At 58.2% G+C, this 54,742-nt stretch carries 61 protein-coding genes and 1 tRNA gene; 49 read left to right on the top strand and 13 right to left on the bottom strand.

What is annotated here, in order from left to right:
• The first annotated feature begins 112 nt into the window (after positions 1-112).
• The 4 genes from AC2FGE_RS11240 to AC2FGE_RS11225 all read left to right on the top strand — a co-directional run bounded on the left by AC2FGE_RS11240 (position 113) and on the right by AC2FGE_RS11225 (position 4,116).
• Positions 113-784 (top strand): HAD-IA family hydrolase, encoded by a 672-nt coding sequence (locus AC2FGE_RS11240; RefSeq protein ID WP_496819311.1) that lies wholly within the window; start codon positions 113-115, stop codon positions 782-784.
• Between the two features lie 39 nt (positions 785-823).
• A complete protein-coding gene (locus AC2FGE_RS11235; protein WP_496819310.1) occupies positions 824-2,023 on the top strand; it encodes a DegT/DnrJ/EryC1/StrS family aminotransferase in 1,200 nt (399 codons plus the stop codon).
• 119 nt (positions 2,024-2,142) lie between these two features.
• Positions 2,143-2,865: an EF-hand domain-containing protein gene (locus AC2FGE_RS11230; protein WP_496819309.1), complete on the top strand. Its 723-nt coding sequence runs from the start codon at positions 2,143-2,145 to the stop codon at positions 2,863-2,865.
• Positions 2,866-2,952: 87 nt separating this feature from the next.
• On the top strand, positions 2,953-4,116 hold the full coding sequence (locus AC2FGE_RS11225; RefSeq protein ID WP_496819308.1) for an isovaleryl-CoA dehydrogenase: 1,164 nt from the start codon (positions 2,953-2,955) through the stop codon (positions 4,114-4,116).
• Between the two features lie 47 nt (positions 4,117-4,163).
• Here the strand turns inward: AC2FGE_RS11225 and AC2FGE_RS11220 are convergent, their stop codons facing one another.
• Positions 4,164-4,769 (bottom strand): OmpW/AlkL family protein, encoded by a 606-nt coding sequence (locus AC2FGE_RS11220; RefSeq protein ID WP_496819556.1) that lies wholly within the window; start codon positions 4,767-4,769, stop codon positions 4,164-4,166.
• Positions 4,770-4,905: 136 nt separating this feature from the next.
• Between AC2FGE_RS11220 and AC2FGE_RS11215 the strand changes: the two genes are divergently transcribed.
• The 34 genes from AC2FGE_RS11215 (at position 4,906) to AC2FGE_RS11050 (ending at position 34,719) form a co-directional block, all read left to right on the top strand.
• Positions 4,906-6,432, top strand: coding sequence for an AMP-binding protein (locus AC2FGE_RS11215; protein WP_496819307.1), 1,527 nt, complete (start codon positions 4,906-4,908; stop codon positions 6,430-6,432).
• The gene (locus tag AC2FGE_RS11210) at positions 6,429-6,893 is read left to right on the top strand and encodes a hypothetical protein (protein WP_496819306.1); all 465 of its coding nucleotides are present in this window, start codon (positions 6,429-6,431) and stop codon (positions 6,891-6,893) included. The genes AC2FGE_RS11215 and AC2FGE_RS11210 overlap by 4 nt, the downstream gene beginning before the upstream one ends.
• Positions 6,890-8,497, top strand: a complete 1,608-nt coding sequence (locus tag AC2FGE_RS11205; protein WP_496819305.1) for a carboxyl transferase domain-containing protein — start codon at positions 6,890-6,892, stop codon at positions 8,495-8,497. Before AC2FGE_RS11210 ends, AC2FGE_RS11205 begins: the two co-directional genes overlap by 4 nt.
• 1 nt (position 8,498) lies before the next feature.
• The gene (locus tag AC2FGE_RS11200) at positions 8,499-8,921 is read left to right on the top strand and encodes an ASCH domain-containing protein (protein WP_496819304.1); all 423 of its coding nucleotides are present in this window, start codon (positions 8,499-8,501) and stop codon (positions 8,919-8,921) included.
• 3 nt (positions 8,922-8,924) lie between these two features.
• Entirely contained in the window at positions 8,925-10,856 is a 1,932-nt protein-coding gene (locus AC2FGE_RS11195) for an acetyl/propionyl/methylcrotonyl-CoA carboxylase subunit alpha (RefSeq protein WP_496819303.1), read from the top strand.
• 59 nt (positions 10,857-10,915) lie between these two features.
• Positions 10,916-11,767: a hydroxymethylglutaryl-CoA lyase gene (locus AC2FGE_RS11190; RefSeq protein ID WP_496819302.1), complete on the top strand. Its 852-nt coding sequence runs from the start codon at positions 10,916-10,918 to the stop codon at positions 11,765-11,767.
• 1 nt (position 11,768) lies between these two features.
• Positions 11,769-12,557, top strand: a complete 789-nt coding sequence (locus AC2FGE_RS11185) for a crotonase/enoyl-CoA hydratase family protein (protein WP_496819301.1) — start codon at positions 11,769-11,771, stop codon at positions 12,555-12,557.
• 185 nt (positions 12,558-12,742) lie between these two features.
• Entirely contained in the window at positions 12,743-13,108 is a 366-nt protein-coding gene (locus AC2FGE_RS11180) for an NADH-quinone oxidoreductase subunit A (RefSeq protein ID WP_170532281.1), read from the top strand.
• Complete coding sequence (locus AC2FGE_RS11175) at positions 13,099-13,632, top strand: NuoB/complex I 20 kDa subunit family protein (protein ID WP_037307875.1); 534 nt, start codon at positions 13,099-13,101, stop codon at positions 13,630-13,632. The genes AC2FGE_RS11180 and AC2FGE_RS11175 overlap by 10 nt, the downstream gene beginning before the upstream one ends.
• A 12-nt stretch (positions 13,633-13,644) precedes the next feature.
• A complete protein-coding gene (locus AC2FGE_RS11170) occupies positions 13,645-14,250 on the top strand; it encodes an NADH-quinone oxidoreductase subunit C (RefSeq protein ID WP_496819300.1) in 606 nt (201 codons plus the stop codon).
• Positions 14,247-14,423, top strand: a complete 177-nt coding sequence (locus AC2FGE_RS11165; RefSeq protein ID WP_496819299.1) for a hypothetical protein — start codon at positions 14,247-14,249, stop codon at positions 14,421-14,423. Before AC2FGE_RS11170 ends, AC2FGE_RS11165 begins: the two co-directional genes overlap by 4 nt.
• Position 14,424: 1 nt before the next feature.
• On the top strand, positions 14,425-14,550 hold the full coding sequence (locus AC2FGE_RS11160) for a hypothetical protein (protein WP_496819298.1): 126 nt from the start codon (positions 14,425-14,427) through the stop codon (positions 14,548-14,550).
• Positions 14,550-15,773 carry an NADH-quinone oxidoreductase subunit D gene (locus AC2FGE_RS11155; RefSeq protein ID WP_496819297.1) on the top strand — a complete coding sequence of 408 codons (1,224 nt, stop codon included), beginning with the start codon at positions 14,550-14,552 and terminating at the stop codon, positions 15,771-15,773. The genes AC2FGE_RS11160 and AC2FGE_RS11155 overlap by 1 nt, the downstream gene beginning before the upstream one ends.
• 260 nt (positions 15,774-16,033) lie before the next feature.
• Positions 16,034-17,134 (top strand): NADH-quinone oxidoreductase subunit NuoE, encoded by a 1,101-nt coding sequence (nuoE, locus tag AC2FGE_RS11150; protein ID WP_496819296.1) that lies wholly within the window; start codon positions 16,034-16,036, stop codon positions 17,132-17,134.
• 1 nt (position 17,135) lies between these two features.
• Positions 17,136-17,363 (top strand): DUF5337 domain-containing protein, encoded by a 228-nt coding sequence (locus AC2FGE_RS11145; protein ID WP_170532293.1) that lies wholly within the window; start codon positions 17,136-17,138, stop codon positions 17,361-17,363.
• Between the two features lie 6 nt (positions 17,364-17,369).
• Entirely contained in the window at positions 17,370-18,668 is a 1,299-nt protein-coding gene (nuoF, locus tag AC2FGE_RS11140; RefSeq protein WP_496819295.1) for an NADH-quinone oxidoreductase subunit NuoF, read from the top strand.
• Positions 18,669-18,673: 5 nt separating this feature from the next.
• Positions 18,674-19,090: an MAPEG family protein gene (locus tag AC2FGE_RS11135; RefSeq protein WP_496819294.1), complete on the top strand. Its 417-nt coding sequence runs from the start codon at positions 18,674-18,676 to the stop codon at positions 19,088-19,090.
• Positions 19,090-19,479 (top strand): hypothetical protein, encoded by a 390-nt coding sequence (locus AC2FGE_RS11130; RefSeq protein WP_496819293.1) that lies wholly within the window; start codon positions 19,090-19,092, stop codon positions 19,477-19,479. Before AC2FGE_RS11135 ends, AC2FGE_RS11130 begins: the two co-directional genes overlap by 1 nt.
• 98 nt (positions 19,480-19,577) lie before the next feature.
• Positions 19,578-19,982, top strand: coding sequence for a DUF5333 domain-containing protein (locus AC2FGE_RS11125; RefSeq protein WP_480827639.1), 405 nt, complete (start codon positions 19,578-19,580; stop codon positions 19,980-19,982).
• 17 nt (positions 19,983-19,999) lie between these two features.
• Positions 20,000-20,431, top strand: a complete 432-nt coding sequence (locus AC2FGE_RS11120) for a DUF5333 family protein (RefSeq protein WP_496819292.1) — start codon at positions 20,000-20,002, stop codon at positions 20,429-20,431.
• 7 nt (positions 20,432-20,438) lie between these two features.
• Entirely contained in the window at positions 20,439-22,460 is a 2,022-nt protein-coding gene (gene nuoG, locus AC2FGE_RS11115) for an NADH-quinone oxidoreductase subunit NuoG (RefSeq protein ID WP_496819291.1), read from the top strand.
• A 45-nt stretch (positions 22,461-22,505) separates the two neighbouring features.
• A complete protein-coding gene (gene nuoH, locus AC2FGE_RS11110) occupies positions 22,506-23,543 on the top strand; it encodes an NADH-quinone oxidoreductase subunit NuoH (RefSeq protein WP_496819290.1) in 1,038 nt (345 codons plus the stop codon).
• 1 nt (position 23,544) lies between these two features.
• On the top strand, positions 23,545-24,039 hold the full coding sequence (nuoI, locus tag AC2FGE_RS11105) for an NADH-quinone oxidoreductase subunit NuoI (RefSeq protein ID WP_353008116.1): 495 nt from the start codon (positions 23,545-23,547) through the stop codon (positions 24,037-24,039).
• Positions 24,036-24,440: a carboxymuconolactone decarboxylase family protein gene (locus AC2FGE_RS11100; protein WP_496819289.1), complete on the top strand. Its 405-nt coding sequence runs from the start codon at positions 24,036-24,038 to the stop codon at positions 24,438-24,440. Before nuoI ends, AC2FGE_RS11100 begins: the two co-directional genes overlap by 4 nt.
• Positions 24,433-24,843 (top strand): carboxymuconolactone decarboxylase family protein, encoded by a 411-nt coding sequence (locus AC2FGE_RS11095; protein WP_496819288.1) that lies wholly within the window; start codon positions 24,433-24,435, stop codon positions 24,841-24,843. The genes AC2FGE_RS11100 and AC2FGE_RS11095 overlap by 8 nt, the downstream gene beginning before the upstream one ends.
• Positions 24,840-25,442 carry an NADH-quinone oxidoreductase subunit J gene (locus AC2FGE_RS11090; RefSeq protein WP_085821135.1) on the top strand — a complete coding sequence of 201 codons (603 nt, stop codon included), beginning with the start codon at positions 24,840-24,842 and terminating at the stop codon, positions 25,440-25,442. The genes AC2FGE_RS11095 and AC2FGE_RS11090 overlap by 4 nt, the downstream gene beginning before the upstream one ends.
• A 35-nt stretch (positions 25,443-25,477) precedes the next feature.
• On the top strand, positions 25,478-26,026 hold the full coding sequence (locus AC2FGE_RS11085; RefSeq protein WP_496819287.1) for a hypothetical protein: 549 nt from the start codon (positions 25,478-25,480) through the stop codon (positions 26,024-26,026).
• A complete protein-coding gene (nuoK, locus tag AC2FGE_RS11080; RefSeq protein WP_005984024.1) occupies positions 26,023-26,328 on the top strand; it encodes an NADH-quinone oxidoreductase subunit NuoK in 306 nt (101 codons plus the stop codon). Before AC2FGE_RS11085 ends, nuoK begins: the two co-directional genes overlap by 4 nt.
• 7 nt (positions 26,329-26,335) lie before the next feature.
• Positions 26,336-28,459: an NADH-quinone oxidoreductase subunit L gene (nuoL, locus tag AC2FGE_RS11075; RefSeq protein WP_496819286.1), complete on the top strand. Its 2,124-nt coding sequence runs from the start codon at positions 26,336-26,338 to the stop codon at positions 28,457-28,459.
• The gene (locus tag AC2FGE_RS11070) at positions 28,459-30,003 is read left to right on the top strand and encodes an NADH-quinone oxidoreductase subunit M (RefSeq protein WP_496819285.1); all 1,545 of its coding nucleotides are present in this window, start codon (positions 28,459-28,461) and stop codon (positions 30,001-30,003) included. Before nuoL ends, AC2FGE_RS11070 begins: the two co-directional genes overlap by 1 nt.
• A 15-nt stretch (positions 30,004-30,018) precedes the next feature.
• On the top strand, positions 30,019-31,461 hold the full coding sequence (nuoN, locus tag AC2FGE_RS11065) for an NADH-quinone oxidoreductase subunit NuoN (protein WP_496819284.1): 1,443 nt from the start codon (positions 30,019-30,021) through the stop codon (positions 31,459-31,461).
• A 53-nt stretch (positions 31,462-31,514) separates the two neighbouring features.
• Positions 31,515-32,264 (top strand): biotin--[acetyl-CoA-carboxylase] ligase, encoded by a 750-nt coding sequence (locus tag AC2FGE_RS11060; protein ID WP_496819283.1) that lies wholly within the window; start codon positions 31,515-31,517, stop codon positions 32,262-32,264.
• Between the two features lie 11 nt (positions 32,265-32,275).
• A complete protein-coding gene (locus tag AC2FGE_RS11055; protein WP_496819282.1) occupies positions 32,276-33,055 on the top strand; it encodes a type III pantothenate kinase in 780 nt (259 codons plus the stop codon).
• Entirely contained in the window at positions 33,052-34,719 is a 1,668-nt protein-coding gene (locus AC2FGE_RS11050; protein WP_496819281.1) for a ribonuclease J, read from the top strand. Before AC2FGE_RS11055 ends, AC2FGE_RS11050 begins: the two co-directional genes overlap by 4 nt.
• A gap of 8 nt (positions 34,720-34,727) precedes the next feature.
• On the opposite strand, the gene AC2FGE_RS11045 is transcribed toward AC2FGE_RS11050, so the two are convergent.
• Positions 34,728-35,429 (bottom strand): NUDIX hydrolase, encoded by a 702-nt coding sequence (locus AC2FGE_RS11045; RefSeq protein WP_496819280.1) that lies wholly within the window; start codon positions 35,427-35,429, stop codon positions 34,728-34,730.
• Positions 35,430-35,457: 28 nt separating this feature from the next.
• Entirely contained in the window at positions 35,458-35,856 is a 399-nt protein-coding gene (locus tag AC2FGE_RS11040; RefSeq protein ID WP_496819279.1) for a DUF983 domain-containing protein, read from the bottom strand.
• Positions 35,857-36,058: 202 nt separating this feature from the next.
• Here AC2FGE_RS11040 and AC2FGE_RS11035 point away from each other — a divergent pair, with 202 nt between their 5' ends.
• From AC2FGE_RS11035 to AC2FGE_RS11020, 4 genes are read left to right on the top strand one after another with little or no spacing between them, the layout of a single operon-like run.
• Positions 36,059-36,526 (top strand): EF-hand domain-containing protein, encoded by a 468-nt coding sequence (locus AC2FGE_RS11035; protein ID WP_496819278.1) that lies wholly within the window; start codon positions 36,059-36,061, stop codon positions 36,524-36,526.
• Positions 36,527-36,532: 6 nt separating this feature from the next.
• Positions 36,533-37,147: an RNA polymerase sigma factor gene (locus AC2FGE_RS11030; protein WP_496819277.1), complete on the top strand. Its 615-nt coding sequence runs from the start codon at positions 36,533-36,535 to the stop codon at positions 37,145-37,147.
• Positions 37,140-37,493, top strand: coding sequence for a hypothetical protein (locus tag AC2FGE_RS11025; protein WP_496819276.1), 354 nt, complete (start codon positions 37,140-37,142; stop codon positions 37,491-37,493). Before AC2FGE_RS11030 ends, AC2FGE_RS11025 begins: the two co-directional genes overlap by 8 nt.
• The gene (locus tag AC2FGE_RS11020; protein WP_496819275.1) at positions 37,490-37,963 is read left to right on the top strand and encodes a periplasmic heavy metal sensor; all 474 of its coding nucleotides are present in this window, start codon (positions 37,490-37,492) and stop codon (positions 37,961-37,963) included. The genes AC2FGE_RS11025 and AC2FGE_RS11020 overlap by 4 nt, the downstream gene beginning before the upstream one ends.
• On the opposite strand, the gene AC2FGE_RS11015 is transcribed toward AC2FGE_RS11020, so the two are convergent.
• On the bottom strand, positions 37,960-39,360 hold the full coding sequence (locus AC2FGE_RS11015; RefSeq protein WP_496819274.1) for a diguanylate cyclase: 1,401 nt from the start codon (positions 39,358-39,360) through the stop codon (positions 37,960-37,962). The genes AC2FGE_RS11020 and AC2FGE_RS11015 overlap by 4 nt on opposite strands.
• Before the next feature lie 89 nt (positions 39,361-39,449).
• Between AC2FGE_RS11015 and AC2FGE_RS11010 the strand changes: the two genes are divergently transcribed.
• From AC2FGE_RS11010 to AC2FGE_RS10990, 5 genes are all read left to right on the top strand, one after another.
• On the top strand, positions 39,450-39,731 hold the full coding sequence (locus tag AC2FGE_RS11010) for a DUF3572 domain-containing protein (protein WP_496819273.1): 282 nt from the start codon (positions 39,450-39,452) through the stop codon (positions 39,729-39,731).
• Positions 39,732-39,754: 23 nt separating this feature from the next.
• A complete protein-coding gene (locus tag AC2FGE_RS11005; RefSeq protein ID WP_496819272.1) occupies positions 39,755-40,447 on the top strand; it encodes an HAD family hydrolase in 693 nt (230 codons plus the stop codon).
• A gap of 119 nt (positions 40,448-40,566) precedes the next feature.
• Positions 40,567-42,126 carry a trimethylamine methyltransferase family protein gene (locus AC2FGE_RS11000; RefSeq protein ID WP_496819271.1) on the top strand — a complete coding sequence of 520 codons (1,560 nt, stop codon included), beginning with the start codon at positions 40,567-40,569 and terminating at the stop codon, positions 42,124-42,126.
• A gap of 113 nt (positions 42,127-42,239) precedes the next feature.
• Complete coding sequence (locus AC2FGE_RS10995) at positions 42,240-42,827, top strand: heme NO-binding domain-containing protein (protein WP_496819270.1); 588 nt, start codon at positions 42,240-42,242, stop codon at positions 42,825-42,827.
• Positions 42,824-43,816, top strand: coding sequence for a GGDEF domain-containing protein (locus AC2FGE_RS10990; protein ID WP_496819269.1), 993 nt, complete (start codon positions 42,824-42,826; stop codon positions 43,814-43,816). The genes AC2FGE_RS10995 and AC2FGE_RS10990 overlap by 4 nt, the downstream gene beginning before the upstream one ends.
• 6 nt (positions 43,817-43,822) lie before the next feature.
• Here AC2FGE_RS10990 and AC2FGE_RS10985 read toward each other — a convergent pair whose 3' ends face one another.
• The 8 genes from AC2FGE_RS10985 to AC2FGE_RS10950 are packed head-to-tail and all read right to left on the bottom strand — an operon-like array spanning position 43,823 to position 51,233.
• Complete coding sequence (locus AC2FGE_RS10985; RefSeq protein WP_496819268.1) at positions 43,823-44,521, bottom strand: CbiX/SirB N-terminal domain-containing protein; 699 nt, start codon at positions 44,519-44,521, stop codon at positions 43,823-43,825.
• 60 nt (positions 44,522-44,581) lie between these two features.
• Positions 44,582-45,514, bottom strand: a complete 933-nt coding sequence (locus AC2FGE_RS10980; RefSeq protein WP_496819267.1) for an AEC family transporter — start codon at positions 45,512-45,514, stop codon at positions 44,582-44,584.
• A 45-nt stretch (positions 45,515-45,559) separates the two neighbouring features.
• Positions 45,560-46,357, bottom strand: coding sequence for an MBL fold metallo-hydrolase (locus AC2FGE_RS10975; RefSeq protein ID WP_496819266.1), 798 nt, complete (start codon positions 46,355-46,357; stop codon positions 45,560-45,562).
• Complete coding sequence (locus AC2FGE_RS10970; protein WP_496819265.1) at positions 46,354-47,160, bottom strand: TatD family hydrolase; 807 nt, start codon at positions 47,158-47,160, stop codon at positions 46,354-46,356. The genes AC2FGE_RS10975 and AC2FGE_RS10970 overlap by 4 nt, the downstream gene beginning before the upstream one ends.
• Positions 47,157-48,278, bottom strand: a complete 1,122-nt coding sequence (locus AC2FGE_RS10965) for a DNA polymerase III subunit delta' (protein ID WP_496819264.1) — start codon at positions 48,276-48,278, stop codon at positions 47,157-47,159. Before AC2FGE_RS10965 ends, AC2FGE_RS10970 begins: the two co-directional genes overlap by 4 nt.
• A gap of 3 nt (positions 48,279-48,281) precedes the next feature.
• Positions 48,282-48,893: a dTMP kinase gene (tmk, locus tag AC2FGE_RS10960; protein WP_496819555.1), complete on the bottom strand. Its 612-nt coding sequence runs from the start codon at positions 48,891-48,893 to the stop codon at positions 48,282-48,284.
• A gap of 11 nt (positions 48,894-48,904) precedes the next feature.
• Positions 48,905-50,032, bottom strand: a complete 1,128-nt coding sequence (locus tag AC2FGE_RS10955) for a D-alanyl-D-alanine carboxypeptidase family protein (protein WP_496819554.1) — start codon at positions 50,030-50,032, stop codon at positions 48,905-48,907.
• Positions 50,033-50,087: 55 nt separating this feature from the next.
• Positions 50,088-51,233, bottom strand: a complete 1,146-nt coding sequence (locus AC2FGE_RS10950; RefSeq protein ID WP_496819263.1) for an SPOR domain-containing protein — start codon at positions 51,231-51,233, stop codon at positions 50,088-50,090.
• A gap of 197 nt (positions 51,234-51,430) precedes the next feature.
• Here AC2FGE_RS10950 and AC2FGE_RS10945 point away from each other — a divergent pair.
• Positions 51,431-51,520: transfer RNA gene (locus tag AC2FGE_RS10945), tRNA-Ser, on the top strand.
• A 375-nt stretch (positions 51,521-51,895) separates the two neighbouring features.
• Here the strand turns inward: AC2FGE_RS10945 and AC2FGE_RS10940 are convergent.
• Positions 51,896-53,398 (bottom strand): recombinase family protein, encoded by a 1,503-nt coding sequence (locus AC2FGE_RS10940; protein WP_496819262.1) that lies wholly within the window; start codon positions 53,396-53,398, stop codon positions 51,896-51,898.
• Between the two features lie 506 nt (positions 53,399-53,904).
• Here AC2FGE_RS10940 and AC2FGE_RS10935 point away from each other — a divergent pair.
• A complete protein-coding gene (locus AC2FGE_RS10935; RefSeq protein WP_496819261.1) occupies positions 53,905-54,612 on the top strand; it encodes an IS6 family transposase in 708 nt (235 codons plus the stop codon).
• Positions 54,613-54,742: the final 130 nt, after the last annotated feature.

Here is a 54,742-nt window from a genome sequence, read left to right as displayed (position 1 = left end):
TTCTTGCCGACCGTTTTATCCGCTGAGGTCAAAGGCGCAAGCCGTACGGCCATCAAACAAGATTGCCGATTGCAACATGGTATGGCGGAAAACTGCCGAGCAAGGAGGCGCGATGCGCACGGTCATCTTCGATTTGGATGGGACTTTGGCGGATACATCCGGGGATTTGCTGGCCGCCGCAAACCATTGTTTTCGCGCGATGGGCCATGGGGATGTGCTGGTTCACGGACAGGATGCAGGCATTGCGGTGCGTGGTGGTCGGATGATGCTGACGTACGGCTTGAAACGGGTTGGCGCCTATGATGAGGCAACCGTAAACGCCTATTACCCGGTATTGCTTGAGGCCTATTCCAGCGATATCGACACCCACACCCGGTTCTATCCGGGTGCGTTGGAGGCAGTCGAAGCCCTAAAAAGCTCTGGATATGGTGTTGGGATTTGTACCAACAAGCCCGAGGGTTTGGCCCATCAGCTTTTGTCTCAGATGGGTGTTAGGGATCAGTTCGCCGCGCTGGTGGGGGCTGATACCCTGCCGGTGCGCAAGCCGGACCCTGAACCCCTGCGCGAGGCGGCGCGGCGGGCAGGGGGGCATCCCGATTTTTGTGTTTTGATCGGGGACTCTGACACTGACCGCAATACGGCCAAAGCTGCAGGCGTGCCGTCTGTGCTGGTTACGTTCGGGCCATCGGGGGATGATATGGCCGCGTTGGAGCCTGAGGCATTGCTGCATCATTTTGACGATCTGCCGAGTGTCGTGACCGATCTGATCGGTGCGGCGGCGTGATCTCTTGACCCGAAGCGGATAGAGCCCCAGAACTGAGCCATGACTGAGACATTCACCGGCAGTTTCACCCAGCAAGAACCGATCCCTGACGAGGCGATCGAGGCCGCGCTGACCGTCCTGCGCCACGGGCGCCTGCATCGCTATAACGTCACACCGGGTGAGTTGGGCGAAACAGCCTTGTTGGAACAGGAATTTGCCGCCCAGATGGGGGTCAAGTACTGTCTGGCTGTGTCCTCGGGAGGGTATGCGCTTGCAACTGCCTTGCGCGCAGTGGGTGTTCAACCGGGTGACCCGGTTTTGACGAATGCTTTCACGCTTGCACCTGTGCCGGGGTCGATAGCGTCCGTCGGGGCCAAGCCTGTATTCGTGGGCGTGTCCGAGAACCTGACGATTGATCTGGACGATCTTGCGGCCAAGCTGGATCAGGCGCGGGTGTTGATGCTCAGCCATATGCGCGGGCATCTGTGCGACATGGATCGCCTGATGCAGATGTGCGATGCCGCTGGTGTGGTTGTGATCGAAGACTGCGCACACACGATGGGCGCAGCTTGGCGGGGGCAATTGTCTGGTCGTCAGGGCGCAATCGGATGCTATTCCTGTCAGACCTACAAACATGTCAATTCCGGCGAAGGCGGCCTGCTGATCACCGATGATGAGGAGCTTGCAGCCAAGGCCACGATGTTGTCGGGGTCCTACATGCTGTACGAACGTCATCTGGCCGCACCATCACCCGAGGTGTTCGAGCGCGTCAAATACACCACCCCTAATGTTTCGGGCCGGATGGATAATCTGCGCGCCGCGATCCTACGCCCGCAATTGCGCGATCTGGACCGGCAGGTTGGGCGTTGGAATGAAAGATACCGGGCCATCGAAGCCGGCTTGCGCGGAACACCGGGGCTGACAATTGTGGATCGGCCAGAGGGAGAAACCTATGTCGGTTCGTCGATTCAGTTCCTGCTTCTGGACTGGGTGCCCGATCGGATCACCGAGGTTATTGGCCGGTGCGCAAAACGGGGGGTCGAGTTGAAATGGTTTGGTGGGGCCGAACCGACAGGCTTCACCTCTCGCTATGACAGCTGGCGCTATGTTGAAAGCGAACGTTTGCCGGAATCGGACCGTATCCTTACGGGTATTTTGGATATGCGTGTCCCTCTTACGTTCTCTTTGCAGGACTGTGATCTGATCGCTCGAATAATTCGGGAAGAAGTTGCGCGGATTCACAATCTGGCGACGGCCTGAAAACAGCAAACTCCGTTGTCCGGACACGATTTCGCTTGCGTACGGACGTCATCATACTGGCAAATTGAGGTGTCTTTGCTTCTTTGAGCGAGCACACCATCAGATATCATTGCGTAACCATGACCAAAGAGAAAAAATCGGAATCTCTGGAAGTCAGGCTAAGCCTGTCGGAAAAAAACGCGTTCGCCGCACGGGTTGCTGCGCGCGGCGAAACCATGAGCGCGGCTTTGCGCCGATTGATCGCTGAAGATGGAGTGCCTCATTCAAACTCGAAGGAGGTTTCGACCATGAAGAATAGTGTAATCGCGGCATCCCCGGTGGTTCTGACCATCGCTATCTTAGTCGCTGTATCCCTGTCTGGGGCATCTGCAAAAACCGATTTCGCTGGCAATTTTCGTGCCAAGGATACCAACGGCGATGGATTCGTCGATCGGATTGAAATGCTGAGTTACATGACGCAACAGGCCGAGCAGGTGAACTTGCCTAGCGATTGTGATGGAACCGAACTGGCGAAAGTTTGGTCAATGTCGCCTGAAGAACTGGCAGATGATGCAATTGGCTTCTCAGATGCTGACAACGATGGCCGCATTACATTGTCTGAAGTCGTAGCGGCAAACGAACGCTACCGGGCTGACGATTTCACATCCGCCGATACCAACGAGGATGGATTTGTGACTTTGGCTGAGTTGGAGTTCGGCTTTCGTGAAGACGAAGCCAAAGTCAGCGCGGAATGCAGAGCAGCCATTGGTATGCACAGCGCCGCCCGCGCTTCTGAGATTTTGGAGCAAATAGATACAGATGGTGATGGGCGGATCAGTTTGGGTGAGTTCGTAAACCACTAGACTGCATTCCAACTGGACAGGCACTCTTCGCCTCGCTATAAATGAACATGTGTTCAATTACTGAAGTATAGCGCAGAGGCAGACCAAATGTTCCAGGCGGCAATGACATTCGATCTCGGCGAAGATGTAAACGCGCTGCGCGAAATGGTGCATCGCTGGGCGCAGGAACGGGTCAAGCCGATGGCCGCCGAGATCGACGCATCCAATGCTTTTCCCAATGAGCTATGGTCCGAGATGGGGGAGCTTGGCCTTCTGGGCGTAACGGTACCCGAGGAATATGGCGGGGCCGGAATGTCCTATCTGGCTCATACAATTGCGGTAGAGGAAGTGGCGCGTGCCTCGGCCTCGGTTTCGCTGTCATATGGTGCGCACTCGAACCTGTGTGTGAATCAGATCAAGCTGAACGGCAATGAGGAACAAAAGCAAAAATACCTGCCACGCCTGATCTCTGGGGCGCATGTGGGCGCATTGGCGATGTCCGAATCTTCGGCAGGTTCGGATGTGGTTTCGATGAAACTGCGCGCGGAAAAGCGCAACGATCACTATCGGCTGAATGGCAACAAATACTGGATCACAAACGGGCCGGACGCAGATACGCTGGTCGTCTACGCCAAGACCGACCCAGAGGCCGGCTCTAAAGGGATCACCGCATTTCTGATCGAAAAAGAGATGGCCGGTTTTTCGACCTCGCCCCATTTCGACAAGCTTGGAATGCGTGGGTCCAATACAGCAGAACTGATCTTTGAAGATGTCGAAGTGCCGTTCGAAAATGTTCTGGGCGAGGAAGGCAAGGGCGTTGCCGTTCTGATGTCAGGTCTTGACTACGAACGGGTCGTGCTGGCCGGGATCGGAACCGGGATCATGGCAGCCTGTCTTGATGAGATCATGCCTTATCTGGCCGAGCGCAAGCAATTTGGCAAACCCATTGGCAGCTTTCAGCTGATGCAGGGCAAGATCGCGGACATGTATACCGCGATGAACTCTGCCCGGGCTTATGTCTACGAGGTCGCGAAGGCCTGCGATCGTGGGGATGTGACGCGGCAGGATGCAGCGGCGTGCTGTCTCTATGCCTCGGAGGCGGCAATGACGCAGGCGCATCAGGCTGTTCAGGCCATGGGCGGGGCCGGGTTCCTGTCGGACGCGCCGGTCAGTCGGATTTTCCGGGATGCCAAGCTGATGGAGATCGGCGCGGGCACCAGCGAAATTCGCAGGATGCTGATTGGCCGCGAATTGATGAGCGAGATGCAGTGAAGAAAACGCCCCACTGACTTTGTGTCGGCGGGGCGCTTTGGATTGGATCAGAACCGATGGACGTAGGACACACCGACCAGCCAGGGATCGATTTCGGCGGTGCCGATATCGGCGCCATCCAAGGTCACGTCCGAGTCGATGTCGAACCAGCGCACATTCAGTCGGACCGCACCGTTTTGGGTAACCTGGTAGTCCAGCCCGGCCTGCAGCGCGACGCCGAACGAGTTATCGACCTTGAGATCCCCCAACGGAGAGCTTTCGTCAAAAAAGATCGTGTAGTTCAGACCGGCACCGACATAGGGCTTCCAGGCGCTATTGGTCGGGAAGTGATAGTTCAGCGACAGGGTCGGGGGCAGGTGCTTGACGCTGCCCGCGTCGGTGCTGCCTCCCAGAGTTATGTCATGGCTGAACGGCGTTGCGGCCAAAAGCTCGATCCCCAGATTGTCGCGGATAAAGTACTCCGCGGTAAAGATCGGGCGGGTGTCCGCGTCGATATCTGCGCTAAGCCCCGCAAGCGTTCCGTTGTCGGATTTCGGGTCCAGATATCCCACACCTACGCCAAGGGTCCAGTCACCCTGCGATTGGGCAAATGCGGGTGCGGCCAAAGCGGCCAGCGCGGTCGAGAATGTCAATGCGGCGAGCGTTTTCATCATGGTCTTGCCTTTGGTTTTGTTGATGCCCCTTGTGTGGCGGCAAAGGCCCATCCGCGCTCTGATCTGCATCAAGTTTCGCTTGGTTCTGGTTGCCTGTGTACGGCGGAAAAATTAAATGAAAAAAGAGGTCTAGCAGATGCTTGACCCTACGCGCATACCTGGTTTGCGCCCAGAGGGCGGCTGGGACTTGCCTGACCGGTTGAACATGGCGCGCCAGTGTCTGGATCATCCCGATGATCGTGTGGCCGTGATCGATCTGACCGGTCCTTCCGAACAGCGTGTGACCTATGAACAGCTGCATCATATGACCGACGGGATCGCCCGTGCCTTACAGCAGCAGGTGCAGCCAGGTGACCGGGTCGGTGTCTTGCTCAGCCAATCGCCATGGTGTGCCGCCACACATCTGGCGATCTGGAAGATCGGTGCGATCTCAGTTCCGCTGTTCAAGCTGTTCAAACAGGAGGCGCTACGGTCGCGAATTGGCGATGCCGGGGTCAAGCTTGTGCTGACCGATGTCGAGGGTGCCGGGCTACTTGAAGGAATCGCAAAGCCTCTGATCGCGTCTGATGTAGGGGTGTCGGGCGATCCGGTTTCCTTTGCTGAGACTGGTCCGGATGATCCGGCGGTGCTGATCTATACGTCGGGCACAACCGGCAGCCCCAAGGGTGCGCTGCACGGGCATCGGGTGCTGACGGGCCATCTGCCAGGCGTTTCAATCAGCCACAATCATCTGCGCGACGGGGACTGCCTCTGGACGCCTGCGGATTGGGCCTGGATCGGAGGGTTGTTCGATGTGCTGATGCCGGGGCTAGCGCTGGGCATACCGGTGGTTGCAGCACGTCTGGATAAGTTCTCGGCTGAGGCTTGCGCGGATGTGATCGCGCGCGGTGGCGTAAAGAACGTGTTTTTTCCTCCCACGGCGCTGCGGATGCTGAAAGCGGCGGATCAGAGCATCCCCGGCTTGCGCTCAGTCGCGTCCGGGGGGGAGCCGTTGGGGGCCGAGATGCTCGCCTGGGGTAAGCAGGCCTTTGGCCTGACGATCAATGAATTCTACGGTCAGACCGAATGTAATATGGTTGTCTCCTCGTGCGCGCAGGACTTTCCGGTGAACCCCGGCTGTATCGGCAAGCCCGTGCCGGGGCATGAGGTGGCGGTGATTAACCAGGATGGCAATCCGACGAGCGAGGAAGGCGACGTCGCTATCCGCCGTGGATCGGCCTCGATGCTGCTGGAATACTGGAACAATCCGCAAGCGACGGCTGAGAAGTTCCGAGGCGACTGGCTCATCACCGGAGATCGCGGCGTGTGGCAGGGCGACTATCTGCGCTTCGTGGGCCGCGATGACGACGTGATTACCTCAGCCGGATATCGCATCGGCCCGGCGGAGATCGAGGATTGCCTGCTGACCCACCCAGCCGTGGCAACCGTGGGCGTGGTCGGCAAGCCCGACCCGCTGCGGACCGAGATCGTGAAGGCCTATGTGGTGTTGAAACCTGGGGCCGAGGCCACAAGCGCGGAGTTGCAGGAGTGGGTCAAGGACCGGCTGTCGCAGTATTCCTACCCGCGAGAGGTGGCGTTTTTGGAGGAGTTGCCGATGACGGTGACGGGCAAGGTGATCCGGAAGGAATTGAAGGCGCGGGCAGTGGGGGAGATTCATAAATGAAGAATACTCTATTGTTAACGGCAGCTTTGATCGGTTCTCAGCTAGGAGCACCTCTCCCTGCGTTAGCCGACGAGAACGACCCGTTCGAATGGACACAGCGTTGCTTCTTAAGTTCACGAGATCAATTGGATCGGGCTGGGAAGAGGCAAGAGTGTATGGCGATCATTCTTGGGTATTGCCGTTATGCTGTCGACAGTCCTTCGTGTTTTGGAACTCTGGCGACGACTTACGAAAACCTATCAAAGGATATCATGGATAGCCTTCCGGATAGTCTAGATGCTCCATCTCCGCAGAAACAGTTCTTTGAGAACCGAATGGATATGCTGAACTCGACGAACGCAGATACTCAGTGCGAGAATTCAGACTCTGGAACAGAATGTGCCGCGTTTGTTTCGATGGGGCGCTATCTTGGCGCAATATCTTTGGCGGATTGGTTGGAAAAGAGGAAAGAAAGTCAGTGAAGTTAGTAAGCAAAGCAGTTCCGACCTCTGAGGTATTTAAAGCAAACCTCGCAGCCCATCTCGACGCGCTGGCACAGATATCCGAAGCTGCTGAAGCGGCCCGTATCGGAGGGGGTGAGAAATCCCGCGCGCGGCATGAATCTCGGGGCAAGATGCTCCCCCGACGCAGGGTTGCGAACCTACTCGATCCGGGCTCTCCATTCCTTGAAATCGGCGCGACGGCGGCGCATGGGATGTATGGCGATGCCGCGCCCTGTGCCGGTGTGATCGCCGGAATTGGTCGGGTACAGGGGCGAGAGGTCATGGTGGTCTGCAACGACGCCACCGTGAAGGGCGGCACATATTATCCGATGACCGTCAAGAAGCACCTGCGCGCGCAGGAGATTGCCGAGGAAAACCATCTGCCCTGTATCTATCTGGTCGATAGCGGTGGCGCGAACCTGCCCAATCAGGACGAGGTCTTCCCCGACCGCGATCATTTCGGGCGCATCTTTTACAATCAGGCACGCATGAGCGCCAAGGGGATCGCTCAGATCGCTGTGGTGATGGGCTCGTGCACGGCTGGTGGTGCCTATGTGCCTGCGATGTCAGATGTGACGATCATCGTGAAGGAACAAGGGACAATCTTTCTGGCCGGTCCACCTCTGGTTAAGGCTGCAACAGGCGAGGTTGTCAGCGCCGAAGACCTCGGCGGTGGCGATGTACATACGCGCCTGTCTGGCGTTGCGGACTATCTGGCCGAGGATGATGCGCATGCTTTGGCCTTGGCTCGGCGAGCCGTGGGGTCTTTGGGCGGTGCCGGGCTGAAACCCGGCCTACAGTTTGAAGCATCCGAGGAGCCTGCTTATGACCCTGAGGAAATCCTCGGCGTTGTTCCGGCTGATCTGCGCACGCCTTATGACATTCGCGAGGTGATCGCGCGGCTGGTCGATGGGTCGCGGTTTGATGAGTTCAAACCTCGGTTCGGCGAAACGCTGGTCACCGGTTTCGCCCATGTCAAAGGCTGCCCGGTCGGGATCATCGCGAACAACGGCGTGCTATTCTCGGAGGCCGCGCAGAAAGGCGCGCATTTTGTCGAGCTATGCTCACAGCGCAAAACACCATTGGTTTTCCTGCAAAACATCACCGGCTTCATGGTGGGCCGTAAATACGAAAACGAAGGCATCGCACGGCACGGGGCCAAGATGGTGACGGCGGTGGCGACGACCTCGGTGCCCAAGATCACGATGCTTGTTGGCGGTTCTTTTGGCGCTGGGAATTACGGCATGGCGGGTCGCGCCTACCAGCCTCGGTTTTTGTGGACCTGGCCGAATTCACGGATTTCCGTGATGGGCGGCGAACAGGCTGCGGGCGTTCTGGCAACTGTCAAACGGGACGGGATCGAACGGCAGGGCGGTATATGGTCCGCCGAAGAAGAGGCCGAATTCAAACGTCCGACACTACAGATGTTCGAGGAACAGTCGCATCCGCTCTACGCCTCGGCCCGGCTCTGGGATGACGGCATCATTGATCCGCGCAAAAGCCGCGATGTGCTGGCCTTGTCGCTCAGCGCTGCGCTGAATGCCCCGATAGAAGAGACGCGCTTCGGCGTGTTCAGGATGTAAGATGACCGATCTGGAACAGCTAAAAAACCGCTACCCCGGCGCCCAGACCTTCAAGTTCGGGGACAACGCCATGTTGAGTACTGAGCTGCTGGCCCTTGTGCGTGCAGGAAAGAAAACGGCGACCTGCGATGCATTGCGAAACTACCCCGAAGGCTCTCCTGACATGCCCGTGGTCGGGCGGCGCGATATTGCTTTGAACTGGGATGATCGCCCGGCCCTGGTGATCGAAACGATCAAGGTTACGATCTGTCGTTATTGCGATGTGACTGAGGAGTTTGCACTAGCCGAGGGCGAGAATGAAACGCTTGCGGGGTGGCGCGATGATCACCGACGCTATTTCGAGCGTAATGGCGGCTTCAATCCTGAGATGGAGTTGGTCTGCGAGCGATTTCGTCTTGTCGAAGATCTGGCGGCTGAGGGGTAAGCCATGTTCAACAAAATCCTGATTGCCAACCGGGGCGAGATCGCCTGTCGGGTCATGGAAACGGCTCAGAAAATGGGTGTGTCCTGTGTTGCTGTGTATTCCGATGCGGATGCCTCGGCCAAGCATGTGCAGATGGCGGATGAGGCCGTTCATATTGGCGGTGCAGCCCCGGCGGAGAGTTACCTGAAAGGCGATGAGATCATTCGGGCCGCGCTTAACACTGGCGCTCAGGCGATCCATCCGGGGTATGGGTTTTTGTCCGAAAATCCCGATTTCGTGGATGCGGTTGAGGCGGCCGGTTTGACCTTTATTGGTCCATCAGCGGATGCGATCCGCAAGATGGGCCTCAAGGACGCTGCCAAGGCGTTGATGGAACAGGCGGGCGTGCCCGTAGTTCCCGGCTATCATGGCGACAATCAGGATCCCGAGCATTTGGCCGGGGCGGCCGACACAATAGGCTATCCGGTGCTGATCAAGGCCGTGGCGGGTGGCGGCGGCAAAGGGATGCGGCTAGTTGAACGACCCGAGGATTTCGCATCTGCCTTGGACAGCGCGCGAGGTGAGGCCAGAACAGCCTTCGGCAATGATGTTGTATTGGTTGAGAAATTTGTCGCCAAGCCCCGCCATATCGAGGTGCAGGTGTTTGGCGACGGCACACATGCAGTTCATCTGTTCGAACGGGATTGCTCGCTTCAGCGGCGACATCAGAAAGTGATCGAAGAGGCTCCGGCCCCCGGCATGACCGCTGAAATGCGCGAGGCCATGGGGCAGGCAGGTGTCCGTGCGGCTGAGGCGATTGGCTACAAAGGTGCCGGGACGATTGAGTTCATCGTCGACGCGTCCGACGGGCTGCGCCCGGATCGGTTCTGGTTCATGGAAATGAACACGCGCCTACAGGTTGAGCATCCGGTGACCGAGGCGATCACGGGTGTCGATCTGGTCGAATGGCAGCTTCGCGTTGCAGCGGGTGAAAGCCTGCCGAAGCAGCAGAATGACCTGTCGATCAACGGGCATGCGTTCGAGGCGCGGCTCTATGCCGAAGATGTGCCCAAGGGGTTCTTGCCAGCAACAGGTACCCTGACCCATCTGTGCTTTCCGCAAGGGTGTCGGGCAGATAGTGGCGTGAGGGCGGGGGATACGATCAGCCCGTGGTATGATCCGATGATCGCAAAGGTGATCGTGCATGGTCCGACCCGCGCAGTTGCGCTTGAGCAGTTACATCGTGCGTTGCAGGGAACCGAGGTCGCCGGAACCGTGACAAACCTGTCATTCCTGGGGGCACTGACCCGACATACTGGCTTTGCGTCGGGCGATGTTGATACAGGGCTGATCGGGCGCGACCTTGACGAATTGGTACAGGCGGTACCGCCACGGCCTGAAACCCTTGTGGCGGCAGCCATGCAAGCTTCGAACCTGGCGGACACGCAGGCAGACGCTGGTTTCTCGCTTTGGGCGCCTCTGCATCGTGCGGTTCAGCTGATATCCGGCGAGGATCGTATCGAGCTTGATGTTCAAGTTATCAGCGCCGAGCAGCAGGACTGGAAGGTGGGTGAGACGGTCGTCACGACACAACGCCAGGACGGGCGCTGGCGGATCAACGGAAAACCGATGCCTAACGTCGCGGTCACTGGTCTCTGGATCACAGTTTTCGAGGATTATGGTCAGAGTTTTGACCTGGTTGATCCGTTGGATCGCGAGGCAAGCGCGGCTGGGGATACCAACCTGATCGAGGCGCCAATGCCGGGGCTTGTCAAAGCGGTCTTTGCGGTGGTCGGTCAAACCGTCAAGGAGGGCGACCGTTTGGCGGTGCTGGAGGCGATGAAGATGGAACATTCCCTACTCGCTGCTCGGGATGGTGTTGTCGCTGAGGTTCTGGCCAAGGACGGCGCGCAGGTTGAAGCCGGAGCCGCGTTGGTTCGGTTGGAGGACAGCTAGGCTGTTCGAAGGTCTGGGCATGTGTCACGATCAGTTTGGACATCAAAGGGAGATGAGGCATGGGCGAACGCGTAGAAATTTTTGAAGTCGGGCCGCGGGACGGGTTGCAGAACGAAACGCGCGACATTCCGGTGTCCGAGAAGATTGCGCTTGTTGATTGCCTGTCGAATGCCGGGTTCAGCCGAATCGAAGTGGCAAGCTTTGTCTCACCCAAATGGGTTCCCCAGATGGCAGGCAGTGCCGAGGTTTTGGCTGGAATAACGCGCGCAAAGGGTGTGCGATATGCGGCCCTGACCCCCAATATGCGGGGGTATGAAGATGCTTTGGCAGCGCAGGCAGATGAGATCGCGGTTTTTGCTTCGGCTTCCGAGGGATTCTCGAAAGCCAATATCAATGCCTCCATTGCCGAGTCGATTGAACGGTTTACCCCGATCCTGGACGCCGCGCGGCACATCGACCTGCCAGTGCGCGGCTATGTCTCTTGCGTGACCGACTGCCCGTATGATGGGCCGACACCGCCCGAAAAAGTGGCCGAGGTCGCGGATCTTTTGTTCTCTCACGGCTGCTATGAGGTGTCTTTAGGCGATACAATCGGGCAGGGGACGCCAGACAAGATTGCACGGATGCTGATGGCGGTGCGCGAACGTGTCCCCGTAACCCGGCTGGCTGGGCATTTTCATGACACGAATGGCCGGGCATTGGACAATATCGATGCCTCGCTTTCACTGGGTATCCGTGTGTTCGATGCCGCCGTTGGTGGCCTTGGAGGTTGCCCCTACGCCCCTGGTGCGGCGGGCAATGTCGCGACAGAAGCCGTTGCGGCGCATCTGGAACGGTTGGGATATGCCACCGGCCTGGATGCCACAGTGTTGGATAAAGCCGCGCAGATGGCGCGTGCCATGAGGGGCTAAGATGTACGAAACGATCTCTGTCGCCACAGATGCACGCGGCGTTGCGACCCTGTGCCTAAACCGTCCGGAAAAACACAACGCGATGTCGGCCATGATGATCGCCGAACTTACGCGCGCAGCGCAGGATCTAGAACATGACCCCTCTGTTCGGGTTGTCGTGCTGACCGCGACGGGCAAATCCTTTTGCGCTGGAGGGGATTTGGGTTGGATGCAGGATCAGATGGCAGCCGATCCGGCCACGCGTTTCGTCGAAGCACGAAAGCTTGCGGAAATGCTGCAAGCGCTCAACACGATGCCGAAACCCTTGATCGGTGCGTTGCAGGGCAATGCGTTCGGCGGAGGTGTGGGTCTGGTCGCTGTCTGTGATGTGGCAATTGGTGTTGAAACCCTGAAAATGGGCCTGACCGAGACAAAGCTGGGCCTGATCCCGGCGACGATTGGGCCTTATGTGATCGCACGTATGGGGGCAGCCAAGGCCCGCCGGGTTTTCATGTCAGCGCGTCTGTTTGATGCGGCCGAGGCCGTGACGCTAGGGCTTTTGGCCAAAACCGTCACGGCAGACGGGTTGGATCAGGCCATTGAGGACGAAGTTCTTCCCTATCTGAATTGCGCACCGGGGGCGGTTGCCTCGGCCAAGGCGCTGGTTCAGGACCTTGGGCCTCAGATTGACGATCAGGTGATTGACCACACGATTAATGCGCTGGTTTCTCGCTGGGAAACAGAAGAAGCGCATGAGGGCATCAAAGCTTTCTTTGAGAAACGTAAGCCCAAGTGGAACAACAAAGTTTAACTCTGATTCCGAGCGCGGTTGGGTGCTGAACACGCGAGCGCCTTTGGGTGTTTGTCAAGTTCAAGGTTGATGACCTGCGCGCTTGTGATCGGTTGACCCTCTGACCCTGCAGAGATAGAGAATGTCCAGTCAACTCGCCAATTGACCGCGCGCTCGATATGGATCGCGCAGGAAAGGAGCTACTCTTGGAAGAGCTGTTGCGGGAATATCTCCCGATCCTGGTGTTTCTGGCCGTGGCCGTAGGCCTTGGAATAGTACTGATTCTGGCGGCTGTCGTTTTGGCCGTCCGCAATCCCGACCCGGAAAAAGTCAGCGCATATGAATGTGGCTTCAACGCATTTGATGATGCGCGGATGAAATTCGATGTCCGATTCTATCTGGTCGCGATTCTCTTCATCATCTTCGATCTGGAAATCGCCTTCCTGTTCCCCTGGGCCGTTGGCTTCAAGGACATCAGCGATGTGGGTTTCTGGTCCATGATGGTATTCCTGGGCGTTCTGACCATCGGCTTTGCCTATGAATGGAAGAAAGGGGCCCTGGAATGGGAGTGATGACGGGTGCAAACACCGCTGGTGTCGACAAGGAAGTCGCCACTCAGGCCCTGAATGCCGAGCTTCAGGACAAAGGCTTTCTGCTGACCTCGACCGAGGACATCATCAACTGGGCGCGCACTGGCAGCTTGCATTGGATGACCTTTGGTCTGGCCTGCTGCGCGGTCGAAATGATGCATACCTCAATGCCGCGCTATGATGCGGAACGGTTCGGCATCGCACCGCGCGCCTCTCCGCGTCAGTCCGATGTGATGATCGTGGCCGGGACGCTGACCAACAAGATGGCTCCGGCGCTGCGCAAGGTTTACGATCAAATGCCCGAGCCGCGCTATGTGATCTCAATGGGGTCCTGCGCCAACGGCGGCGGGTATTATCACTATTCCTATTCCGTCGTGCGCGGCTGTGACCGGATCGTCCCGGTGGACATCTACGTGCCCGGCTGCCCTCCGACCGCCGAGGCGCTGCTCTATGGTCTGATGCAGCTGCAACGTAAAATCCGCCGCACCGGCACGATTGTACGCTGAGGGAGAGAGCGGATGAGCGAAGCACTCAAAGAACTCGGCACACAGCTTGAACTAAAACGCTCGGATTGTGTCCTGTCCTGGGATGTGACCCATGGCGAATTGAACGTCGATGTTGCGCTGTCGAACCTTTTCGAATTCATTGAATTCCTAAAAAGCGACCGGTCCTGTCAATTCTCGACTCTCGTGGACATCACCGGCGTTGATTACCCCGAACGGGCCAAACGGTTCGACGTGGTCTATCACTTCCTGTCGATGTACCAGAACCAGCGCATTCGCCTGCGGGTGTCGATCCGCGAAGAAGACATGGTGCCCTCGATTGTCGATGTACACCCCTCGGCCAATTGGTTCGAGCGTGAGGTGTTTGACATGTTTGGCATCCTGTTCTCAGGCCATCCGGACTTGCGGCGCATCCTGACGGATTATGGCTTTCGCGGCTATCCGTTGCGCAAGGATTTCCCGACCACGGGCTATACCGAAGTGCGCTATGACGAAGCGCAAAAGCGTGTGGTCTATGAGCCCGTGTCTCTGGTGCAGGAATACCGTCAATTCGATTTCATGTCCCCGTGGGAAGGTGCAAACTACATCCTGCCGGGTGATGAGAAACAGGAGACCGAATGATGGGGGGTATCTGGTGGCTGATCTTATCGGCACTGACCATCATCCCGATGGTGAAGATCTTGCCGTTTTTTGGGATCAACAAGGTCTGGTGCCTTTTGTGTCTGATCCCGTTTGGTACGATTGCCCTTCTGTGGTGGGTCGGGATCAAGCTACAGGAAATGGAGCGCCGCTGAGATGATGCTGGGGGAACTGATCGCACTAGGGGCGCTGGGCGTTCTTCTGGCCGGGGCCGCTGCCAAAGCCGTTGAGGCGAAAAAGGTCCGGGTTCGGGCTGAGGCAAAGAAACGACGGGGGCGTTGATGGACGGCTCAAGATATGATGACGGCAGCTCGGATGCGCTGAGCGGAGAACAGAAGATCCGCAATTTCAACATCAACTTCGGCCCGCAACACCCTGCGGCGCACGGGGTTTTGCGTTTGGTGCTCGAACTTGACGGTGAAATCGTCGAGCGTTGTGACCCGCATATCGGCCTGCTGCACCGTGGTACGGAAAAGCTGATGGAAAGCCGGACCTATCTGCAGAACCTGCCGTATTTCGATCGTCTGGATTACGTGGCGCCGATGAATCAGGAACATGCCTGGTGTCTGGCGATTGAAAAGCTGACTGGTGTGGAAGTGCCGCGCCGTGGCTCTCTGATCCGGGTTTTGTACTCCGAGATCGGGCGCATCCTGAACCACCTGCTGAACGTGACCACGCAGGCGATGGACGTCGGCGCGCTGACCCCGCCTCTGTGGGGGTTTGAAGAACGCGAAAAGCTGATGGTGTTCTATGAGCGGGCCTGCGGGGCCCGCCTGCACGCCGCCTATTTCCGCCCCGGCGGTGTCCATCAGGACCTACCACCCGAACTGCTGGACGATATCGAGGCGTGGAGCCACGAATTCCCCGCCGTTCTGGACGATATCGACGGTCTACTGACCGAAAACCGCATCTTCAAACAGCGCAACGCCGATATTGGCGTTGTGACCGAGGATGACATTCAGAAATACGGTTTCTCGGGCGTTATGGTCCGTGGCTCGGGCCTAGCATGGGACCTTCGCCGCGCGCAACCTTATGAATGCTATGACGAGTTCGAGTTCCAGATCCCGGTCGGCAAGAATGGCGACTGCTACGACCGCTATCTCTGCCGCATGGAAGAGATGCGCCAGTCCCTGCTGATCATCCGTCAGGCCATCGCCAAGATTCGCGAGTGCCCGGGCGACGTTCTGGCACGCGGCAAGATCACCCCACCGAAACGGTCCGATATGAAGACCTCGATGGAGAGCCTGATCCATCACTTCAAGCTCTACACCGAAGGGTTCCACGTCCCCGCAGGCGAGGTCTACGCCGCTGTCGAGGCCCCCAAGGGTGAGTTCGGTGTTTATCTGGTCGCCGACGGCACCAACAAACCTTACAGGGCCAAACTTCGCGCACCGGGGTTCTTGCATTTGCAGGCGATGGACCACGTTGCCGGAGGACACCAACTGGCGGATGTCGCCGCGATTATCGGCACGATGGACGTCGTGTTTGGGGAGATTGATCGTTAATGTTCAATTTATTGCTCTTCGCGGCTGCTATGTGCATAGTTATTTGCCCCATCGCTGGGTTCGTAACTCTTTCGCGAGGAAATCTCGGGTGGGCATTTGTGAATCTAGTCGGTTTCGTGAGCGGAGTCGCTTTCATTGTATTTGCCTTCGTTGAACTGAGGCAATTGGGTGGATTGGGGCAATAAGCAGATGAAACATGTATTTTTGATAAATCGGTCTTGTGCCGCTCTACAAAAACCCTTTCGAATGAGGGCTATGTAATGCTCCGCCGTCTTCACCCCGAACAACCCGAAAGCTTTGCCTTCACCTCTGCCAACCAGCAATGGGCCGAAGCGCAGGTCACCAAGTACCCCGAGGGCCGTCAGGCCAGCGCGGTGATCCCGCTACTGTGGCGCGCGCAAGAGCAGGAGGGGTGGCTGACCCGTCCGGCGATTGAATCCGTCGCCGACATGCTGGGCATGGCCTATATCCGCGTGCTCGAAGTGGCCTCGTTCTACTTCATGTTCCAGCTGCAACCGGTTGGTTCTGTGGCGCATATTCAGGTCTGTGGCACGACCTCCTGCATGATCTGCGGGGCCGAAGACCTGATAGCGGTCTGCAAGGACAAGATCGCCGCCAAGCCGCATGAACTGTCTGCCGATGGCAAGCTAAGCTGGGAAGAGGTCGAATGCCTGGGGTCCTGCGCGAACGCTCCAATGGCGCAGATCGGAAAAGACTATTACGAAGACCTGACGGCCGAGAGCTTTGGCAAGATCATCGACGATCTGGCCGCAGGCAAAGTGCCAACACCGGGCCCTCAGAACGGGCGTTACGCAGCTGAACCGCTGGGCGGTCTGACCAGCCTGACGAACCATGACGCAGGCAAACCGCAATACAATGCCAGCGTGGCCTTGGCGACCGATCTGGGCGACACGGTCAAGCGCATCGACGGGACCGAGGTTCCGATCCTGACACCGTGGCTGGGCAAGGATGGCAAGGCAGCCGCGACCAAATCGGCCCCGAAACCGCCCAAAGCGCCGAAACCGGCCAAACCTGCTGTGAAACAGGCGGAGGAGGCGAAGGCTGCCAAGGAAGATCAGCCAGAAACGCTGACCGCAGCGCGGGATGGCAAGGCAGATGATCTGAAGATGCTGAAAGGCGTAGGCCCGAAGCTTGAGCAGACGCTGAATGAGCTGGGTTTTTTCCATTTCGATCAGATCGCAGCCTGGTCGCCCGAACATGTGGCTTGGGTTGATACACGGTTGAAGTTCAAAGGTCGGATCGAACGCGACGGTTGGATCGCACAGGCGGCCAAGCTGGCGGCGGGGGAAGAGACCGAGTTTGCCAAGCGCGCCAAGAAAGACGGTGTGTACGAAGACTGAGATGGACACGGATAAGGAACAGGCCATCGCCCGCAAGGGCCGACATATCGGCATCGTCATTGCCGTGACGATGGCGATCTGGCTTGCCATGAACCTGTTCATCGGTCCCGCTTTGGGGCTGACAACGCGCCACGCATTGTTTTTTGACCTCGCCGCATTGGCCGGGTTCATCTATGCGGGCGTCAACATATTTCAACTCTGGCGCATGCGTCAGGAAAGCCGAAGGTAACACGCGATGCTGAAGGATCAGGACCGGATCTTTACCAACATCTACGGGATGCATGAGCGTACGCTTAAGGGCGCGCAAGCTCGCGGGCATTGGGATGGTACGGCTGGATTGATCGAAAAGGGCCGTGACTGGATTATTCAGACGATGAAGGATTCCGGTTTGCGAGGGCGCGGTGGCGCGGGTTTCCCGACCGGTTTGAAGTGGTCCTTCATGCCCAAGGAAAGCGATGGTCGCCCGGCCTATCTGGTTGTGAACGCGGACGAATCCGAGCCAGGCACCTGCAAGGACCGTGAGATCATGCGCCACGATCCGCACACGCTGATCGAAGGCTGCCTGATCGCATCCTTCGCGATGAATGCACATACCTGCTACATCTACCTGCGCGGCGAATACATTCGCGAGCGTGAGGCTCTGCAGGCCGCGATTGACGAGGCTTACGACGCCGGGCTGTTGGGCAAGAACGCCGCTGGTTCGGGCTGGGATTTCGATCTGTTCCTGCATCACGGGGCCGGGGCCTATATCTGCGGCGAGGAAACGGCTCTGCTGGAAAGCCTTGAGGGCAAAAAGGGCATGCCGCGGATGAAACCTCCGTTCCCGGCGGGCGCTGGCCTTTACGGGTGTCCGACCACGGTGAACAATGTGGAATCCATCGCCGTGGTGCCCACCATCCTGCGCCGGGGCGCGGATTGGTTTGCGGGCTTTGGCCGTCAGAACAACGCAGGCACCAAGCTGTTTGCGATCTCGGGCCATGTAAACACCCCCTGCGTCGTCGAAGAGGCGATGTCGATTTCTTTTGAGGAACTGATCGAAACCCATTGCGGCGGCATTCGCGGCGGTTGGGACAATCTGTTGGCGGTAATCCCGGGTGGCTCATCGGTTCCTTGCGTGCGCGGTGAGAACATGCGCGATGCGATCATGGATTTCGACCACCTGCGCAACGATCTGGGCTCGGGCCTTGGAACGGCGGCGGTGATCGTGATGGACAAATCCACAGACATCATCAAGGCGATCTGGCGCCTTTCGAAATTCTACAAACACGAAAGCTGCGGGCAGTGTACGCCCTGTCGCGAAGGCACGGGCTGGATGATGCGCGTGATGGACCGTCTGGTGCGCGGCGAGGCCGAGCTGGAAGAGATCGACATGCTGTTTGACGTGACCAAACAGGTCGAAGGCCACACGATCTGCGCCCTTGGTGATGCAGCGGCCTGGCCGATCCAGGGCTTGATCCGCAACTTCCGCGACGAAATCGAAGATCGCATCAAGGCCCAGAAATCGGGCCGTTCAAGCGCGATAGCAGCGGAGTAAGAAATATGGACCTATTTGCAGATTACTCTCATGCTGTTGCTTCGGTTGTGATTTTCACACTGGTCGTGTTGTTGTTGTCGCCCCTCACGGCGATGGCGAAACAAAGCAAAGGGTTGGCACCAGGTGCGACGCCTGATCAGGACTATGCCGACCGGGCCTATCGCCTGAACCGGGCCTATCTGAACGGAACAGAAACGCTGCCTGCTTTCGTCGCGGTAACAATTGCCGCGATTTTGCTGGGGGTGAGCCCGTTTTGGGTGAACCTGTTGGCTTCGGTCGCTCTGGTTGCGCGGTTGGCGATGCTGGTTGTCCATATTCGCGGAACTGGTAAGCCAAATTCGGGCATCCGTTCGATCTTTTATGTGCTGAGCTGGGCCTGCATGTTTGTGATTGGGGTCATGGCTTTGGCGGCGGCGTTTTGATGAGGAGCAAGGATAAAGTGAACTGGTCGACGGTTGGGCGCATTCGTTCAGGTACCTGCGTTGTTATTGCAGCCTTAGCGCTTGTGTCGGCCTGTGGTACGATCACAAAGTCAAGTGATCGGGTTCAGTTCGAAGGCAATTTCTTTCGTGCCAAGGCCAAACCTGTAGACAAGAAGAAGGCCCCGACTGATTTTACCGTTGTCGTGAACGGCGTCTCCCAGTCCTTGAACGGCGCGCGTGAAGCCGGGCGCTATGAGGGCACGAAGTACTGTATCGAGCAATTCGGCTCCTCCCGTATCGAATGGAAGGTCGGGCCTGATACCGAACCGGATCAGCTTCAGATCAGCGACGACAAGCTTTCTTTTGCAGGAACATGCCAGCGACCATGATCTGTGTTTTTGCATATCAGCGCATGATTAGGGGTTTGCTATCGCATAGCAGACCGTCAGGCCTTTGTTTTGGGGAACCCAAAACAAAAGGAAAGAACATGTCTGTAGCAAAATCCTTAGGTCTGGCCGTTCTGTTGACATTACCAATCGCAGCCGAAGCCAAACCTCCCCTGCGCGATGTTCATGAGATCGACAACGAGCTGTACTATATCGCCATCGCAAATGAGATTTCTGAATATTGCCCTTCGATCAGCGGTCGACGTCTCAAGGCGATCAATGTGATGTGGGGGCTGCGGTCCAAAGCCCACAAATTAGGATATTCCGACAAGGAAATCCGCGCCTATGTGGAATCGGACTCGGAAAAAGACCGGATGCGTGCCAAGGGCGAGGCCTATCTGGCGCAAAACGGAGTGTCTTATGACACACCGAACTCATTTTGCGCACTGGGGCAGTCCGAAATTCAAAGAAACAGCGCCATCGGCGTCTATCTGAGGGCGAATTGACGATGCGTTTCAGGGCAGTGCAAAAAACTCTTCTCGGCGGATTGCTTCTGCTTGTTGTGGCGGGATGTCAGACCACCGCCAGCGAGTCGCCTGAGGTGGCGGCCGCACGTGCGCCGTTCCGCACCGAAATGCCGGAAAACCTGTACAATGTTGCCTTCGCCAATGCGATGGCCGAACAAATCTCAATCGGATGCCCTTCATTGTCGATGAACCGGCCACAGATCGCGAACAGCATGAAAGCGGTGGCTGACGATCTTGAAGCCGAAGGGTATCAGGAAAGCGACTTTAAATATCTTGAACAAAATCTGCCTCGGAAACGGATTCAGGACGATGCAATCCGGTACATCCAAAGCAACGGGATCGTCATCGGTGTGCCGGAAACCATGTGTTCGGCGGGCCGACGCGAGATCGCCAAAGGCTCTGCCATTGGCACATTCCTGAAAGGGTAACGTCACAATGTCTGACCTCCGCAAGATCAATATCGACGGCCAAGAAATCGAAGTCGATGGCGCGATGACCCTGATCCAGGCTTGTGAACAAGCCGGGGTCGAGGTGCCGCGCTTTTGCTATCACGAGCGTCTGTCAATTGCCGGGAACTGCCGCATGTGCCTGGTCGAGGTTGTCGGCGGACCGCCGAAACCTGCGGCCTCTTGTGCGATGCAGGTGCGCGATCTGCGCCCCGGTCCGGAAGGGCAGCCACCGATGGTCAAGACCAACTCGCCGATGGTCAAGAAGGCGCGCGAAGGGGTGATGGAGTTCCTGCTGATCAACCACCCTCTGGACTGTCCGATCTGTGACCAAGGCGGCGAGTGCGACCTGCAAGATCAGGCCATGGCCTATGGCGTATCGGGTTCGCGCTTCAAGGAAGCGAAGCGGGCGGTGGATGATTTGGATCTGGGGCCGCTGGTCGGCACCGCGATGACACGTTGCATCAGCTGCACCCGCTGTGTGCGCTTCACGACCGAGGTCGCCGGGATCACCCAGATGGGTCAGACCGGGCGCGGGGAAGATGCCGAAATCACCTCTTATCTGAACCAGACGCTGGAATCGAACCTTCAGGGCAATATCATCGATCTTTGCCCGGTTGGGGCACTGACCTCGAAGCCTTATGCCTTTACGGCCCGTCCTTGGGAGCTGACCAAGACCGAGAGTATCGACGTAATGGACGCTCTGGGCTCGAACATTCGCGTGGACACCAAGGGCCGAGAAGTAATGCGCTTTTTGCCGCGCAACCATGATGGCGTGAACGAGGAATGGATCAGTGACAAGACGCGGTTCGTCTGGGATGGTCTGCGCCGTCAGCGTCTGGATACGCCTTATATCCGTGAAAACGGCAAGCTGCGGCCTGCGTCCTGGCCCGAGGCGCTGACCAAGGCGGCTGAGGCGCTCAAGGGGGCTGACAAACCTGCCGGTATCATCGGAGACCTGGCCCCGGTTGAGGCCGTATTCGCCTTGAAACAGCTGATCGAAGGGCAGGGTGGCGTTGTCGAATGCCGCACCGATGGGACCAAACTGCCTGCGGGCAATCGCGGTGCCTATGCCGGAACGGCCAAGATTGAAGATATCGACACCGCTGAACGCATTCTGCTGATTGGCACGAACCCTCGCGATGAAGCCCCGGTTCTGAACGCCCGTATCCGCAAGGCCTGGGCGCATGGGGCCGATGTGGCGCTGGTCGGCTCGGCTGTTGATCTGACCTATGAATATCACCATGTGGGCGATGATCGCGCGGCGTTGCAAAAAGTTGCCGACATGGGCGGCGATGACCAGATTAGGGCCAAGCGCTCTTTGGTCATTGTCGGGCAGGGCGCGCTGCAAGAAGCGGATGGCGCCGCTGTTTTGGCCGCAGCGCAAGCCATTGCCGCGAATACGGAAAGCGGTTTGATCGTTCTACACACCGCAGCCGCGCGCGTTGGTGCGATGGATGTGGATGCCACCAATGAAGGCGGCATGGAGGCGATCAGCGCGGCGGATGTCATCTATAACCTCGGTGCGGATGAAGTTGAAATCGGCGACGGTGCTTTTGTGATCTACCAAGGCAGCCACGGCGACCGGGGCGCGCATCGTGCCGATGTGATCCTGCCGGGCGCGGCCTATACCGAAGAAAACGGTCTGTTCGTGAACACCGAAGGCCGCCCACAACTGGCGATGCGCGCCGGGTTCGCACCGGGCGACGCCAAGGAGAACTGGGCCATCCTGCGGGCCCTTTCCGCAGAATTGGGCGCAACGCTGCCCTACGACTCACTGGCGCAACTGCGCACGGCCTTGATCGAAGCGGTCCCACATCTGGCCCGCATCGACGAGGTGATCGAAAACGAGGTGCAGCCGCTGGAAGCCGGTGCATTGGGCGACGCGACATTCCGCAATGCGGTCAAGGATTTCTACCTGACCAACCCGATTGCCCGCGCCTCGCAACTGATGGCCGAGCTTTCGGCGCAGGCCAAAGCCTTAAAAACCGACAGGATCGCCGCAGAATGATCCGAACCGCTGACATATCCCCGACGACCCACGGTGTGAGGACCAATGGCTGACTTCTTTAACACCCCAAGCGGCATCGCCCTGATCATCCTGGCCCAAGTGCTTGCGGTTGTGGCCTTTGTGATGATCTCGCTGTTGTTCCTTGTGTACGGCGACCGCAAGATTTGGGCCGCCGTCCAAATGCGCCGAGGCCCTAACGTAGTAGGGGCTTATGGCCTGCTGCAAACGGTGGCGGATGCGCTGAAATATGTGGTGAAAGAGGTCGTGATCCCGGCGGGGGCGGATCGAACGGTATTCATCCTTGCACCACTCACGTCCTTTGTGCTGGCCATGATCGCCTGGGCGGTGATCCCGTTCAACGATGGCTGGGTCCTGTCGGATATCAACGTCGCCATTCTGTATGTTTTCGCCGTCTCCTCGTTAGAGGTTTATGGCGTGATCATGGGTGGTTGGGCGTCGAACTCAAAGTATCCGTTCCTTGGCTCACTCCGCTCTGCCGCGCAGATGATTTCTTATGAAGTTTCAATTGGCCTGATCATTATCGGCATCATCATCTCAACCGGGTCAATGAACTTTGGCGATATCGTCCGTGCGCAAGATGGTTCCTTCGGCTTCTTCAGCTGGTATTGGCTGCCGCATTTCCCGATGGTCTTCCTGTTCTTCATCTCGGCGCTGGCCGAAACCAACCGCCCGCCGTTCGACTTGCCCGAGGCGGAGTCGGAACTGGTTGCAGGCTATCAGGTCGAATACTCGGCCACGCCCTTCCTGCTGTTCATGGCCGGAGAATACATCGCCATCTTCCTGATGTGCGCCCTGACCACGCTGCTGTTTTTTGGCGGCTGGCTGTCGCCGATCCCGGGCCTGCCCGATGGCGTGCTGTGGATGATCGCCAAGATGGCGTTCTTCTTCTTCCTTTTCGCGATGGTCAAAGCGATCACGCCGCGCTACCGCTATGACCAGCTGATGCGGCTGGGCTGGAAAGTTTTCCTGCCCTTCTCGTTGGTCTGGGTGGTGTTCGTGGCCTTTGCGGCGAAATTCGACTGGTTCTGGGGCGCGTTTGCCCGTTGGAGCGTAGGAGGCTGATATGACACAAATCGACTACACCCGCGCCGCCAAATACTTTCTGCTGCAAGACTTCTGGGTCGGCTTCAAGCTGGGCATGAAGTACTTCTTCGCCCCCAAGGCCACCGTGAACTACCCGCACGAAAAGGGCCCTCTGTCCCCGCGCTTCCGGGGGGAGCACGCGCTGCGCCGCTATCCAAATGGGGAAGAACGCTGCATCGCCTGCAAACTGTGCGAGGCGATTTGCCCGGCGCAGGCCATCACCATTGATGCCGAACCGCGCGAGGATGGCTCCCGCCGCACCACGCGCTATGACATCGACATGACCAAATGCATCTATTGCGGCTTCTGCCAAGAGGCCTGCCCGGTCGATGCCATCGTCGAAGGCCCGAATTTTGAATTCGCCACGGAAACCCGCGAAGAACTGTTCTACGACAAGGAAAAACTGCTGGACAACGGCGAACGCTGGGAAGCCGAGATTGCCCGCAATCTGGAAATGGACGCGCCATACCGATGACATTGACTGATCCACAGACCAGCACCTACGCTCGCGGAAAGGCGTTGTCCGAACAGGTCAATCCCGGCATGGAGGACGCTCTGCGCGCCCGCTATGATGCGCTGGTACCGGGCCTTTCGCGCACTGTTGTGGATGTGGCCTATGGCCAATTCTATGATCGCGGAGTGGTAGACGAAAAGACCCGATTGTTGGCTACTATCGCAGCGCTGACTACACTTGGCGGGCAGACCCGACCGCAGCTCAAGGTCAATATCGCTAGCGCGCGCGCCGTGGGCGCGTCGCGCGAGGAGATCAGCGAGATTATCTTTCAGATGACACTCTACGGTGGATTTCCGGCGATGATCAATGCAATGAACGCAGCGATTGAGGTGTTTGAGGCGGAAGAGGCGACAGATGACTGACGCTCCGACAAATCCGTTCGAGCTGATGATGAAGCAGGCTCAGGACATGGCCAAGGCGATGAACCCGGCGATGGAAAGCTTCTCGCCCAAAGGGTTCGAGGCGCTGTGGCCGACCATGCCGAAAGAGGTCATGGAGATGATGTTCGGCAACACCGTCAACAAAGACGGGCTGGATGCCAAGACCCGCCTGCTGCTGACGCTGGCCGGGCTGACCTGTCAGGGAGCGCAGGCGGATGCGGCGGTGCGCCAGACTGTGCGGCATGCGCTTGAGGCGGGTGCCAAGAAACAAGAGATCGTGGAAACGATCGGCCAGATGTCGGTCTTTGCCGGCATCCCGGCCATGACCCGCGCGCTGGATCTGGCGCAAGAGGTCATGGGCGATAACGAGGATGAGGATCAATGACCGTCTTTGCCTTCTATCTGTTTGCCATCAGCGCCATCACCGGCGGGCTGTTCACAGTGATCAGCCGCCAGCCAGTGCATTCTGTGCTGTGGCTGATCCTGTCGTTCCTGTCCTCGGCGGGGCTGTTCGTGCTGCTGGGGGCCGAATTTGTGGCGATGCTGCTGATCATCGTCTACGTGGGCGCGGTCGCGGTGCTGTTCCTGTTTGTGGTGATGATGTTGGACGTGGACTTTGCCGAGCTCAAGGCCGAGATGGCGCGCTATATGCCGCTGGCCTTGCTGATCGGTCTGGTCATCCTGATGCAGTTCGTCATGGCCTTTGGCGCATGGGACAGCGCGCAGGGCGCGGCGGCCAATCTGGCGCAGCCGGTGCCAGTGGACCGCCATAATACCGAGGCGCTGGGTGTCATCCTTTATGATCAATACTTCCTTCTGTTCCAACTGGCGGGCCTGATCCTGCTGGTGGCCATGATCGGCGCCATCGTTCTGACGCTGCGCCACCGCAAGGACATCAAGCGTCAAGACATCATTGGCCAGATGATGCGCGACCCGGCCAAGGCGATGGAGTTGAAGGACGTAAAACCGGGGCAGGGGTTGTGAACCGCGCTTTGCAAATAGTCGCAACGCTAGCGCCAATGCTGTGGTCGGTGGGTCCAGCTTTGGCGGAGGATTGCAACGTTATTGTCTGTGAAATGGCCCCCAAACCTTTTGGGCATGTCGATAAGAGGATTAGTGTTTCGACAGACTGTTCGTTCAAGAACGCTGGTGATGAATGGGGTCACTTCTTGGAGGCTAACTCTGCTGTCGACATAGGAGGCGGTCGGGTTGGTCAGCGTTGGATATCAAGCGGTTGTGGTACTTACGAAAGTGTAGTCATTACCGACTGTAATTCGAAAGTGGTCGTCGAAGTCAGTGGAGTATGTCCGGCAAACACAAACAATCACCCTGGGATCGATCTTAAGGGAAAATCGACGTCGGCAGATTTGTTGTTTCCTCCATACGGAAATCTAAAATTGACCTCCAAGTCTACGATTCCTGAAATCCAAGAATTGGCAAACAAAAACGGATACGGGATTTCGACCAACCGGCTGGAGCTAATAGGTAGCATGAAAAAGCGAAATCAGATGGACGCTTTTTGCGGCTGCGAACTCTACTACCCCGACTCGCCAGGAGCGAAGCTATGATCGGACTTGAACACTATCTTACGGTCGCGGCGACGCTGTTCGTCATCGGCATCTTCGGTCTCTTCCTGAACCGCAAGAACGTCATCATCCTGCTGATGAGCATCGAACTGATGCTGCTGGCGGTGAATATCAACCTCGTGGCGTTTTCCAGCTTCCTCGGCGATCTGGTCGGGCAGGTGTTCACGCTATTCGTGCTGACCGTTGCGGCGGCCGAGGCGGCGATTGGTCTGGCCATTCTGGTCTGTTTCTTCCGCAACCGCGGCACCATCGCGGTTGAAGACGTCAATATGATGAAGGGCTAAGAGAACTATGGAAACCACCATCCTCTTTGCCCCGCTGGTGGGTGCGCTGCTCTGCGGGTTCGGCTGGAAGTTCATTGGCGAGAAAGCCGCCATGTGGACCGCCACGGGCCTGCTGTTTCTGGCCTGTCTGCTCTCGTGGATTGTTTTCCTGACCTTCGACGGCCAGACCCAACAGATCGAAATCCTGCGCTGGATCGAGAGCGGCTCGCTGTCGACAAGCTGGGCGATCCGTCTGGACCGGCTGACCGCGATCATGCTGATCGTGGTGACGACCGTATCGGCGCTCGTGCATCTGTATTCCTTCGGTTACATGGATCACGATCCGCAATGGCGTGAGGGCGAGAGCTACAAGCCGCGTTTCTTTGCCTATCTCTCCTTCTTCACCTTCGCGATGCTGATGCTGGTGACAGCCGATAACCTCGTGCAGATGTTCTTTGGTTGGGAGGGCGTGGGCGTCGCCTCGTATCTGCTGATCGGTTTTTATTACCGCAAGTCCAGCGCCAATGCGGCGGCCATGAAGGCGTTTATCGTCAACCGGGTGGGAGATTTCGGCTTTGCGCTGGGGATCTTCGCGATCTTCTTCCTGACCGACAGTATCAATTTCTCGGACGTTTTCGCCTCGGCCCCGACACTGGCCGAAACGCAACTGACCTTCCTCTGGGGTGAATGGAACGCGATTGAGGTGATCTGCGTGCTGCTGTTCATCGGCGCGATGGGCAAGTCGGCGCAGTTGATCCTCCACACCTGGTTGCCGGACGCAATGGAAGGCCCGACCCCTGTATCGGCCCTGATCCACGCCGCAACCATGGTCACAGCTGGCGTCTTCCTGGTCTGCCGCATGTCGCCGCTGATGGAGTTCGCACCGGGTGCAACTGCGTTCATCACTTTCCTCGGGGCCTCGACCGCGTTTTTTGCGGCGACCGTGGGATTGGTTCAGACTGATATCAAACGCGTCATCGCCTATTCGACCTGTTCGCAGCTGGGTTACATGTTCGTGGCCGCAGGCGTCGGCATGTACTCGGCGGCGATGTTCCACCTGCTGACGCATGCGTTCTTCAAGGCGCTGTTGTTCCTTGGCGCGGGTTCTGTGATCCACGCAATGCATCATGAGCAAGAGATGACGGAATACGGTGGTCTGCGGAAGAAGATCCCCTATACATTCTGGGCGATGATGATCGGCACGCTGGCCATCACCGGTGTTGGTATTCCGCTAACGACCTTTGGTTTCGCCGGGTTCTTGTCAAAAGACGCCATCATCGAAAGCGCCTTTGCTGGCGGCACAGGATACGCATTCTGGATGCTGGTGATCGCGGCGGTCTTCACCTCGTTCTACAGCTGGCGTCTGATCTTCCTGACCTTCTACGGCGCACCGCGTGGGGACAAACATACGCATGATCATGCGCATGAAAGCCCGATGGTCATGCTGGTGCCTCTGGGCGTTCTGTCGCTGGGCGCGGTTTTTGCCGGGATGCTCTGGTATAACAACTTCTTCGGCCACACCGATAAGGTGGGCAAGTTCTACGGCATTCCGGTGGCTGAGGCCTCAGCGCATGGCGACGCCCACGCAGATGAGGGTCACGCCGACGATGCACATGCTGACGACTCACATGGCGACGATGCGGGTCATGGCAAGAAAGATGATCATGGTGACCATCACTATGTGTTTGCGGGTGAGCCGGGTGAGGGTGCGTTGTACATCGCGCCCGACAACACGGTGCTGGACGATGCCCATGCAGTTCCGAAATGGGTCAAGGTCTCGCCCTTCGTGGCGATGCTGCTGGGCTTTGTCGTGGCCTATTGGTTCTACATCGTGAACACCACGCTGCCAGCCCGACTGGCCGCAAACCAGCGCCCGCTGTACCTGTTCCTGTTGAACAAATGGTACTTTGACGAAATCTACAACGCGATCTTCGTCAAACCCACCATCGCCATTGGCCGCTTCCTGTGGAGGCGCGGCGACGGCAACACAATCGATGGCTTCCTGAACGGAGTAGCAATGGGTGTTGTTCCCTTCTTCACCCGCCTCGCAGGCAAAGCGCAGACCGGGTATATCTTTACCTATGCCTTCTGGATGGTGCTGGGCATCGCGGCCCTTGTGACCTGGATGTCGATCGGCGGAGGGCAGCAGTAATGGACAATATCCTTTCCATCGTTACCTTCATCCCGGCGATTGCAGCTGGCATTCTGGCGCTGTTTCTGCATGGCGATGATGCGGCGGCACAACGGAATGCCAAGTGGATCGCCCTACTCGCGACGACCGTAACCTTCCTTGTATCCATTGGCATCTACACCGGCTTTGATCCCTCGAATACCGGCTTCCAGATGGTGGAAGAGGGTGAATGGCTGATGGGCCTGAAATACAAGATGGGTGTCGACGGGATCAGCGTTCTGTTCGTTCTGCTGACCACCTTCATCATGCCGTTGACCATTCTGGCCAGTTGGAACGTGACCGACCGCGTCAAGGAATACATGGTCGCATTCCTGCTGCTGGAAACGCTGATGCTGGGCGTGTTCATGGCGCTGGATCTGGTGCTGTTCTACCTGTTCTTCGAGGCTGGCCTGATCCCGATGTTCCTGATCATTGGCATCTGGGGCGGTGCGAACCGGGTCTACGCCAGCTTCAAGTTCTTCCTTTACACCTTCCTCGGCTCGGTGCTGATGCTGGTGGCGATGGTTGCCATGTACGCAGACGCAGGCACCACGGATATCGAGGCGCTGATGACCCATCAGTTCTCGTCCGATGGGTTCAGTGTGCTGGGTGTCTATATCGTCGGCGGTATGCAGACGCTGATGTTCCTGGCGTTCTTCGCCTCCTTCGCGGTGAAGATGCCGATGTGGCCGGTGCACACATGGTTGCCGGATGCACACGTGCAGGCCCCGACAGCGGGCTCGGTCGTTCTGGCGGCGATCCTATTGAAGATGGGCGGCTATGGCTTCCTGCGGTTCAGCCTGCCGATGTTCCCGATTGGATCGGCTGTGATGACCGATCTGGTGCTCTGGATGTCAGCCATCGCGGTTGTTTACACCTCGCTTGTGGCGCTGGTGCAGGAGGATATGAAGAAGCTGATCGCCTATTCTTCGGTCGCGCATATGGGCTTTGTGACCATGGGCATCTTTGCGGCGAACCAGCAGGGTATCGATGGCGCGATCTTCCAGATGCTCAGCCACGGGTTCATCTCGGCCGCGCTCTTCCTGTGTGTTGGCGTGATCTATGACCGGATGCATACCCGTGACATCGAGGCTTACGGGGGCTTGGTCATCCGCATGCCCGCCTATGCGCTGGTGTTCATGCTGTTCACCATGGCGAATGTGGGCTTGCCGGGCACGTCCGGGTTCATCGGAGAATTCCTGACCCTAATGGGTGCCTTCCAGGTCAACACCTGGGTGACCGCAGTGGCGGCGACCGGCGTGATCTTCTCGGCCGGTTATGCGCTGTGGCTCTACCGTAGGGTCGTGTTTGGTGATCTTATCAAGGAAAGCCTGAAGGCGATGACCGACATGAGTTCGCGCGAGCGGTTGATCTTTGCTCCGCTGATCATCATGACCATCCTGTTGGGCGTCTACCCATCGCTGGTGACCGATGTGATCGGGCAATCCACCGCCGCGCTGATTTCGAACTATGACACGGCTCTGGCCGCGGCAGAGGCCGCGACCCAGTCGGCCGCCTCGCATTAAGGGAGCTTTGGAGACATGATCCAGGCTGATCTGACAATAATCCTGCCGGAAATTGTTCTGGCCGTGTATGCGATGGCTGCTTTGATCGGGGCCGTCTACACCACCAAAGACGGGCTGGCTCCGGTTCTGGTCTGGACAACAGCGGGCCTGATGGCGCTGCTGTCCTTCTGGATTGCCACCAATGGGGACGGTACGAATGTCGCCTTCAACGGCATGTTCATCGACGATGGGTTCTCGCGCTTTGCCAAGGTTGCGATCCTGCTCTCTGCCGCTGCTGTTCTGGTCATGAGCCAGGACTACATGGCCCGCCGCGACCTGCTGCGGTTCGAATACCCATTGCTGGTCGCATTGGCCGCTGTTGGCATGATGATGATGGTCAGCGCAGGCGATCTGATGTCGCTGTATATGGGTTTGGAGCTGCAGTCTCTGGCGCTCTACGTCGTAGCCGCACTGCGCCGCGACAGTGCGAAGTCAACCGAGGCAGGTTTGAAATACTTCGTTCTGGGCGCGCTCAGCTCAGGCCTTCTGCTGTATGGTGCGTCGCTGGTTTACGGTTTCACCGGAACAACCTTGTTCTCGGGCATCATCGGAACCGTACAGGCCGGAGAGGTCTCAATCGGTTTGCTGTTCGGTCTGATCTTCCTGATCTCGGGGCTGGCCTTCAAAGTCTCTGCCGTGCCGTTCCATATGTGGACCCCCGATGTGTACGAGGGCTCTCCGACCCCGATCACCGCCTTCTTCGCCACCGCGCCCAAAGTGGCCGCCATGGCACTGTTCGCGCGCCTGTTGCATGATGCCTTTGGCGGCATTGTGAAGGATTGGCAGCAGGTGATCGTGCTGCTGTCCGTTCTGTCGATGCTGTTGGGTGCAGTCGCGGCCATAGGTCAGCGCGACATCAAACGTCTGATGGCGTTTTCGTCGATCGCCCATATGGGCTATGCGCTGATCGGTCTGGCCGCAGGGACTGAGCTGGGCATCAAGGCTATGCTGATGTATCTGGCCATCTACGTGACCATGAATATCGGCACTTTTGCTTTCATCCTAATGATGGAGCGGGACGGAAAACCGGTCACAGATATTGATGCTCTGCGCCAGTATTCCAAACGCGAGCCCGGCAAGGCACTGGCGGTTTTGATCCTGATGTTCAGCCTTGCGGGCGTGCCGCCGATGCTGGGCTTCTTCGCCAAATTCGGTGTTTGGCAAGCGGGTGTCAGCGCGGGTCTGACCGGTTTGGTTATCGTTTCGGCGATCGCCTCGGTCATCGGGGCGTTTTATTATCTGAGGATCGTGTTCTACATGTATTTTGGCGAGGAAAACGAAGAACCGATTGAGACGCATTCGACGCCTGTTCTATGGGTGGCGCTGATGGGCTCGGCCGCTTTGATGCTGGTGGGCGTGTTCTACCAGTTCGGGGTTGAGGGTGCAGCGGCTGCCGCTGCGGCGACGCTTGTCAACTGATCCGCTCCGCTTAAGCGTGAAAGGGCTCGGTCGCATGATCGGGCCTTTTTGACATGAGCAGTTGGCCAGATGGATATGGCCTGCACATTGTGCAGGAGGTCGACAGTACCCTGAACGAGGCGGCCCGTCTGGCGCCGCAAGCTCAGGGGCCTGTTTGGATCATGGCGCATCACCAAACCGCCGCGCGCGGTAGGCGGGGTCGGGCTTGGACGCACCCAAAAGGTAATCTGGCGACGACGCTGCTGATGAGCCCTGGTGGTGAACCCGAACAGGCCGCATTGCGAAGCTTTGTGGCCGCGTTGGCGCTGTTTGATGCCTGTGTTGCGGTTACTGGTCGTGCGGCCGGCCTGGCATTGAAATGGCCCAATGACGTGTTGCTGAACGGGGGCAAACTGGCCGGTATCCTGCTGGAAAGCACAGGGCAGGGGCGCTGTGTCGAGCATCTGTCGATTGGGATTGGCGTAAACCTTGTGGATGCTCCGGGTGCGGATATGGTCGAGCCCGGCGCGGTGCGCCCCGTCTCGCTTTTGTCCGAGACCGGAGCGCAGGTTTCGCCCGAAGATTTCCTGACCGAACTTGCCGCCGCATTTGCGCGTTTTGAGGCGCAATTTATGTCCTATGGGTTCGAGCCCATCCGCACCGCATGGCTGTCCCGCGCGGCCCGCCTGGGTGAGGTCATCACGGCCCGTACCGCGACGTCCGAAACCGTGGGCACCTTTGAAACGGTAGACGCGGGGGGCAACCTTGTCCTAAACACCGCGAAAGGCCGCGTCAGCATTCCCGCGGCGGACGTGTTTTTCTGAAGGGGGCTCAGATGCTTCTGGCCATCGACTGCGGTAATACGAACACTGTGTTCTCAATCTGGGACGGCGAGAAATTCCTGTGCACGCTGCGTACCTCGACCCATCATTCGCGTACCGCTGACGCCTATTTTACCTGGTATTCGACGCTGGTGAAACATTATGGCATCGAGGCCGAGATCAGCGATGTGATCATCGCCTCGACTGTGCCGCGTGTTGTCTTCAACCTGCGTATCTTTGCGGATCGGTTCTTTGGCTGTCGTCCGCTGGTTGTTGGCAAACCCGATTGCTTGTTACCGGTGCCGCCGCGTATTGACGAAGGTACGGTCCCGGGGCCGGACCGCCTGGCCAATGCCGTTGGTGCGTTTGACCGCCATGGCGGCAATGTTGTTGTCGTGGATTTCGGCACGGCCACCAATTTCGATGTTGTGGCCGCTGACGGCGCCTATGTTGGGGGCATCATTGCACCGGGTGTGAACCTCAGCCTTGAGGCCCTGCACCAGGGCGCTGCAGCCCTGCCGCATATCGATATCACGCGCCCGGACAAGGTGATTGGTACGAATACGGTTGGCTGTATCCAATCGGGCGTGTATTGGGGATACTCCGGTCTGATCGAGGGGCTGATCGCCCGTATCAAGACCGAATACGGAATGCCGATGAAAGTCGTTGGAACCGGAGGGCTGGCGCCCTTGTTCGATCAGGCCGACGTGGGGTTCGACGCAATCGAAGATGATCTGACGATGCACGGCCTGACGGTGGTCCATCGCTATAATAAGGAAAATGGCTCGACATGAGCAGCGAAAGATTGATCTACCTGCCGTTGGGTGGGGCCGGCGAAATTGGCATGAACGCCTATGTGTATGGCTATGGCGAGCCGGGCAAGGAACACCTGATCCTGGTCGATCTGGGTGTGACCTTTCCGGATATGGACACCACACCGGGGGTGGACTTGATCCATGCCGATATCTCGTGGTTGCGGGACCGCGCCGACCGGCTTGAGGCCGTGTTCGTGACCCATGCGCATGAAGATCACGTAGGGGCCGTTGCGCATTGCTATAAGGCGCTGGGGGCGCCGATCTATGCGCGCGCTTTCACCGCCAATATCGCCCGTCGCAAGATGGAGGAGCACGGCCACCCCGAGGACGCCGTGCACACGGCTTCGGCCTGGCCTGAGCAAGTGTCGGTTGGCCCCTTCACGGTTGGGTTCCTGCCTGTCTCTCATTCGATCCCCGAAAGCGCTGCACTGGTGATCGATACACCTGCGGGTCGGATCGTGCATTCGGGCGATTTCAAACTGGATGCGAACCCGGTGGTCGGCGAGCCTTTTGATCCGGACCTGTGGGCCGAAGTCGCCAAATCGGGCGTGAAGGCGCTGGTTTGTGACAGCACCAATGTGTTTTCAACCCATGCCGGGCGCTCGGAATCCGAGGTCGGACCCGAGATCACCAAGCTGGTCGAAAGCGCCGAAAGCATGGTGGTCGCAACCACCTTTGCGTCGAACGTGGCGCGGGTGAAGACGCTGGCCGAGGCGGGGCAGAGGGCCGGGCGTTCGGTTGTTTTGCTGGGCCGCGCCATGCGTCGGATGATCGAAGCGGCGACAGAAACCGGCATTCTGTCGGACTTTCCCAAAGTGATCAGCGCCGAAGAAGCGGTGGACCTGCCGCGCCAGAATCTGATGCTGATCGTGACCGGCAGTCAGGGCGAACGCCGCGCCGCCAGTGCGCAGCTGGCACGTGGCAAGTATCGCGGGATCGAGTTGAAAAAGGGCGATTTGTTCCTGTTTTCGTCCAAGACCATCCCCGGCAATGAGCGTGGCGTGATTTTCATCATGAACCAGCTCAGCGAAAAGGGCGTTGATGTGATGGACGACAGCTCGGGGCTCTATCACGTCTCGGGCCACGCCAACCGGCCTGATCTTGAGAAGGTGCATGCGTTGGTTGATCCACAATTCGTAGTTCCAATGCATGGGGAACACCGCCATCTACGCGAACATGCGAAGTTGGCCGAAGCTGGCGGGCGGACAGGCGTTCTGGCGGTAAACGGAACCATGCTGGACCTGACGGGCAATGCACCAAAGGTCGTGGACTATATTGAGACTGGACGCACCTATCTGGATGGCACCGTCAAAATCGGGGCGCTGGATGGGATCGTGCGTGATCGTATCCGGATGGCGTTGAACGGCCATGTGACAGTGACCGTCATACTGGATGAAGAGGACGAACCGCTGGGTGAGCCCTGGTGCGACACGATGGGTCTGCCTGAGATTGGAACATCACGCGCGGCGCTAGTCGAGGTGCTGGAAGAAGACCTGAACCAGTTCCTGATGCGGGCCGAGGCCGGGACATTGCGAGATGACGATAAGCTAGAAGAGGCGATGCGTCGGATCGTGCGCCAGACAGCAAAAACCGAGATCGGCAAAAAGCCCGAAGTAACCGTTGTGATCAGCCGAATGAAGTAAGACGGGCGTCAGTCGACATCTGGCATTGGAACGCCTCTCAGACGGAAAAACAGGCTCGCCTCGTCATTGTTGCTGTAGAATGGCACAGATGCTGGCGGGCTGGGGTCCGCGACACGGGTTTCGATTTCGGCTAACACAACCTCGGTGATGAAGGGCAGGTCCAGATCGCGGGCGCGGTTCAGTTTGACCCATTGCAGATGCGACAGCTCATCGGAGGCACGGCTAAAATCGTCCAGATCTCCTTGGATCTGATCCGCATCCACCAGAAAGAACCGCGCATCGAACCTGCGGGGCCGACCCGGTGGGGTGACTGCGCGAAACACAAACTGCAATGCATTGGCCGATGGCAGGAAACCTGACCGGGCAAAGCCGGACCAGTCTGCTGGGATCTCTCCTTGCCATTTGCCGGGTCGACCAAGGATCAGCCCGGTTTCTTCCCACAACTCACGGATCGCTGCGGCGGCCAGTGCCGATTGCATGTCAGGTTCGGAATGCTCGGCCAGGCGATCATGGCAGAGGGCGGGTAGAGCATCTGAAAGCGGGATGTCGGCATCCGCCGGATCAACCGCACCACCTGGAAACACGAACTTGTTCGGCATGAACACCGCATTCTTGCCGCGCTGCCCCATCAGGATCGACGGATCAGACAGCCTGTCGCGCAACACGATGACCGTTGCGGCGTCTCGTATCGCGGTCTTGTCGATGCTCATGCGTGGGTGGTTCCGGCGGAGGGAGGCATCAGGCCTTTTCAAACCCGTTCATACGACGGGCCCATTGATAGGCCACAACAGCCCCTTTCAGCCGGGGCAACAGGTACAAGGACAGCGCCACACAAGCGATCGAGAGGCTGATCGCCATGGTCCAGGGATCCGGCCGCCAATGCACATACGAGACATGCAGAACAGGTGCCAGCAGGTGACCAACCAGAAGAATCGTCAGATAGGCCGGGCCGTCATCGGCGCGGTGATGAAACAGCTCTTGCCCGCAGTTTTCGCAGTGGTCATTCACTTTCAGATAGCTGTGCAGCAGCTTGCCTTCACCGCATTTGGGGCACTTGCAGCGAAACCCTTTGACCAGCGCGGGCCAAGTCTCGCGCTCATCTGCGGTTTCGGTCGATTTGTCGATTGTTTGGTCCATAGCAATACTCACGCGTTCGCCTTTTGCAGATATTGCGCCCGAATGGTGCGAGTTAAAAGGGGGGTGCGTCGCTTTGCGTCGATGCGCTTTTTTTCGGATCGGACACAAAAAAATCTGATCGAAGCGACGGAAATACCTGCGGGGGACGTTTGAATAGGTATGAGCAGCGGCAATGAGGCCGCGTCAACAAGGGGAAAGACCTATGAAAAACTCAAAATTCATCTCTGGGATTGTTCTCGCGGCGGTCGCGATCACCGGTACATCAACCCTGGCGGCAGGCCCCAAGGATCGTCAGCCGCCCTCGTTTCAGGAACTGGATGCAAACGGGGACGGTCAGATCACCAAGGATGAAATGACGGCCCATCGCAACGCACGGTTTGCAACCGCTGATACCGATGGCGATGGTCAACTGAGCGTCGATGAAATGCAGGCCGCAGCGCAGCAAAAAGCCAGCGACCGGGTTGCCAAGATGTTCGAAAAGCATGATGCGAACGGGGATGGTTTTCTGAGCGATGATGAGTTGCCGAAACCGCGCCGGGCTGACAAGATGTTTGACCGGATCGACGCCGATGACAGCGGCAGCATTTCGGAACAGGAATTTGCCGATGCAAAAGACAAAATGGGCCGACATCACAAGAAGCGCCAGAAAGCGGACGCCGACGATAGCTGATGCGGGATGGAGGACCTGACCTCCCACCCCCAGACCGGTTGCGGTGGCACCTCCGCCGCAACCGAACTTGGCGACGATGCGTTGCTAAGGCGCTTTGCTGATGGCGATGCGGGCGCGGCGCGGATTTTGACCAACCGGCTTGGCCCGCGCTCCTATTCGGTCGCGTTGCGCGTGTTGGGAAACCGGGCGGAGGCTGAGGATGTCACGCAGGATGCGATGATGCGACTGTGGCAGATGGCGCCCGATTGGGTGCCCGGCCAGGCCAAGGTTTCTACATGGCTCTATCGGGTGACGCTGAACCTTTGCACAGATCTTCGGCGCAAGAAACGGCCTGAGCCGTTGTCAGATGTGCCGGAGCCAGAGGATGACAAAGTCGATGTTGTCGATCAAATGCAAGACGCGGCGCGCAAGGATGCGTTGCAGGCAGCGTTGGATATGTTGTCAGATCGACAGCGGCAAGCAGTCGTGCTGCGCCATATCGAGGAATTATCCAACCCCGAGATTGCCGGGATCATGGAGATTTCGGTAGAAGCGGTTGAAAGTCTGACCGCGCGGGGGAAACGCAGTCTGGCCACGCTTCTGGCCGAACGACGAGATGAACTGGGGTACAAGAATGGCTGATAAGGATATGGAACTGGATCATCTGTTCGCCGAGGCCCGACAGCGCCGGGATGCGTTGCCGGATGATCTGGTTGTGCGGATACAGACTGACGCCGAAGCGGTTCGGCTTGAACGCCTTTCGAACCAGTCGAGGCCGACACAAGACCTCTGGTCTCGAATCACGGGCCAGCTTGGCGGATGGCAGGGCTTGGGCGGCCTGATTGCCGCAAGTGCCGCCGGGGTTTGGATCGGATTTTCAGCCCCTGCATTTCTGCCTGATCCGGCCAGCTTTCTTGGGGGGCAGGGTACGGCCTATCTGGTCTCGGATCTGGGATTTGACACAAGTTTTCTGGAGGCTTCGGAATGAACGCGAAAGCCAAACCAAAGTGGCGTTGGATGCCGATTGTTCTGGTCATCTCGCTGGCCTTGAATTTGTTGGTCATTGGAATGGCCGCAGGAACCGCCTGGCGCTTGAAAGGAAGCGATCACGCCAAGGCGCCGCCGGGCTTTGGGCCTGCTCTGTATCGCGCATTGCCGAAAGGCGAGCGCAATGCCATGTGGCGGGAACTGTCTGTGCTGCACAGGAAGGGTGCCAAGGATCGGGCCGAGGATTTCGCCACCATGTCGCAAGCCTTGCGGGCTGTTCCGTTTGACCCGGCTGCGGTTGAGGTTCTACTGCAGCAACAGACCCGCTCGATGGTTGAAATTCAGGACGAGCTGAAAACTCGCTGGCTGGCCCGTGTGGCTGCGATGACGGATGCCGAACGTCAGAAATACGCCGATCGCCTGCAAGAGGTGGTCGCGCGCGGCCAGAAGGATAAAAAGAGGGGAGGCTAGGCCGCGCTTTGCCTGATCCGGACCTGGTTCCGCCCAGCCTTCTTTGCAGCATACAGCGCTTTGTCCGCCGATTTCAGAAGCCTGTCCACAGGTTCGGGCTGTGTGCCCCCGGACAGGTCTGCCGGCAACGCATGTTTAAGGCCGATGCTGATCGTGACTGAGACCGGGTGCTTGTGGTCGGGCAGGTGAAAGGGCCGGTCGCAGATACTGTCGCACAGGGCTTCGGCAAGCTTAAGCGCGCGGGCGCGCGACATGTTTGATGCGCCGATCATGAATTCCTCGCCGCCGATACGGGCGACAAAGCCTGCGTCGCCCAGCACCTGCTGCATACGCTCGGCAGCCTGCGTCAGTACCAAATCACCGCTGGCATGGCCAAAACGGTCATTAATGGTTTTGAAATGATCAAGATCGGCCAGCATCACGACAAACCCGCGCCCGGATTTGGAACATTGGCGCGCCATTTGCGCCATCGCGTGCATCCCGTAGCGGCGGTTGTGCAAGCCGGTCAGAGGATCGATCCACGAATCCGCAATCCCGCGTTTCAAAGAGGCGCGCATTTGGTCAATGCGGGTTTTGCGAGCCAACTGATTGGCAAGTCGCAGCTGAATCTCCTGCGCGCAATACCCTCCGAGGCAAACGGCATCTGCCCCGCGATCCAGCGCATCGGATGCCATGGCCGCGTTCTTGTCGGTCAGAACGCCGATCAGAACCGTATGACGCGTCGCACTGCGTGATCTGAGATCAGCCAGGATGTTCAGCCCCGATGGGTTGGTATCCAGTTCAATGATAATTGCGTCAGAGGGTGGTCCGGACAAGAGCGTCTGCAAACTTGATTGCGTGTGCCAGGCAACGGAATGCGGTGACTTATCAGAAAGGTCTTTGCACCACGAAGCGCCGGTTTGAGCGGTCAGGGACAGGATATCAACCCGCGCTTGTTTGAAAGGTGTAATGAAGGCGCTCGCTTCTTCCGCAAATCCGATGCTCTGCGTCCCGTGATTAACGCGCAGATCCTGCGTATCCGCGCGCGCGCGTAACAGGCTGCGAACGCGGGCCAGTAGCAGGGTGTCCTTGAACGGATGGGTCATAACATCATCCAGGCCGTCCTCTAGCGCGCGCAGGCGGGCGGCTTTGTCATTCTGTGGGGCAAGGGCAATCACCGGCACATCGCCCAGGTCAGGTTCGCTTAGAATCCGTTTCTTAACATCTGCCGCCGTCCCGTCCGGCAAGGATTGTGCAGTGAGCACCAGATCAGGCCGGGTCCGCCGCAAGAGCGCCCCTAGACCCTTAAGCCGTTCCCCCTGTACCACATGGTACCAGGCCGCCGTCAGCTGAACCTTCAGCATGATGCGGTTGGTTGATACCCCGTCGAGGACAAGGATGGTTCCCTGCACGGACATTGTTGCTCACCCATTGATTGCATGCGTCAACAAAGTGTTTATGAGTCTGGTTAACAAACCCTTTCCAAGATCGTTTTCAGGGCCTGTTCATGTCACTTTCCGCCGATTCCGCCGAAACTCTGGCCCTGACCGCCCTGGGGTGGCTGGTCGGAAATGAGGAGCTTTTGCCCATCTTTCTGGGCTCAACCGGCGCTGCATCCGAGGATTTGCGTGCCAGTGCGGGCGATCCGGCCTTTCTGACGTCGGTGCTGGATTTCCTGCTCATGGATGATTCGTGGATCGTGGCGTTTTGTGACGCGCATTCAATTCCCTATGACCATCCCGCCCAGGCGCGCGCTGCGCTTGCGGGTGGTGAAATCCACTGGACCTGATCCCATCTCTGCAGGAGCATCTGATGCCAATTGACGCCATTGTCTTCGACAAAGACGGTACTTTGTTCGATTTCGCCAATACCTGGGGGGCGTTTGGGCGATCTCTGGTGATGCGTCTGACCGACAATGATGAAACGCGGGCGGCTGCGCTGGGGGATGTGATCGGCTATGATCTGGCAGAAGGTCGATATGTTGAAGACAGCATCGTGATTGCCTCAACCGTCGAAGAGATTGCGGAATTCATGCTGCCTCATGTCAATGGCTTCAGCCTGGGCGGGCTCATCGACGTCATGAATGTCGAAGCCGCCGCTGCCACACAATCCCCTGCGGTGCCGCTTAAGCCGTTTCTTGACGGCCTGCGGCAATCGGGCCTGAAACTTGGGGTGGCCACAAATGACAGCGAGCATCCGGCCATGCAGCATCTGGCGTCTGTCGGAATACAGGATCATTTTGATTTTGTCGCTGGCTATGACAGCGGCCACGGCTACAAGCCAGGGCCGGGCCAATTGCTGGCCTTTGCGGCGCATGTGGGGATCGATCCATCGCGAATCGCCATGGTGGGCGACAGTTTGCATGATCTGCAGGCCGGGCGGGCTGCTGGTATGGTGACAATCGGCGTTCTGACCGGGGTTGCCACAACCGAGTCGCTGGCCCCCATGGCAGATGTGGTCTTGCCGGATATCGGGCATATCCCGGCCTGGCTGGCACAAAGCTGACGGTTCCGACGAGAGTTTCGGCGCATCGGGATTAAAAACCGACAAATTCTGTCGCAGACAGAGCGGCTGACGTCCGATCTTCGGGGCTTGCTTATGAGCAAGCAACGCAGGAGTGGATGATGGACGACACCAATAGCCGCAGACGTCGGGGCGGAGGTCGCGCAGGTGCAGCGGCTCGTCGTGGCAGTGCCGTGATTGATCAGATGCCATGGAACCCGCCGGTCAATATCGATCGCCCGACCGAACCTTTGGGTCCCGAGGGCGTCGAAGCGATCCATGATGGGGCGATGCGTATCCTCGAAGAAATCGGGATCGAGTTCTACAATGAAGAAGCCATCGGCATCCTGCGTGAAGCCGGGTGCACAATTGATGGTGACAACGTGCGCATGGGCCGTGACTTCGTCATGGAGATGATCGCCAAGGCCCCCAGCCAGTTCTCGATCACGCCCAGAAACCCTGACCATACAATTCAAATTGGTGGCAAGAACCTTCTGTTTGGCAATGTATCGTCTCCTCCGAATTACTGGGACATGGAGATTGGCAAGAAGGTTCCAGGCAATCGGGAAATGTGCCGAAACCTGCTGAAACTGACCCAGTATTTCAACTGTATCCACTTTGCTGGCGGGTATCCGGTGGAACCGGTCGATCTGCATGCCAGTGTTCGGCACCTGGATGTGCTCTATGACAAGCTGACACTGACGGATAAGGCGATGCATGCCTATTCGCTGGGTAAAGAGCGGGTCGAAGATGTGATGGAGATGGTGCGGATCGCAGGTGGGCTGAGCCACGAAGAATTCGAGGCGACCCCCCGGATGTACACCAACATCAACTCGACCTCGCCATTGAAACACGACCATCCGATGATCGACGGGTGCCTGCGTCTGGCACGTCGCGGTCAGGCGATTGTCGTAACGCCCTTTACCTTGGCCGGAGCGATGGCCCCGGTCACGATGGCGGGTGCGGTGGCGCAGTCACTGGCCGAGGCTTTGTGCGCGATCGCGTTGTTCCAATATGTTCGCCCCGGTACGCCCTGTGCCATTGGAACTTTCACATCCAATGTCGACATGAAAACCGGTGCACCTGCTTTTGGGACACCGGAATACATCCGTTCAACCCAGATGACGGGGCAGATGGCCCGGTATTACAATCTACCGATGCGCTCATCGGGTGTTTGCGCCGCCAACGTCCCGGATGGGCAATCGGTTTGGGAGACGTCGAATTCCCTTTGGGCGGCTGTGCAGTCGGGCACAAACATGGTCTATCACGCGGCAGGTTGGCTGGAAGGGGGGCTGATCGCCAGCCCCGAAAAATTCATCATGGATTGTGAGGTTCTACAGCAGATTCAACGCTATATGGATCCGCAACTTGTGGCGACCGGCCCGGATGAGATTGCGCTGGACGCCATTCGCTCGGTTGGGAATGACGGACATTTCTTTGGCATCCAGCATACCCAGGATCGCTATACTACGGCGTTTTATCAACCCTTCCTCAGCGATTGGAAAAACTACGAAGGCTGGGAGGTTGCCGGAGGCATCTGGACGGCTGAACGCGCGCATCACATGTTCAAAGAGATCATTACCAGCTTCGAACCCCCGGCTTTGGACGATGGCATCCGGGACGAACTCGCCGATTTTGTTGCCCGTCGTAAGGCAGAAGGCGGGGCGCCGACTGATTTCTAACCTTAGAACTATCGCTTTGATACTCAGTTGCATTCTCCGCAACCGGCGGTGGATTTTGGGTAATTGTTAAGATTTATCCGACCAAAGTGAGATGGAACCAAATGGGGCATCTTATGCATGGTCTGATAAATCGGGCGATCCAGTCTTTTGTTTGCGCGACCTATGGTCAATCGTGCTGGCTGCGGGTGACCGAGGTCGCGCGGCTGGGCTTTGTCGAGTTCGAGGCCATGCTGACCTATGAAGACGATGTCCTGTTCCGGGTGCTGGAGGCGCTAAGCGCTGAACTTGGCCGTCCGCAACCTGAAATACTCGAAGATGTCGGAACCTACCTAGTCTCGCATCCCAATATGGAAGGGCTGCGACGTTTGCTGCGATTTGGCGGTGTCAGTTACGTCGAATTCCTACACTCTCTGGATGATTTACCCGACCGCGTTCGCCTGGCCGTCTCGGACCTGACGCTGCCTGCGCTGGAGTTGCGAGAGATTTCGGTGACCGAATATCAACTGCTCTGCCATCCCGGTCTACCGGGCTATGCCAGCGTCATGGTCGGAGTGCTGCGCGCTATGGCGGATGACTATGGCGCATTGGTGATGCTGTCGGAAGACGGGCAACACGATAGCGCTGAGGTCATTTCGATTATGTTGGTGGAGACTGCTTTTGCAGAAGGGCGCCACTTTGATCTGGGGGCGCGAAACGGATGACAAAAACTCAGGATCTTGCACAGCTTCTGGAAACCCTTTGTCCGATGTTCATGCTGCTGGATGATCAGGGTGTTATCGAACAGGCGGGGCCTACATTGCAAAAGCTGCGGCCGGATACGCCTATGATCGGCAAAAGTTTTCTGGACGTGTTCCAACTGATCCGGCCTCGGGCCGTTACGACCCTTCCGGCGCTGATGTCCATGGCGGGTGCAAAGCTGCACCTGAAGTTCCATGATGAACCGCGCACCGCCCTGAAGGGACTGGTTGCCCCTCTGCCGGATGGTGGCGGTGCTGTGATCAACCTGTCCTTTGGGATTTCGATCCTGGATGCGGTGCGCGACTATGCCCTGACCAGCGCCGATTTCTCTGGCACCGATCTGGCCATCGAATTGCTGTATCTGGTCGAGGCAAAATCCGCCGCGATGGAGGCGTCGCGCTCGCTGAACCTGCGGTTGCAGGGGGCTATGTTGGCCGCCGAGGAACAGGCCTATACGGATACGTTGACGGGCCTGAAAAACCGCCGCGCGATGGATCATATGCTTGCGCAGCTCAGTTCGGCCAATTCGACATTCGCGTTGATGCATCTGGATTTGGATTTCTTCAAATCCGTCAATGATCGTTTGGGCCACGCGGCCGGGGATTATGTTCTACAACAGGCTGCTCGTATCATGGTCGAGGAAACCCGGTCGAACGACACGGTCGCGCGGGTTGGAGGTGATGAGTTTGTCATTATCTTCAAGGGGCTGACACAGGAAGAAATCCTGTCATCCATAGCAGACCGTCTTATCAAGCGGCTGAATGAACCGATGATGTTCGAGCAGCAAGCTTGTCGCATATCGGTCAGTATTGGAACCGCGCTGTCGACGCAGTTTGAAACGGTAAAGGCGGCGGATATTCTGCACGCCGCCGATCTGGCCCTGTATCAGGCCAAGCGAGAAGGGCGGTCACGCCATCGGTTGTATTCCAGCCTGTCACAGGCCCGCACCTGATCTGCGTTAAGCCGCTGCAAAGGCCGCGTCGAGCTTGCGGGCGATCTGGCGTTGAATGGGCGGAAGCTCTCCGACTACCGGAAGGGTTGCGCCTTTAAATCCTGCGCGTTCCAGCTCCTGTGGGACATCTTCCAGCACATGACCTCCGGTGCAGGCGAAGAAGGGCAGGCAAAGGGACTGCGCATCCGCGTCGCTTGCCGCATCTGCGATAGATGGGGGTTCTTCGACAAACCCGACTTTCAGGGATTTGAACGGCAACAGGCCACCCAGCGTTTCGGCGAACGCCAATGTCACGGCGGATGGGTTACGGCTGCGCCCCGATCCATGCGCTGCAATCACCAGATCGGTTTCTTCGGTGACCCAGCCCTTTGATGTCAAAGCCTCGCGCAGCGCGGTGCACACCAAAGTTGGAAGATCAGGATCGACGCCAAGCGGGTCCAAAATCCGAAGTCCACGGTCTCCGACGCGTTTGGGCAAGGCGCTGGTTACAAACCATCCTTTGGCCATGAACAATGGGTAGATCACCGCATCAGATGGCAGGTCGTCCATCACCGCCTCGATCCTGTCAGGGGCTGCCAATGTTGCCGAACGCACCGAGACATTCTGGGTCAGAGCGTCAACCTGAGCCGCAAACCGAGCAAGCGAGGCCTCTGCCGGATCCGGGTCTGAGGGCTGACCATGGGCAACGATAATGGCGTGCGGCATGTGTGGTTCCTTCTGTTTGCCCGATAGGTGTCGCGCCGGGCGCGTAAGTCAAGGCGGGGATTATCCCAAAAGGGTCAACCAAAGCCAGACGGTCAAGATGGATGCAGCGGTTCCGATCAGCACAGATGACGCTGCGACTCGCTTGGCCCGGCCATACATATTGGCAAAGATATAGGCATTGAAACCGGGCGCCATGGCTGCATTCAACACGCCCGAGCGAAACAGGTCCTGTGGCAAGCCCGTGGATGCACCAAAGATCCAGACCAGACTAGGATGCAGCATAAGGGAAATGCCGCAAACGTAAGCAATCGTCCTTAAATCGCCTTCGGGTTTATACTTGACCAGCACGCCCCCCAGCGCAAACAAGGCGCCGGGCAGGGCCGCACGGGTCACAAGACCAAGCGCCTCATCGACCACCCGAGGTATGACAAGACCCGACAGGTTCACGACAAACCCCAACGCAATACCCAGGATGAGGGCGTTCTTGAACATTGCAGATAAAACCGACCGCGCCATGCGTATGCCGCCATGACCGCGATTTCGAACAATCTCCATCACCGTGATGCCGACGCCGTAGCAAAAGGGCGAATGGAAGGCGATGATGGCGTAGTTGCCGGTCAGGTTCTCAGGCCCATAGGCGCGTTCCGTGATGGGCAGGCCCAAAAGGACAGAATTTGAGAACAAACAGCAGAAGCCGATGGCAACGCAGTCCTCCCAATCGCGCCCAAAGATCAGCCGCGCGCCGAACAGCCCTGCGATAAAGCACAGGGCAGCGGCAGAATAGAAGCTGATCAGCAGGCGGGGGTTGAAACTGGCACTCAGGTCCAGATGCGCAATGGCCAGAAACAACAGGCAGGGGATGGCAAATCCTTGCGTGAACTTCATCAAGCCGTCGACATGGATTTCTTTGAAATAACCAGACCGTGTCGCGGCATAGCCGGCGCCGATGACCAGAAACACCGGGAGGATGACGTCGATCAGGCTTTGGAGCATATCGCCCCCAGGCTTGGCGATATCTGGTTGGCGCGGGTCAGGGGTTTACAGTGCCTGTTCGATCACCATCCCGTCATAAGCGGGGGTGATATGGTCGGGTGTTTCGGCCTCTACCGTCGCATAATCCAGATCGATATGCATGTTGGTCAGAACCGCGTGTTTTGGGCTCAGTCGGTCGATCCAACCCAGTGTCTTTTCCAGATGCGCATGGGTCGGGTGCGGTGTTCTACGCAGGGCGTCGATGACAAGGCAATCCAGCCCTTCCATCGCCCGCCATGCATCGTCGTAGATTTCCGCAACATCCGGCAGGTAGGCGAGATTTCCCATCCGAAATCCGAGAGAGTCAATCGAGCCGTGATTGACCTTGAACGGTACAAACGGGATCGGGCCGCCAGGACCGTCGACTTCGAAAGCGCCGTCAATGGATTTCAGATCCAGGATCGGTGGATAGGGTGAGCTTTCGGGCTGGATGAATGCATACCCAAATCGACCCAGCAGGGCGTTTTGCGTATCACCATCAGCCCAGACCGGGACGCGGGTTCGCATGTTGAAAACGATCATCCTTAGATCGTCGATCCCGTGCATATGATCCGCGTGGGAATGGGTGTAAACCACACCGTCCAACCGCCCGGTACCAGTATCCAGCAACTGGCTGCGCATATCCGGCGTGGTGTCGATCAGAACCGATGTAGTGCCGTCTGGTCCATCACGCTCCACCAGCAGAGAGCAGCGGCGGCGGGTGTTGCGTGGGTTCGCTGGGTCGCAATCGCCCCATTGCCCGCCAAGACGCGGCACGCCGCCCGAGGAGCCGCAGCCCAGAATGGTGCAGCGCAACAGGCTCATGCAGCGGCCTTATACTGGTCGGCCTTGGAAAACAGGCGGTTGAAGTTCAACTGAGTTTGTGCGGCGAATGCGACGTAGTCCATGCCCAACACCTCGGCCCCTTTGCGGGCTGTATGCGCGGTATAGGCGGGTTCGTTGCGCTTGCCGCGATAGGGTGGCGGGGCCAGATAGGGCGCGTCGGTTTCCACCAGAATGCGATCCACCGGAGCTGCGGCGAAGATGTCGCGCAGCTCCTGACTTTTGGGGAAGGCAGCGATGCCGGACATGGACAGGTAGAACCCCAAATCCAGTGCGGCGCGGGCCAGTTCAGCCGAAGACGAAAAGCAATGCATGACGCAGGAATAGGGCGCGTTTCGGTATTCCTCGGTCAGTATGCGGGCCATGTCATCATCGGCGGCACGGGCGTGGATGATCAGCGGCAGGCCCGTGCGCTGTGCGGCCTCGATATGGATGCGCAGTGATTGCTTCTGCACCTCGGCGCTGTCGGCGGTGTAGTGGTAATCCAGCCCGGTCTCGCCAATACCAACGAATTTGGGGTGCTGGGCGAGCGCGACCAGTTCATCAACTGTCGCCATCGGCTCATCCGCCACGCTCATCGGGTGGGTGCCCGCGGCGTAGAAAACCGGGGCGTGAGCCTCGGCAATGGCGCGAACCGAAGGTTCATTACGCAAACGGGTGCAGATCGTAACCATCCGGGTCACGCCTGCAGCAGCGGCATTGGCGATGATCTGGTCCAACTGCCCTTCGAAATCGGGGAAGTCCAGATGGCAATGGCTGTCGGTGATTTCGGGCGTATTGCTCATCTGCTCTGACCGGCGGTTTCCTGTATCTTGAACACCGTATCTAGAACCAAAGCGGCAGGGTCAAGGTTCACCGCCTGACCATGACGTGCGCGAGCCGTGATTGTCGCGGCAACCTCAGCCCAGCGGCGGGCCTGATGAGGCGAGGCGGACAGGCGGGCAAGTGTTTCGGCTTCGTTTGGGGCGGCTTCGGGCACGGGTGGCGCACCGGTTGCGCCCGTCAGGGCAAGGCGAGACAGGGCGACGTCGATCAGCGTTAACAACAGTTCGAACCGCTCGGCCGCGCCGCGCTGGGCGGCGGTTTCGGCCAGCTTCAAAGCGCGTTGGCGATCCATACGGGGCAAGGTGCCCAGAATGGCGATCAGTTCTGCATACAAATCCAATCCGCCTAGATTAATCAGACGCACCGCATCGCCGACCGATCCAGCGGCCAGTGCGGCCAGATGATCCGCCTGCGATGGCGGTTCTGCCCCGGTTTGGGTCAAAGCGTCCTGCATGTCCTCAGGCCCCAGAGGTGATAGGCGCAAGGTTCGGCAGCGCGACCGGATCGTAGGCAACAGGCGCGAAGGCTGGTGCGAGATCAGCAGCAGCGTGGTTCGCGCCGGCGGCTCCTCCAGCATCTTCAGCAGCGCATTTGCGGCGCTGACATTCATCTCATCAGCAGAATCGACGATGACCACGCGCCGACCGCCATCTGCCGAGGACAGGCCGAAAAACTTGCCCAGTTTGCGGATGTCGTCCACGACAATCTCGCCGCGCAATCGCCCCTGATCATTCAACGAGCGTGTGATGGCCGCCAGACCGGGTTCAGCGCCTGCTGTGATGCGATGCGAGACAGGGTGGTCAGGGTCAATCTCCAGCGTTTCGGGGGCCGCAGGCGCACCAAAAAGCCCGCCGTCATCAGCAGGAGGTGCTGCCAGCAGAAACCGTGCAATCCGCCACGCCAGTGTCGCCTTGCCAACCCCGCGCGGGCCAGTCAGAAGCCAGCCATGATGCAACCGGTCCGAGGTATAGGCGGTCAGAAATGCCTGCTCGGCGGCGTCCTGTCCGAATATTCGGGTGGTTTCGCGTGGATGCGGTGCGCCGGGGGCCTGATCTGGGGGCGGGGTGTCGTCACTCATCGTCTATCGCAAAGCTGCCATGACGATGTCTCTCACATCTTGCGCAACGCTGTCCATGTCGCGATTGCCATCGACGACGCGGAACCTGCCGGAAAACTCATCTGCCAGCGCCAGAAACCCGGCGCGCATCTGTTTTTGCAGGGCGGGGCCGAAATCTTCAAACCGCTCCTCGGTGCCTTGGCGGCCTTTGGCGCGGGACAGGCCGGTTTCCGGGTCCATATCGATCAGCAGGGTCATGTCCGGCTCGCGCCCGATCATGAGGCTGTGCAACTGATCGACAATGCCCCGCAGATCACCGCGCGAGAGGCCCTGATACATGCGGGTGCTGTCGGCAAAGCGGTCGCAGATCACCACCTTGCCATCGGCCAGCGCTGGTTCAATGGTGCGTTCTAGGTGGTCGCGGCGGGCGGCGGTGAACAGCAGAATTTCGGTTTCAGCCGACCAACGATCCGGGTCGCCTTCCAGCACCAGTCTGCGGATTTCCTCAGCCCCGGGTGATCCCCCGGGTTCGCGTGTCAGGATAACTTGATGGCCCGTCTCGCGGAGATACTCGGCCAACATTCGGGCCTGAGTAGACTTGCCTGATCCGTCTATGCCTTCAAAGGTCAGGAACATCCCGCGTTGCGTCACATCGACTCCAGCGGGTTATTGATCACGTCTTTCAGAACAATGCCGCCCACGGTCATCATGCGCACCAGGAACCCGCCCAGGGGCACATCCTCGGCTGCAACCAGCGGGCGGCGAATTTCGGGCAGGCCTTCGGGTTTGATGACCAGCTCAGCCAGTTGATCGCCCTTGGCAACAGGGGCGTTGACAGGACCGTCGTAAACGACCTCTGCCTGAACATTCTGAGTGCCCAGAACCGGGAAAAGCACGTTCAGGTCGCCCTGGGGCACCAACCCCACGGTCTTCTTCTCGCCCATCCACAGCTTGGCTTCGGCTATCGGCGTTTCTTCGGTGGCAACTGTCCTCTCGATAAAATTTCGAAACGACCAGTTAACAACGGACTCAGCCTCCTCTGCCCGCTGTGCGGTGCTATCGAGACCGGTGAGGATAAAGATCACCCGGCGGTCGCCCTGTTTGGCCGACCCGACGAGGCCATAACCCGCCTCTTGCGTGTGGCCGGTTTTCAGCCCGTCGGCCCCGATGTCAAGCCGCAGCAAAGGGTTCCGGTTGCGTTTGTTCGACGGTGCGCGCCCGTCAAATTCGAACTCTTCTTCTGCAAATAACGGGTAGTATTCCGGGAAGTCGCCGATCAGGCGATCCGCAAGAACCGCCAGATCATGCACTGACATCATATGCCCTGCGGCGGGCCAGCCATTCGAATTGGCAAAGTTGGAATTGTCCATGCCCATCTGTTTGGCGCGCTGGGTCATGTAACGGGCAAATCCGGCCTCGGTGCCATCGGGGCTAAGCGCTTCGGCGATCACCACGCAGGCATCATTGCCCGACAACACGATAATCCCGCGCAACAGGTCCTCGACCGTTACGCGATCTTGCGTGTTCAGGAACATGGTCGAGCCGCCATAGCTCATCGCGTGTTCAGATACGGGCAGAGTTTCCTGCAAAGTCAAACGCCCATCGCGCAGCGCTTCGAACGCGACATAGAGCGTCATCAGCTTCGACATCGACGCAGGCGGCAGCGGTTGATCAGCGTCTTTCGACAGCAGTACGGTTCCGGTTGTCTGATCGATCACATAGGCGGCCCGCGCCGTGGTATCAAACGCTTGTGCGGGCAGGGCCAGGACAGCCATCCCGAGGGTAAGTACGGATGTGCGAATTGCGGATAGCACGGGGCGCCTCCTGTTATCAGTTGGACACGGTGAATGCGTCGGTAAAGCCCAGATCTTTGACATCGGTTTGAATTGCCTTGCGGTCGGCGCGTGTCGCGGCAGGGCCGACCAGAACGCGCCATACGGTTTTGTCTTCGGTCTTGAGCGCGCGGACCTCGGCAGTCATACCGTTTTTGCGGATCTTTTCTGCGGCGGTATTGGCATTGGCTTCAACACTGAACGTGCCGATCTGGACATACGGTTTCGTCAGGTTCGATGCGGCAGGGGCGGCGGCTGCGGCCGCTGCCGGCGTGGCCTCGGCCGCGTCAATCGCGGCGGCTGCCCCTTCGATCGGGTCCAGCGGTGTGGCCGTTATCTCTTCGGGTTGCTTTTTCTGCCACCACTTGCGCTTGGCTGGTTTTTCAGTTGGGGCTGCAACGGGGGCGTCAGACAGTCCCGGTGCGGCGGCCCCAGCGGCTGAGGCACTGTCTACCGCAGCTTCTTCACTGGCCGAGCCAGCCGCCGCAGCAGCAGCGCCCGCTGCGCCCGCAGCAGCAGCCGGTTCTTTCTTTTGCCACCACTTACGCTTGGCCGGCTTTTCCGGTGCAGCAGCCTCGGTCTCTGCTTCAGGTCCAGCGGCTGCTACTTCGGTTTCTTCTTTCGGAGCCTCCGCTTCGGGTTTCTGTTCTTCGGCGGGCGGCGCCTCTTTGGGTTCTTCCCGGCGCAAGGCCACAACACTCACGCGCGTTGGCGCACCGGCCAGCATTCCAAGCTTTTCTGCCGCAGCAGAGGAGACCTGCAAGGCAGGCCCAGGCAAGTTCGCCGGTCGCCGGAACAACGCGCCCGTGACGCTTTTGTTGTTCGCGGTGTTCTTGATCAAAACGCGTTCAGGCTGGTTGACATCGGGATGCGCCACCCAGATGCCGCCTAGCGAAGGCCGCCCATCCCAAAGTCCGGCTTCAGTCAAAGAAAACACATCGGGCGCTTCAACGTCACGCTGCGAGCTGTTGGTTACCTGAGGTACAAGTTCGATTGTCGAATTGTCAGCGCTGTCGCTCTTGGGTTTTGCGGAACCGTCCTGAGATTGAAGAACCTCGTCACACCCGGACAAAACTGTGAAAGTCACGGCCAAAACAGCCAGTCCTCGCGGTTTTGCGCGTGTCTGTGTCGCTCGCTTCATCATTTATTCCCTTGCCTGAAAGGGCTTCATTATTTCTAGCCCCACCGAACGACCGGTTCTGAGCGCCAGTCTGCTACGATCTTAAGGCCAGATCATAACGTGGCTGAAGGGCCAAGGAAAGGCTGCTGCGCAGGCTTGAGCAAGATTTCCCGATTTCGGCTTGCCTCTGATCTCAGTTGGGCTTAGACCGGGCCCCCGACGGGGAGGTGGCAGAGTGGTCGAATGCGGCGGTCTTGAAAACCGTTGAACGTGAGAGCGTTCCCAGGGTTCGAATCCCTGTCTCCCCGCCACTCATACCTGTCTCACTTCAGTTGTGTTTTCTGACCCGAAATTTTGCCGCAATTCCCGCGCGTTGGCGCATGCGCTTTCAATCAGAGACGAAGCAAACCGTACATTCAGAGGACAATTCAGGCGCAAGTCTCAGTGTCGCATTTTGGTGGGGTCGCTTTGGGCTGGATTTCCCTGATAAGCGGCAATTTACAGGGAATTTTCGCAAACCGGGACTGATTTCCGTCATTTCTCCTATCAGAACTGTATGTTTTTCAGAGGTTTATGCTGCAAATTCCCTAAAAGGTGGAACAGGGAATTTTATCGCGGGAACAGGGAGTTGTTCCGCCGGATCAGGGAGGGTGAGCCCTTTATCAGGGACGCAGGATCTGGAGATGTTAGAAGCCGAACAGGCGTTCCTGTTCGATCCAGTCAAGTGGGTGGGTCACGCTGACCAGACGCTTGAGTGTGAGTTCGGGCGGCTGAGTGCCGTCGAGAATCGCGGCTTGAATCTTCGGAGAGAGAAATGCGAGCTGAGCACGGGTGCGGATGAAGGCGCCGGGGACGCTTTCGCAGCGTGCGATCTCCATAAGTTGAACTCCGGCTTTTAGATCGCGTGCCCAGCCATGGGCGCGGATCAGCATGGACCGGAGGTGGGGATCAGGTTGGGGTGCCATATCTCCGGCGATGACCTTGGCCTCGACGCCGCGGCGGCGCAGATCGAAAGATGTGGTGATGTGTGTGAGATCTGGGTGCAGATGATCGACCGCGATGCCAAGTGCGCTTGCCAGGGTTTTGGGGTTCAATTCGAGGTCAATGTGTCCTCGTGCGATTCCGCCACTGGCCAGAATATCAGCGCCGACCTGACAGCCTTGGCCTAGAAGCCGGGTTACTAAATCCGCAACTGAAGTCTGAACCGCTTCCGCTGACCCGGCCTCCGGCTGCGCCAGAACTCGATGCGTGATTGCGGCGTCTTGCAGATGTCTGACGATGACATCAATGACCGCGTTTTCCAGCGCAGGGCCGGGCAGTCGCCAGCCAGAGATATCCTTACCACCCGAGATCAGTCTGTTGGAGATATAGTAGCGCAACCGTCGGCCTTTGCGGGTGGTGTGGGTCGGCGTCAACCGATCACCAGTTTCGTCATGCAGCAGACCGGTGAGCCAGGCCCCGGGGTCAGTGGAGTGTTGGCGCGCATCGGAGTCGCCGCGTGCCCGCGAGCGGTTGGAGGCCTGTCGCATTTTTTCCTGCACCCGGTCCCAGATGTCCTGATCGATGATCGCCGGATGTTGTCCGTCCCAGATCTTATCCTTGTGGCGGATTTTTCCGAGATAGACCGGATTGCGCAGCAGGTAATAGATTTGACCCCGTGACAGCGGACAATCCCCCTTCACACTGCCATCTGTCCGAACAAACCGTTTTGACCGCAGCCCTTCTGCCGTTGCCCGTTCTTCTACTTTGCGCAGGCAACCCAGCTCGTCATAAAGCCCAAAGAGATGCCGGACCGTTCTGGCCTCCTGTTCATTTATCACCAGCGTTCTTGCTTTTGGATCGGGGTGGCGGTCATAGCCGAGAGGCAGGTTGCCACCCATCCAAAGCCCCTTTTTCTTGGAAGCTGCAATCTTGTCACGAATACGTTCAGCGGTGACTTCCCGTTCGAACTGAGCAAAGGACAACAGTACATTCAGGGTTAACCGACCCATGGACGAAGAAGTATTGAAGGCCTGCGTGACGGACACAAAGGAACACTCGACCTGTTCGAGCCGTTCGACGAGCTTGGAGAAGTCGGGAAGCGATCGGGTCAGCCGGTCGATCTTGTAGACAACAACCATGTCGATACGTCCGGCATCGATCTCTTCAAGCAGGCGCTGAGGGCAAGGTTTATCTGCCTGCAGATGCACCCTGGCTGCCGGTGTTCAAACGAGAGCTTCAATCCTTTCCACGCGGACGCAACGACGATCAGGTCGACAGCTTTGCCCACTTTGTGAACTGGTCCAAGGGAGTGGGGTTCTATCGGGCGCTAGGCCATGATCATCAGATAAACATCGAACGTCGCGAGCGCCGTCGCGAGCGGATCAGACGGCGGTAGAACCTCAGCGTCAAGCTTGAAAACTCGTTGAATAGTACTGGGAGGGCCGATGTCGGACCAATCCTGAGAGCGGCCCCAATGACCGCTCGCAACCACAAACCGGTCTAATCGCTAATGCCGTCGGATGACGGCTTTGAGCCCAACCCCGTCATTGTGAATTTGTGCTGCGCGCGCTCGCAGCACGAAAATTGCTGCAGGCGCACAGTTTTTGCCTCTGCGCGTCGGTAGAGTTAGCCGCCATTCGATCATGGCGCAGAGAAGGGTCTTGTCAGAAGAACACTGCTTGAGCGGGGCAGGGTTGTTGCGTAGCTTTTGCCCATGACCAGACCCGCCTCTTTCAAATACTTCAAAACCAGCCCCGAGATCATCCGCCTTGCGGTGATGCTGTATATTCGGTTTCCACTCTCGCTTCGGAATGTCGAAGATCTGCTGCACGAACGCGGGATCGACGTTTCCCACGAAACCGTCCGATATTGGTGGAACAGGTTCGGTCCGATGTTTGCTTCTGAGATCAGACGAAAGCGAGTTCAGCAACTGCGCGCATTCTCGAAATGGAAGTGGCACGTGGACGAGGTTTTTGTGAAGGTGAATGGCAAGAGGCACTACCTCTGGCGGGCTGTAGATCATGATGGCGAAGTGCTGGAAGCAGTCGTCACCAAACGCCGAAACAAGCAGGCCGCATTGAAATTCCTCCGGAAATTGATGAAGCGCCATGGCTGTGCGGAAGAGATTGTGACGGACCGCTTCGCATCGTATCGGGCCGCTCTCAGAGAGCTTGGGGCTACCGAAAAACAGCAGACGGGCAGGTGGCTCAATAACCGCGTTGAGAATTCACACCTCCCGTTTCGAAGACGCGAACGCGCCATGCAACGTTTCAGGCGCATGCGAAGTTTGCAGAAGTTCGCCTCCGTCCACTCCTCTGTCTACAACCACTTCAACCAGGAAAGATCGCTTACTAGCCGAGAAACCTTCAAGCTGACACGCACCGTCGCTCTTGCCGAGTGGCGCGGTCTTTGTGCCGAATAAAGGACAGCTCTACTGGCCTAGCTGAGACTGGTTCGAATTTGTCTGACAGCACCATCTAGGATACCGATACCAGGTCAGCCCGTCCTTGGTTCAAAAAGCGGCGCGCCCACTATGGCTCTGCTCGGAAGGC

The sequence above is a fragment of the Ruegeria sp. YTSA075 genome, assembly GCF_059610245.1.
This window is presented reverse-complemented; position numbering and strand designations above follow the sequence as displayed.

Excerpts from the sequence above, each read along its gene's own strand:
- nuoF (WP_496819295.1), top strand. The coding sequence starts at position 17,370 with ATGCTGAAGGATCAGGACCGGATCTTTACCAACATCTACGGGATGCAT.
- AC2FGE_RS11155 (WP_496819297.1), top strand. The coding sequence starts at position 14,550 with ATGGACGGCTCAAGATATGATGACGGCAGCTCGGATGCGCTGAGCGGA.
- nuoE (WP_496819296.1), top strand. The coding sequence starts at position 16,034 with ATGCTCCGCCGTCTTCACCCCGAACAACCCGAAAGCTTTGCCTTCACC.
- AC2FGE_RS11170 (WP_496819300.1), top strand. The coding sequence starts at position 13,645 with ATGAGCGAAGCACTCAAAGAACTCGGCACACAGCTTGAACTAAAACGC.
- AC2FGE_RS11200 (WP_496819304.1), top strand. The coding sequence starts at position 8,499 with ATGACCGATCTGGAACAGCTAAAAAACCGCTACCCCGGCGCCCAGACC.
- AC2FGE_RS11010 (WP_496819273.1), top strand. The coding sequence starts at position 39,450 with ATGTCACTTTCCGCCGATTCCGCCGAAACTCTGGCCCTGACCGCCCTG.
- nuoH (WP_496819290.1), top strand. The coding sequence starts at position 22,506 with ATGGCTGACTTCTTTAACACCCCAAGCGGCATCGCCCTGATCATCCTG.
- AC2FGE_RS10965 (WP_496819264.1), bottom strand. The coding sequence starts at position 48,278 with ATGAGTGACGACACCCCGCCCCCAGATCAGGCCCCCGGCGCACCGCAT.
- AC2FGE_RS11005 (WP_496819272.1), top strand. The coding sequence starts at position 39,755 with ATGCCAATTGACGCCATTGTCTTCGACAAAGACGGTACTTTGTTCGAT.
- AC2FGE_RS10970 (WP_496819265.1), bottom strand. The coding sequence starts at position 47,160 with ATGAGCAATACGCCCGAAATCACCGACAGCCATTGCCATCTGGACTTC.
- AC2FGE_RS11130 (WP_496819293.1), top strand. The coding sequence starts at position 19,090 with ATGAGGAGCAAGGATAAAGTGAACTGGTCGACGGTTGGGCGCATTCGT.
- AC2FGE_RS10955 (WP_496819554.1), bottom strand. The coding sequence starts at position 50,032 with ATGGCTGTCCTGGCCCTGCCCGCACAAGCGTTTGATACCACGGCGCGG.
- AC2FGE_RS11015 (WP_496819274.1), bottom strand. The coding sequence starts at position 39,360 with ATGTCCGTGCAGGGAACCATCCTTGTCCTCGACGGGGTATCAACCAAC.
- AC2FGE_RS11195 (WP_496819303.1), top strand. The coding sequence starts at position 8,925 with ATGTTCAACAAAATCCTGATTGCCAACCGGGGCGAGATCGCCTGTCGG.
- AC2FGE_RS11095 (WP_496819288.1), top strand. The coding sequence starts at position 24,433 with ATGACTGACGCTCCGACAAATCCGTTCGAGCTGATGATGAAGCAGGCT.
- AC2FGE_RS11220 (WP_496819556.1), bottom strand. The coding sequence starts at position 4,769 with ATGATGAAAACGCTCGCCGCATTGACATTCTCGACCGCGCTGGCCGCT.
- nuoK (WP_005984024.1), top strand. The coding sequence starts at position 26,023 with ATGATCGGACTTGAACACTATCTTACGGTCGCGGCGACGCTGTTCGTC.
- nuoI (WP_353008116.1), top strand. The coding sequence starts at position 23,545 with ATGACACAAATCGACTACACCCGCGCCGCCAAATACTTTCTGCTGCAA.
- AC2FGE_RS11160 (WP_496819298.1), top strand. The coding sequence starts at position 14,425 with ATGATGCTGGGGGAACTGATCGCACTAGGGGCGCTGGGCGTTCTTCTG.
- AC2FGE_RS11020 (WP_496819275.1), top strand. The coding sequence starts at position 37,490 with ATGAACGCGAAAGCCAAACCAAAGTGGCGTTGGATGCCGATTGTTCTG.
- AC2FGE_RS11045 (WP_496819280.1), bottom strand. The coding sequence starts at position 35,429 with ATGAGCATCGACAAGACCGCGATACGAGACGCCGCAACGGTCATCGTG.
- AC2FGE_RS11125 (WP_480827639.1), top strand. The coding sequence starts at position 19,578 with ATGTCTGTAGCAAAATCCTTAGGTCTGGCCGTTCTGTTGACATTACCA.
- AC2FGE_RS11235 (WP_496819310.1), top strand. The coding sequence starts at position 824 with ATGACTGAGACATTCACCGGCAGTTTCACCCAGCAAGAACCGATCCCT.
- AC2FGE_RS11190 (WP_496819302.1), top strand. The coding sequence starts at position 10,916 with ATGGGCGAACGCGTAGAAATTTTTGAAGTCGGGCCGCGGGACGGGTTG.
- tmk (WP_496819555.1), bottom strand. The coding sequence starts at position 48,893 with ATGTTCCTGACCTTTGAAGGCATAGACGGATCAGGCAAGTCTACTCAG.
- AC2FGE_RS11165 (WP_496819299.1), top strand. The coding sequence starts at position 14,247 with ATGATGGGGGGTATCTGGTGGCTGATCTTATCGGCACTGACCATCATC.
- AC2FGE_RS11060 (WP_496819283.1), top strand. The coding sequence starts at position 31,515 with ATGAGCAGTTGGCCAGATGGATATGGCCTGCACATTGTGCAGGAGGTC.
- AC2FGE_RS11185 (WP_496819301.1), top strand. The coding sequence starts at position 11,769 with ATGTACGAAACGATCTCTGTCGCCACAGATGCACGCGGCGTTGCGACC.
- AC2FGE_RS11145 (WP_170532293.1), top strand. The coding sequence starts at position 17,136 with ATGGACACGGATAAGGAACAGGCCATCGCCCGCAAGGGCCGACATATC.
- AC2FGE_RS11035 (WP_496819278.1), top strand. The coding sequence starts at position 36,059 with ATGAAAAACTCAAAATTCATCTCTGGGATTGTTCTCGCGGCGGTCGCG.
- nuoL (WP_496819286.1), top strand. The coding sequence starts at position 26,336 with ATGGAAACCACCATCCTCTTTGCCCCGCTGGTGGGTGCGCTGCTCTGC.
- AC2FGE_RS10995 (WP_496819270.1), top strand. The coding sequence starts at position 42,240 with ATGCATGGTCTGATAAATCGGGCGATCCAGTCTTTTGTTTGCGCGACC.
- AC2FGE_RS11175 (WP_037307875.1), top strand. The coding sequence starts at position 13,099 with ATGGGAGTGATGACGGGTGCAAACACCGCTGGTGTCGACAAGGAAGTC.
- AC2FGE_RS11090 (WP_085821135.1), top strand. The coding sequence starts at position 24,840 with ATGACCGTCTTTGCCTTCTATCTGTTTGCCATCAGCGCCATCACCGGC.
- AC2FGE_RS10950 (WP_496819263.1), bottom strand. The coding sequence starts at position 51,233 with ATGATGAAGCGAGCGACACAGACACGCGCAAAACCGCGAGGACTGGCT.
- AC2FGE_RS11030 (WP_496819277.1), top strand. The coding sequence starts at position 36,533 with ATGGAGGACCTGACCTCCCACCCCCAGACCGGTTGCGGTGGCACCTCC.
- AC2FGE_RS11215 (WP_496819307.1), top strand. The coding sequence starts at position 4,906 with ATGCTTGACCCTACGCGCATACCTGGTTTGCGCCCAGAGGGCGGCTGG.
- AC2FGE_RS10975 (WP_496819266.1), bottom strand. The coding sequence starts at position 46,357 with ATGAGCCTGTTGCGCTGCACCATTCTGGGCTGCGGCTCCTCGGGCGGC.
- AC2FGE_RS11050 (WP_496819281.1), top strand. The coding sequence starts at position 33,052 with ATGAGCAGCGAAAGATTGATCTACCTGCCGTTGGGTGGGGCCGGCGAA.
- AC2FGE_RS10980 (WP_496819267.1), bottom strand. The coding sequence starts at position 45,514 with ATGCTCCAAAGCCTGATCGACGTCATCCTCCCGGTGTTTCTGGTCATC.
- AC2FGE_RS11135 (WP_496819294.1), top strand. The coding sequence starts at position 18,674 with ATGGACCTATTTGCAGATTACTCTCATGCTGTTGCTTCGGTTGTGATT.
- AC2FGE_RS11000 (WP_496819271.1), top strand. The coding sequence starts at position 40,567 with ATGGACGACACCAATAGCCGCAGACGTCGGGGCGGAGGTCGCGCAGGT.
- AC2FGE_RS10935 (WP_496819261.1), top strand. The coding sequence starts at position 53,905 with ATGACCAGACCCGCCTCTTTCAAATACTTCAAAACCAGCCCCGAGATC.
- AC2FGE_RS11055 (WP_496819282.1), top strand. The coding sequence starts at position 32,276 with ATGCTTCTGGCCATCGACTGCGGTAATACGAACACTGTGTTCTCAATC.
- nuoN (WP_496819284.1), top strand. The coding sequence starts at position 30,019 with ATGATCCAGGCTGATCTGACAATAATCCTGCCGGAAATTGTTCTGGCC.
- AC2FGE_RS11230 (WP_496819309.1), top strand. The coding sequence starts at position 2,143 with ATGACCAAAGAGAAAAAATCGGAATCTCTGGAAGTCAGGCTAAGCCTG.
- AC2FGE_RS11100 (WP_496819289.1), top strand. The coding sequence starts at position 24,036 with ATGACATTGACTGATCCACAGACCAGCACCTACGCTCGCGGAAAGGCG.
- AC2FGE_RS11240 (WP_496819311.1), top strand. The coding sequence starts at position 113 with ATGCGCACGGTCATCTTCGATTTGGATGGGACTTTGGCGGATACATCC.
- AC2FGE_RS10985 (WP_496819268.1), bottom strand. The coding sequence starts at position 44,521 with ATGCCGCACGCCATTATCGTTGCCCATGGTCAGCCCTCAGACCCGGAT.
- AC2FGE_RS11210 (WP_496819306.1), top strand. The coding sequence starts at position 6,429 with ATGAAGAATACTCTATTGTTAACGGCAGCTTTGATCGGTTCTCAGCTA.
- AC2FGE_RS11040 (WP_496819279.1), bottom strand. The coding sequence starts at position 35,856 with ATGGACCAAACAATCGACAAATCGACCGAAACCGCAGATGAGCGCGAG.
- AC2FGE_RS11085 (WP_496819287.1), top strand. The coding sequence starts at position 25,478 with ATGCTGTGGTCGGTGGGTCCAGCTTTGGCGGAGGATTGCAACGTTATT.
- nuoG (WP_496819291.1), top strand. The coding sequence starts at position 20,439 with ATGTCTGACCTCCGCAAGATCAATATCGACGGCCAAGAAATCGAAGTC.
- AC2FGE_RS10990 (WP_496819269.1), top strand. The coding sequence starts at position 42,824 with ATGACAAAAACTCAGGATCTTGCACAGCTTCTGGAAACCCTTTGTCCG.
- AC2FGE_RS11070 (WP_496819285.1), top strand. The coding sequence starts at position 28,459 with ATGGACAATATCCTTTCCATCGTTACCTTCATCCCGGCGATTGCAGCT.
- AC2FGE_RS11025 (WP_496819276.1), top strand. The coding sequence starts at position 37,140 with ATGGCTGATAAGGATATGGAACTGGATCATCTGTTCGCCGAGGCCCGA.
- AC2FGE_RS11225 (WP_496819308.1), top strand. The coding sequence starts at position 2,953 with ATGTTCCAGGCGGCAATGACATTCGATCTCGGCGAAGATGTAAACGCG.